At 67.9% G+C, this 55935-nt stretch carries 57 protein-coding genes and 1 other RNA gene (2 of these 58 cut by a window edge); 21 read left to right on the top strand and 37 right to left on the bottom strand.

Annotated features, from left to right (window positions below):
• The 3 genes in view from D9V41_RS06385 to D9V41_RS06375 are tightly spaced (at most 45 nt apart) and all read right to left on the bottom strand, a layout consistent with a single transcriptional unit that may run on beyond the window.
• Window positions 1-582, bottom strand: partial view of a DEAD/DEAH box helicase gene (locus tag D9V41_RS06385; RefSeq protein ID WP_243697168.1) — the beginning only. 1116 nt of this gene lie to the left of the window's left edge; only the first 582 of its 1698 coding nucleotides appear in the window; it begins with the start codon at window positions 580-582; the stop codon falls past the left edge of the window.
• Window positions 579-845, bottom strand: a complete 267-nt coding sequence (locus tag D9V41_RS06380) for a DUF3039 domain-containing protein (RefSeq protein WP_121793691.1) — start codon at window positions 843-845, stop codon at window positions 579-581. Before D9V41_RS06380 ends, D9V41_RS06385 begins: the two co-directional genes overlap by 4 nt.
• Window positions 846-890: 45 nt before the next feature.
• Entirely contained in the window at window positions 891-1448 is a 558-nt protein-coding gene (locus tag D9V41_RS06375) for a YqgE/AlgH family protein (protein ID WP_121793690.1), read from the bottom strand.
• 74 nt (window positions 1449-1522) lie between these two features.
• Between D9V41_RS06375 and D9V41_RS06370 the strand changes: the two genes are divergently transcribed.
• The gene (locus tag D9V41_RS06370) at window positions 1523-2299 is read left to right on the top strand and encodes a MerR family transcriptional regulator (protein ID WP_166375939.1); all 777 of its coding nucleotides are present in this window, start codon (window positions 1523-1525) and stop codon (window positions 2297-2299) included.
• On the opposite strand, the gene D9V41_RS06365 is transcribed toward D9V41_RS06370, so the two are convergent.
• On the bottom strand, window positions 2286-3272 hold the full coding sequence (locus D9V41_RS06365; RefSeq protein ID WP_166375938.1) for a DUF3048 domain-containing protein: 987 nt from the start codon (window positions 3270-3272) through the stop codon (window positions 2286-2288). The genes D9V41_RS06370 and D9V41_RS06365 overlap by 14 nt on opposite strands.
• Window positions 3273-3350: 78 nt before the next feature.
• Here D9V41_RS06365 and D9V41_RS06360 point away from each other — a divergent pair, with 78 nt between their 5' ends.
• Both D9V41_RS06360 and D9V41_RS06355 read left to right on the top strand, forming a co-directional pair.
• Window positions 3351-7889, top strand: coding sequence for an ATP-dependent helicase (locus D9V41_RS06360; protein ID WP_121793687.1), 4539 nt, complete (start codon window positions 3351-3353; stop codon window positions 7887-7889).
• The gene (locus D9V41_RS06355) at window positions 7882-8676 is read left to right on the top strand and encodes a DNA-formamidopyrimidine glycosylase family protein (RefSeq protein ID WP_121793686.1); all 795 of its coding nucleotides are present in this window, start codon (window positions 7882-7884) and stop codon (window positions 8674-8676) included. Before D9V41_RS06360 ends, D9V41_RS06355 begins: the two co-directional genes overlap by 8 nt.
• On the opposite strand, the gene D9V41_RS06350 is transcribed toward D9V41_RS06355, so the two are convergent.
• Window positions 8613-10139, bottom strand: a complete 1527-nt coding sequence (locus tag D9V41_RS06350; RefSeq protein WP_121793685.1) for a flavin-containing monooxygenase — start codon at window positions 10137-10139, stop codon at window positions 8613-8615. The two genes, D9V41_RS06355 and D9V41_RS06350, sit on opposite strands and share 64 nt — an antisense overlap.
• A 134-nt stretch (window positions 10140-10273) precedes the next feature.
• On the opposite strand from D9V41_RS06350, the gene D9V41_RS06345 reads away from it, so the two are divergent.
• From D9V41_RS06345 to D9V41_RS06310, 8 genes are all read left to right on the top strand, one after another.
• A complete protein-coding gene (locus D9V41_RS06345) occupies window positions 10274-10882 on the top strand; it encodes a vitamin K epoxide reductase family protein (protein ID WP_121793684.1) in 609 nt (202 codons plus the stop codon).
• Window positions 10883-11058: 176 nt separating this feature from the next.
• Window positions 11059-11283 (top strand): Flp family type IVb pilin, encoded by a 225-nt coding sequence (locus D9V41_RS06340; protein WP_121793683.1) that lies wholly within the window; start codon window positions 11059-11061, stop codon window positions 11281-11283.
• Window positions 11284-11327: 44 nt separating this feature from the next.
• A complete protein-coding gene (gene cpaB / locus D9V41_RS06335) occupies window positions 11328-11993 on the top strand; it encodes a Flp pilus assembly protein CpaB (RefSeq protein WP_121793682.1) in 666 nt (221 codons plus the stop codon).
• Window positions 11990-13192: a CpaE/TadZ family protein gene (locus tag D9V41_RS06330; protein ID WP_121793681.1), complete on the top strand. Its 1203-nt coding sequence runs from the start codon at window positions 11990-11992 to the stop codon at window positions 13190-13192. The genes cpaB and D9V41_RS06330 overlap by 4 nt, the downstream gene beginning before the upstream one ends.
• Window positions 13189-14571, top strand: a complete 1383-nt coding sequence (locus D9V41_RS06325; RefSeq protein ID WP_121793680.1) for a TadA family conjugal transfer-associated ATPase — start codon at window positions 13189-13191, stop codon at window positions 14569-14571. The genes D9V41_RS06330 and D9V41_RS06325 overlap by 4 nt, the downstream gene beginning before the upstream one ends.
• A 4-nt stretch (window positions 14572-14575) precedes the next feature.
• Complete coding sequence (locus D9V41_RS06320; protein WP_121793679.1) at window positions 14576-15508, top strand: type II secretion system F family protein; 933 nt, start codon at window positions 14576-14578, stop codon at window positions 15506-15508.
• 10 nt (window positions 15509-15518) lie between these two features.
• On the top strand, window positions 15519-16382 hold the full coding sequence (locus tag D9V41_RS06315) for a type II secretion system F family protein (RefSeq protein WP_121793678.1): 864 nt from the start codon (window positions 15519-15521) through the stop codon (window positions 16380-16382).
• Window positions 16383-16439: 57 nt separating this feature from the next.
• Window positions 16440-17651, top strand: coding sequence for an alpha/beta hydrolase (locus D9V41_RS06310; RefSeq protein WP_121793677.1), 1212 nt, complete (start codon window positions 16440-16442; stop codon window positions 17649-17651).
• On the opposite strand, the gene D9V41_RS06305 is transcribed toward D9V41_RS06310, so the two are convergent.
• The 17 genes from D9V41_RS06305 to prfB form a co-directional block, all read right to left on the bottom strand.
• Entirely contained in the window at window positions 17629-18456 is an 828-nt protein-coding gene (locus tag D9V41_RS06305) for an NAD-dependent epimerase/dehydratase family protein (RefSeq protein ID WP_121793676.1), read from the bottom strand. The genes D9V41_RS06310 and D9V41_RS06305 overlap by 23 nt on opposite strands.
• A 23-nt stretch (window positions 18457-18479) precedes the next feature.
• Window positions 18480-19238 (bottom strand): iron ABC transporter ATP-binding protein, encoded by a 759-nt coding sequence (locus D9V41_RS06300; RefSeq protein WP_121793675.1) that lies wholly within the window; start codon window positions 19236-19238, stop codon window positions 18480-18482.
• Entirely contained in the window at window positions 19235-20179 is a 945-nt protein-coding gene (locus D9V41_RS06295; protein ID WP_208006761.1) for an iron chelate uptake ABC transporter family permease subunit, read from the bottom strand. The genes D9V41_RS06300 and D9V41_RS06295 overlap by 4 nt, the downstream gene beginning before the upstream one ends.
• Window positions 20180-20249: 70 nt before the next feature.
• A complete protein-coding gene (locus D9V41_RS06290) occupies window positions 20250-21236 on the bottom strand; it encodes an ABC transporter permease (RefSeq protein ID WP_121793673.1) in 987 nt (328 codons plus the stop codon).
• A 14-nt stretch (window positions 21237-21250) separates the two neighbouring features.
• Window positions 21251-22246, bottom strand: a complete 996-nt coding sequence (locus D9V41_RS06285; protein WP_121793672.1) for a siderophore ABC transporter substrate-binding protein — start codon at window positions 22244-22246, stop codon at window positions 21251-21253.
• 135 nt (window positions 22247-22381) lie between these two features.
• On the bottom strand, window positions 22382-23002 hold the full coding sequence (locus tag D9V41_RS06280; protein ID WP_166375937.1) for a TetR/AcrR family transcriptional regulator: 621 nt from the start codon (window positions 23000-23002) through the stop codon (window positions 22382-22384).
• The gene (locus D9V41_RS06275; protein WP_166375936.1) at window positions 22999-23778 is read right to left on the bottom strand and encodes a tyrosine-protein phosphatase; all 780 of its coding nucleotides are present in this window, start codon (window positions 23776-23778) and stop codon (window positions 22999-23001) included. Before D9V41_RS06275 ends, D9V41_RS06280 begins: the two co-directional genes overlap by 4 nt.
• On the bottom strand, window positions 23775-24635 hold the full coding sequence (gene phnE / locus D9V41_RS06270) for a phosphonate ABC transporter, permease protein PhnE (RefSeq protein WP_121793671.1): 861 nt from the start codon (window positions 24633-24635) through the stop codon (window positions 23775-23777). The genes D9V41_RS06275 and phnE overlap by 4 nt, the downstream gene beginning before the upstream one ends.
• Window positions 24632-25459, bottom strand: coding sequence for a phosphonate ABC transporter ATP-binding protein (locus D9V41_RS06265; RefSeq protein ID WP_121793670.1), 828 nt, complete (start codon window positions 25457-25459; stop codon window positions 24632-24634). The genes phnE and D9V41_RS06265 overlap by 4 nt, the downstream gene beginning before the upstream one ends.
• Before the next feature lie 28 nt (window positions 25460-25487).
• Window positions 25488-26408 (bottom strand): phosphate/phosphite/phosphonate ABC transporter substrate-binding protein, encoded by a 921-nt coding sequence (locus D9V41_RS06260; protein WP_121793669.1) that lies wholly within the window; start codon window positions 26406-26408, stop codon window positions 25488-25490.
• A 182-nt stretch (window positions 26409-26590) separates the two neighbouring features.
• Window positions 26591-26961: a transfer-messenger RNA gene (ssrA, locus tag D9V41_RS06255) on the bottom strand.
• A 63-nt stretch (window positions 26962-27024) separates the two neighbouring features.
• A complete protein-coding gene (locus D9V41_RS06250) occupies window positions 27025-27909 on the bottom strand; it encodes an amidohydrolase family protein (protein WP_121793668.1) in 885 nt (294 codons plus the stop codon).
• Window positions 27909-28382 carry an SsrA-binding protein SmpB gene (smpB, locus tag D9V41_RS06245; protein WP_121793667.1) on the bottom strand — a complete coding sequence of 158 codons (474 nt, stop codon included), beginning with the start codon at window positions 28380-28382 and terminating at the stop codon, window positions 27909-27911. Before smpB ends, D9V41_RS06250 begins: the two co-directional genes overlap by 1 nt.
• Before the next feature lie 12 nt (window positions 28383-28394).
• Entirely contained in the window at window positions 28395-29705 is a 1311-nt protein-coding gene (locus D9V41_RS06240; RefSeq protein ID WP_121793666.1) for a M23 family metallopeptidase, read from the bottom strand.
• Window positions 29706-29828: 123 nt separating this feature from the next.
• Window positions 29829-30743, bottom strand: a complete 915-nt coding sequence (gene ftsX / locus D9V41_RS06235; protein WP_121793665.1) for a permease-like cell division protein FtsX — start codon at window positions 30741-30743, stop codon at window positions 29829-29831.
• Between the two features lie 5 nt (window positions 30744-30748).
• Window positions 30749-31438, bottom strand: a complete 690-nt coding sequence (gene ftsE, locus D9V41_RS06230; RefSeq protein WP_121793664.1) for a cell division ATP-binding protein FtsE — start codon at window positions 31436-31438, stop codon at window positions 30749-30751.
• Between the two features lie 50 nt (window positions 31439-31488).
• A complete protein-coding gene (gene prfB / locus D9V41_RS06225) occupies window positions 31489-32598 on the bottom strand; it encodes a peptide chain release factor 2 (RefSeq protein ID WP_121793663.1) in 1110 nt (369 codons plus the stop codon).
• Window positions 32599-32782: 184 nt separating this feature from the next.
• Here prfB and D9V41_RS06220 point away from each other — a divergent pair, with 184 nt between their 5' ends.
• Complete coding sequence (locus tag D9V41_RS06220) at window positions 32783-33184, top strand: four-helix bundle copper-binding protein (RefSeq protein ID WP_121793662.1); 402 nt, start codon at window positions 32783-32785, stop codon at window positions 33182-33184.
• Between the two features lie 3 nt (window positions 33185-33187).
• On the opposite strand, the gene D9V41_RS06215 is transcribed toward D9V41_RS06220, so the two are convergent.
• Window positions 33188-33394 (bottom strand): hypothetical protein, encoded by a 207-nt coding sequence (locus D9V41_RS06215; RefSeq protein ID WP_133434127.1) that lies wholly within the window; start codon window positions 33392-33394, stop codon window positions 33188-33190.
• Window positions 33395-33712: 318 nt separating this feature from the next.
• Here D9V41_RS06215 and D9V41_RS06205 point away from each other — a divergent pair, with 318 nt between their 5' ends.
• Both D9V41_RS06205 and D9V41_RS06200 read left to right on the top strand, forming a co-directional pair.
• Window positions 33713-35044, top strand: coding sequence for a chymotrypsin family serine protease (locus D9V41_RS06205; protein WP_133434126.1), 1332 nt, complete (start codon window positions 33713-33715; stop codon window positions 35042-35044).
• 266 nt (window positions 35045-35310) lie between these two features.
• Window positions 35311-35898 carry a hypothetical protein gene (locus tag D9V41_RS06200; RefSeq protein ID WP_133434125.1) on the top strand — a complete coding sequence of 196 codons (588 nt, stop codon included), beginning with the start codon at window positions 35311-35313 and terminating at the stop codon, window positions 35896-35898.
• An 83-nt stretch (window positions 35899-35981) separates the two neighbouring features.
• On the opposite strand, the gene D9V41_RS06195 is transcribed toward D9V41_RS06200, so the two are convergent.
• From D9V41_RS06195 to D9V41_RS06185, 3 genes are all read right to left on the bottom strand, one after another.
• Window positions 35982-36788, bottom strand: a complete 807-nt coding sequence (locus D9V41_RS06195; protein WP_121793657.1) for a hypothetical protein — start codon at window positions 36786-36788, stop codon at window positions 35982-35984.
• 384 nt (window positions 36789-37172) lie between these two features.
• Window positions 37173-38108 carry an AbiTii domain-containing protein gene (locus D9V41_RS06190; RefSeq protein WP_121793656.1) on the bottom strand — a complete coding sequence of 312 codons (936 nt, stop codon included), beginning with the start codon at window positions 38106-38108 and terminating at the stop codon, window positions 37173-37175.
• A 373-nt stretch (window positions 38109-38481) separates the two neighbouring features.
• Complete coding sequence (locus D9V41_RS06185) at window positions 38482-41064, bottom strand: type I restriction-modification system subunit M (protein WP_121793655.1); 2583 nt, start codon at window positions 41062-41064, stop codon at window positions 38482-38484.
• Between the two features lie 712 nt (window positions 41065-41776).
• On the opposite strand from D9V41_RS06185, the gene D9V41_RS06180 reads away from it, so the two are divergent.
• The 4 genes from D9V41_RS06180 to D9V41_RS06165 all read left to right on the top strand — a co-directional run bounded on the left by D9V41_RS06180 (window position 41777) and on the right by D9V41_RS06165 (window position 44501).
• Complete coding sequence (locus tag D9V41_RS06180; RefSeq protein WP_133434124.1) at window positions 41777-42409, top strand: hypothetical protein; 633 nt, start codon at window positions 41777-41779, stop codon at window positions 42407-42409.
• A gap of 146 nt (window positions 42410-42555) precedes the next feature.
• Window positions 42556-43173: a ribonuclease H family protein gene (locus tag D9V41_RS06175; protein WP_208006760.1), complete on the top strand. Its 618-nt coding sequence runs from the start codon at window positions 42556-42558 to the stop codon at window positions 43171-43173.
• Between the two features lie 72 nt (window positions 43174-43245).
• Window positions 43246-44022, top strand: coding sequence for a PspA/IM30 family protein (locus tag D9V41_RS06170; RefSeq protein ID WP_121793653.1), 777 nt, complete (start codon window positions 43246-43248; stop codon window positions 44020-44022).
• On the top strand, window positions 44019-44501 hold the full coding sequence (locus tag D9V41_RS06165) for a DUF2505 domain-containing protein (protein ID WP_121793652.1): 483 nt from the start codon (window positions 44019-44021) through the stop codon (window positions 44499-44501). The genes D9V41_RS06170 and D9V41_RS06165 overlap by 4 nt, the downstream gene beginning before the upstream one ends.
• Before the next feature lie 423 nt (window positions 44502-44924).
• Here the strand turns inward: D9V41_RS06165 and D9V41_RS06160 are convergent, their stop codons facing one another.
• Window positions 44925-45878, bottom strand: a complete 954-nt coding sequence (locus D9V41_RS06160) for a thiamine-phosphate kinase (RefSeq protein ID WP_424922786.1) — start codon at window positions 45876-45878, stop codon at window positions 44925-44927.
• Window positions 45879-45963: 85 nt separating this feature from the next.
• On the opposite strand from D9V41_RS06160, the gene D9V41_RS06155 reads away from it, so the two are divergent.
• The gene (locus tag D9V41_RS06155; RefSeq protein WP_121793650.1) at window positions 45964-46200 is read left to right on the top strand and encodes an Lrp/AsnC family transcriptional regulator; all 237 of its coding nucleotides are present in this window, start codon (window positions 45964-45966) and stop codon (window positions 46198-46200) included.
• Window positions 46201-46212: 12 nt separating this feature from the next.
• Here the strand turns inward: D9V41_RS06155 and D9V41_RS06150 are convergent, their stop codons facing one another.
• Window positions 46213-47280, bottom strand: a complete 1068-nt coding sequence (locus D9V41_RS06150) for a D-alanine--D-alanine ligase family protein (RefSeq protein WP_121793649.1) — start codon at window positions 47278-47280, stop codon at window positions 46213-46215.
• Between the two features lie 36 nt (window positions 47281-47316).
• Here D9V41_RS06150 and D9V41_RS06145 point away from each other — a divergent pair, with 36 nt between their 5' ends.
• Entirely contained in the window at window positions 47317-48363 is a 1047-nt protein-coding gene (locus D9V41_RS06145; protein ID WP_121793648.1) for a trans-sulfuration enzyme family protein, read from the top strand.
• A gap of 1 nt (window position 48364) precedes the next feature.
• Here D9V41_RS06145 and D9V41_RS06140 read toward each other — a convergent pair whose 3' ends face one another.
• From D9V41_RS06140 to leuC, 5 genes are all read right to left on the bottom strand, one after another.
• The gene (locus D9V41_RS06140; protein WP_121793647.1) at window positions 48365-49366 is read right to left on the bottom strand and encodes an NAD(P)H-dependent glycerol-3-phosphate dehydrogenase; all 1002 of its coding nucleotides are present in this window, start codon (window positions 49364-49366) and stop codon (window positions 48365-48367) included.
• The gene (locus tag D9V41_RS06135) at window positions 49366-50103 is read right to left on the bottom strand and encodes a lysophospholipid acyltransferase family protein (protein WP_121793646.1); all 738 of its coding nucleotides are present in this window, start codon (window positions 50101-50103) and stop codon (window positions 49366-49368) included. The genes D9V41_RS06140 and D9V41_RS06135 overlap by 1 nt, the downstream gene beginning before the upstream one ends.
• Window positions 50104-50139: 36 nt before the next feature.
• The gene (locus tag D9V41_RS06130; protein WP_133434123.1) at window positions 50140-50457 is read right to left on the bottom strand and encodes a hypothetical protein; all 318 of its coding nucleotides are present in this window, start codon (window positions 50455-50457) and stop codon (window positions 50140-50142) included.
• Between the two features lie 226 nt (window positions 50458-50683).
• Window positions 50684-51283 (bottom strand): 3-isopropylmalate dehydratase small subunit, encoded by a 600-nt coding sequence (gene leuD, locus D9V41_RS06125; RefSeq protein ID WP_121793644.1) that lies wholly within the window; start codon window positions 51281-51283, stop codon window positions 50684-50686.
• A 2-nt stretch (window positions 51284-51285) separates the two neighbouring features.
• Window positions 51286-52698, bottom strand: a complete 1413-nt coding sequence (gene leuC / locus D9V41_RS06120) for a 3-isopropylmalate dehydratase large subunit (protein ID WP_121793643.1) — start codon at window positions 52696-52698, stop codon at window positions 51286-51288.
• A 60-nt stretch (window positions 52699-52758) separates the two neighbouring features.
• On the opposite strand from leuC, the gene D9V41_RS06115 reads away from it, so the two are divergent.
• Window positions 52759-53469 (top strand): IclR family transcriptional regulator, encoded by a 711-nt coding sequence (locus D9V41_RS06115; RefSeq protein ID WP_121793642.1) that lies wholly within the window; start codon window positions 52759-52761, stop codon window positions 53467-53469.
• Window positions 53470-53476: 7 nt separating this feature from the next.
• Here D9V41_RS06115 and D9V41_RS06110 read toward each other — a convergent pair whose 3' ends face one another.
• The 4 genes in view from D9V41_RS06110 to D9V41_RS06095 are tightly spaced (at most 55 nt apart) and all read right to left on the bottom strand, a layout consistent with a single transcriptional unit that may run on beyond the window.
• Window positions 53477-53878 (bottom strand): hypothetical protein, encoded by a 402-nt coding sequence (locus D9V41_RS06110; RefSeq protein WP_133434122.1) that lies wholly within the window; start codon window positions 53876-53878, stop codon window positions 53477-53479.
• A 53-nt stretch (window positions 53879-53931) separates the two neighbouring features.
• On the bottom strand, window positions 53932-54393 hold the full coding sequence (locus tag D9V41_RS06105) for a methylated-DNA--[protein]-cysteine S-methyltransferase (RefSeq protein ID WP_121793640.1): 462 nt from the start codon (window positions 54391-54393) through the stop codon (window positions 53932-53934).
• Entirely contained in the window at window positions 54393-55823 is a 1431-nt protein-coding gene (locus D9V41_RS06100; RefSeq protein ID WP_121793639.1) for an AlkA N-terminal domain-containing protein, read from the bottom strand. Before D9V41_RS06100 ends, D9V41_RS06105 begins: the two co-directional genes overlap by 1 nt.
• Before the next feature lie 55 nt (window positions 55824-55878).
• Window positions 55879-55935, bottom strand: partial view of a YnfA family protein gene (locus D9V41_RS06095; protein ID WP_121793638.1) — the 3' portion only. It continues 279 nt past the right edge of the window; only the last 57 of its 336 coding nucleotides appear in the window; its start codon lies beyond the right edge, outside the window; the stop codon is at window positions 55879-55881.

The raw sequence follows: 55935 nt of genomic DNA, 5'->3' as shown, positions 1-55935 counted from the left end.
GACGCCGTCGCGGAGCGCGGAACCGTAGCCGTAGGCGTAATCGGCGACGCTCGCGATCGAGCCGTCGCTCTGCGGCGCGTACGTGACGAACGGAATCGGATTGTCGTCGGACCGGAACGGTGTACCGGTGAGCGCGAGTCGTCGCTCGGCCGGCTCGCACGCCTCCTGCACCGCTTCACCCCAGCTGAGCGCATCGCCGGCGTGGTGGATCTCGTCGAGGATGACCAGCGTGCGCTGACGCTCGACCCGCACGCGGTGCGCGATCGGATTGGTCGCGATGCCGGCGTAGGTCACGGCGTAGCCCTGGAACTGCGGGGCGAGCGCACCCGAGAGGTCGGGATCGAGCGAGATGCCCATGGACGCGGCGCTCAGCGCCCACTGCGTCTTGAGGTGCTCGGTCGGCGCGATCACGACGATCCGCTCGACGACACGGCGGTGCAGGAGGTCCGCGGCGATGGTCAGCGCGAAGGTCGTCTTACCGGCGCCGGGCGTCGCCACCGTGAGGAAGTCACGCGGCTGCGTGCGCTGGTACTGCTCGAGTGCTTCGCGCTGCCAGGCCCGGAGGCGCTGGCCGGAGCTCACTGCGCGTCGTCTTCGTCGCCGTCTTCGTCGCGCAAGGAGTCCCAGATCTCCTTGCACTCCGGGCACACGGGGTAACGCTGCGGATCGCGGCTGGGCACCCACACCTTGCCGCAGAGCGCGACCACCGGCGTGCCCATGACCATCGCCTCGGTCAGCTTGTCCTTGGGCACGTAGTGGCTGAAGCGCTCGTGGTCACCGTGATCGGTGCGCTGCTCCGTGCGCTCGTCGTGAACGGTCTGCGTCCCGCGTCCGAAGAATCCCACGCACCCATCCTAGGCATGAGCCACCCACGCTCCTAGCAGCGCGCGTCAGTTGAACGTCGGATCCTCCGGATACGTGGACAACAGCCGCAGGTCGTCGTCCTGACGCCGCAACACGCTCGACCACAGCAGTTCCGGCGTCGCCGAGAGCAGGTCGCCCTCCTCGGCGTCGACGACGACCCAAGACCCCTCGTCGAGTTCCTCTTCGAGCTGGCCCGCATCCCAGCCGGCGTAGCCGGCGAAGATCCGCAGGCCCTGCAGCGTGCCGTGGGGCGGGACCGGACCGGTGAGGTCGACCAGACCGACGCGGCCGTACGTCGGACGCCAGCCGCTCGGGACGAGGCTCGCCGCGCCGATCACCCCGACCGCGAGCGCGGCGTCGGTGGAGACCGGCCCTCCGTTGAACAGGCATCCGGGCGCGTTGACGGCGTCTCCCCACTCGGGCAGGACCTCGTCGACGCCGGAGTCGAGCGGACGGTTGACGATGACGCCGACCGCGCCCTCGGCGTCGTGATCGAGCATGTACACGACGCTGCGATAGAACAGTCCGCCTTCGATGGCGGGCGCGGCGACGAGTAGTCGTCCGCGGACGTCGACGGTACTCATGACTCCATGATGCCCCTGCACGACCACGTTCGGCGGATGACGGGCGTGACGAGCCGTCGCCTATGCTGTCGCCCATGCGTGAACCCACGTCGAATGCCGAGGAGTTCACCGTCGACGAGCTCGCTTCGCGCGCCAACATGACGGTGCGCAATGTGCGCGCCTACGCCAGCCGCGGACTCATCGATCCACCGCGGCTCGAGGGGCGCACGGGGTACTACAACCGCTCCCACCTGCAGCGGCTCCAGCTCATCCGCCAGCTGCTCGACCGCGGGTTCACGCTCGCAGCGGTCGAGGATGCGATCGTCAAATCGCCGACCACGGCACCCGGTCACGCGCTCGAACTGATGACCCTGCTCGGGCACAGCGGCGGTGACGATCCGAGCGTGCTCATGTCGCCCGACGACCTCGCCGCCCTCGCCAACGTCCAGCACGCCGATCCGCTGATCGACGCCCTGGCCGAACTGGGTCTGGTCGAGCGGGTGGACGAGCGCACCTTGCGCATCCTCGATCCGCAGGTCGTGCGCCCCGGCGCCGCCGCCGTCGCCTTGGGCCTCGCTCCCGAGACCGTCATCGACGCCGTCCCGATCCTGCGCGAGCACCTGCGCGCCATCGCCGATCACCTGGTCGAGCGCGTCTCCGACGAGATCGTGCAGCCGTTCGTCGACCAGGGGCTTCCCGAGAACGAGTGGCCGCGGGTCTTCGGTGCTGTCGAGGAACTGCTGCCGATCGCCAGCCAGGTCATCCTCGCGTTGTTCCGCAGCGAGCTGCAGGAGTCGATCGAGATCGAGGTCGGCGACAAGCTCCAGCAGATGGGCGAGTCCGGCCCCGAGGGTTCCGCTAGCGCCAGTTGACGTCGGCGGTCGAGTTGTTCACCAGCTCGATCCAGGATTTGCCGGGCGCCAATCCGATCGGGTTGCCTTCAGCGTCAGCGAGCTGGATCTGCGAGGCGTGGTCCTGTTTGGACCAGGTGCCCTCGATGACGCCGCCGCCGGCGAACACCACGGCCCGGCCGGAGCCCACGAAGTTCGTCTCCGGCACGGCGTTGCCTGCCGGGTCGCGGTAACCGGCGTCCACCTCGTCGGCGAACAGGACGAGGAGATTGCGAGCCGCGAACTCGGGCTGCGCGAGACCGTTGGCACGGGTCCAGCCGCCCTCGCCGTGCGTCCACTCGGTCGTGTGGAAGTTGGAGAACCGCACCGACGCCGCGGTCACCGGCGTGGGAGCCGGCGTGGCTTCCTCCGCCGTCTCAGCCCAGGGCAGGTACGGAACGGACGGGCGGACCGGGCCGATCTGCTCGGTGAGGTGCCGCAGGTTCACGAGTACGTTGTACGGGGCCGCCTTGCCCGGCTCACGGCTGAACCCGCCGGCACCACCGTCCTCGCTCACGATGGGCACCTCGGCCTCACGCAGACGGTCGAAGGTCTGCGGAGCACCGCCGGACGCGACGATGTGCGCGCTCGCGGGCTTGGCGATGCCGATGTCGGTGGCGCGCACCGAGCGCACGTGGCCGACGGACTCGGGCATCTGCGAGTAGAAGATGGCAGCGAGTCGGGTGGCACCGCCCTCGACCGTCTCCTCGACCACGAGGTCGGCCTGGTCCAGGCCGGTCTGGGGCGCCGCCGAACTGGTGTTGTCGATCTTCACCGCGAAGGGGGCGTGATCGGGCAAGCCGCCTTCGAGGCGCTCGCCGGTGAGCGGGGAGATCTGGACGAGTTCCGAGCCGTCCTTCTGGTTCGGGTCATCGGTGGTGTCGTCGTCCCCCGAGGAGCAGGCGGTCAACACGACCGCGGCAGCCAACATCGACACCGTCGCGCGCAACTTCATAGACGCCAGCATGCATGACGCCCGGTTCTCCACCCGCGACCGGGAGCCCGTGTCGGTATCGCCTGCCACCATGGAATCATGTCGAGCCTGCCGGAGACCGTGGACTTCACCGCGGCGACCCGCGCCTGGTTCACCGAGTCGTTCGCCGCGCCCACACCGGCGCAGATCGGGGCCTGGCAGTCGGTGGCCGACCAGCGCCACACCCTCGTGGTCGCCCCCACCGGCTCGGGCAAGACGCTCGCGGCCTTCCTGTCGGCGATCGATCGCCTCCTGCGGCCACGCGAAGACGACACCCCGGGCGTCCGCGTCCTCTACGTCTCCCCCCTCAAGGCGCTGGCCGTCGACGTCGAACGCAATCTGCGATCACCCCTGATCGGCATCTCCAACGTGGCCGTCCGCGAGGGAGCCGCCTTCCGCGAGGTCTCCGTCGGGGTCCGATCGGGCGACACGCCCCCGGCCGAGCGCCGACGCCTGCAGGCGCATCCGCCGGACATCCTCATCACCACGCCCGAGTCGCTGTTCCTCATGCTGACGTCGTCCGTGCGCGAGACGCTGCGCACCGTCGACACCGTCATCCTCGACGAGATCCACGCCGTAGCCGGCACCAAACGCGGCGCACACCTGGCGTTGTCGCTCGAACGCCTCGACGCCCTCCTCGACCGCCCGGCGCAGCGCATCGGCCTGAGTGCGACAGTGCGTCCGCACGACGAGGTGGCCCGGTTCCTCGGCGGGCAGTCCCCCGTCGATGTCGTCGCGCCCTCGTCTCCGGCACGCATGGACCTGCGAATCGTCGTCCCCGTGCCGGACATGACCCAGCTCGGCCCCCGCGAACCCCGCCGAGGACCGCCGGAGGGATCGGCCGCACAGCCCGTGCACGATCCCGACGGCGACCGTGAGTCCGGCGGCACCATCTGGCCGCACGTCGAGGAGTCCATCGTCGACCGCGTCCTTCAGGCTCGTTCGACGATCGTGTTCGCCAACTCCCGCGGCGTGGCCGAACGGCTCACCGCTCGCCTCAACGAGGCGTACGTCGAGCGCCTTGAGGGGCAGCGACTCCAGCCCGCCACGCGGCAGCCGGCGCAGATGGGCGGCCTGTCCGGCCAGTCCGACGGAGCTGCGCCGACGCTCGCGCGCGCCCACCACGGTTCGGTCAGCAAGGAGCAGCGGGCGATCATCGAGGACGACCTCAAGTCGGGCCGGCTGCGCTGCGTCGTCGCCACCTCGAGCCTGGAACTCGGTATCGACATGGGTGCGGTCGACCTCGTGATCCAAGTGGCCTCACCTCCGTCGGTCGCCGCCGGACTCCAGCGGGTCGGCCGGGCGGGCCACCAGGTCGGCGAACTGTCCCAGGGCGTCATGTTCCCCACCAACCGGCACGACCTCGTCGCGGCCGCGGTCACCGCCTTGCGCATGCGCTCGGGCGACATCGAGCAGTTGCGCGTCCCGGCCAACCCGCTCGACATCCTCGCCCAGCAGACCATCGCCGCCGCCGCCCTCGAGCCCCTCGACGTCGAGGAATGGTTCGACACCGTCCGTCGCAGCGCGCCGTTCGCCGGCCTGCCCCGGTCCGCCTTCGACGCCACGCTCGATCTCGTCTCGGGCCGCTATCCGTCCGACGAGTTCGGCGAACTGCGGCCGCGCCTGGTGTGGGACCGCGACGCCGGCACGCTGACCGGCCGGCCCGGCTCTCAACGTCTCGCCGTCACCAGCGGCGGCACGATTCCCGACCGCGGGATGTTCGCCGTGGTCCTGGCCGGCGAGGACGAGGCCGGCGGGCGCAAGGTCGGCGAACTGGACGAGGAGATGGTCTACGAGTCACGTGTCGACGACGTCATCGCGCTCGGGGCCACGAGCTGGCGCATCCAAGAGATCACCCACGACCGGGTCATCGTCGTCCCCGCCTACGGCATGCCGGCCAGGCTCCCGTTCTGGCGCGGCGACGCGGTCGGCCGCCCCTACGAACTCGGGCGGGCGATCGGACAGTTCCTGCGCGAACTCGAACAGTCGCCCCCGCCCGCCGACATCGGCCTCGACGACCATGCGCTCGCCAACCTCAGCGCCCTGGTGGCCGACCAGCGAGCCGCGACCGGCCACCTGCCGACCGACCAGACCCTCGTGCTCGAGCGGTTCCGCGACGAGCTGGGCGACTGGCGGGTCGTGCTGCTGTCACCGTACGGACGCGCGGTCCACGCACCCTGGGCGCTGGCGGTCGGTGCTCGGATTCTGGAGCGTTACGGCGTCGACGGGTCGGTCGTGGCCGGCGACGACGGCATCGTCGCCCGTATCCCCGACACCGACAACGAGCCGCCCGGAGCCGACCTGTTCGTCTTCGATCCGGACGAACTCGAGGAGATCGTCACCCACGAGGTCGGTGGGTCGGCCCTGTTCTCCTCGCGGTTCCGCGAGTGCGCGGCGCGCGCGCTCCTTCTCCCCCGCCGTAATCCCGGCTCGCGCGCGCCGTTGTGGCAGCAGCGCCAACGCTCGGCCCAACTGCTCGACGTCGCGCGGCAGTTCCCGACCTTCCCGATCCTGCTCGAGACGGCACGCGAGGTGCTGCAGGACGTCTACGATCTCCCCGCGCTGCAGGATCTCGCCCGGCGCCTCGCCGGACGCGAGATCGGGCTGCTGGAGGTCACCACCGACGTCGCGTCGCCGTTCGCACAGACCCAGCTGTTCGGGTACGTCGGCGCGTTCCTCTACGACGGCGACCTGCCGCTCGCCGAACGCCGGGCAGCCGCCCTCACTCTCGACCCGGAGCTGCTCGCCGAACTGCTCGGGCGCACGGACCTTCGCGAACTGCTCGACCCAGAAGTCGTCGAGACGACCGAGCGCGAACTCCAGCGGCTGACCCCCGAGCGGGCGGCGCGGTCGCTCGAGCACGTCGCCGACCTACTGCGCCTCATCGGACCGCTGGACGCCGACGAGGTCGTCGCCCGCACGGCGCCGGAGCATCGCACCGAGGTCGCCGGATGGCTGTCCGGACTGCGCGAGCAGCGGCGCGCGATCGAAGTCCCCGTCGCGGGAACCGTGCGGTGGGCGGCGGTCGAGGATGCCGCGCGACTTCGCGACGCCCTCGGTACGGCGCTGCCGATGGGCATCGCCGCCGCGCATCTGGAGGGCGTCGGCGATCCGCTCACCGATCTCGTCGCTCGGTACGCGCGATCCCACGGGCCCTTCACGACCGACGACGTCGCCTCGCGTTACGGGCTGGGCACGGCGGTCGTCGGTGCCGCTCTGGCACGCTTGGCCGAGCAACGCCGAGTCGTCCACGGCGAGTTCCACCCCTCGGCAGCCGGCCGCGACGAGTGGATCGACGCGGGCGTCCTGCGCAAGCTCCGGGCCCGTTCGCTCGCGGCGGCCCGCCAGCAGGTCGAGCCCGTCGACGCGCTGACGTTCGCCCGTTTTCTCCCACAGTGGCAACACGTCGGGGGGCGTCAGCGCGGTCTGGACGCCGTCCTCACCGCGGTCGATCAACTCGCCGGAGTGCCCCTACCTGCCTCCGCCTGGGAGTCGCTGATTCTTCCCTCCCGGGTGGCGGACTACCAGCCGGCCATGCTCGACGAGCTTCTCGCGGCCGGCGAGGTCAGCTGGACGGGCGCCGGAACGCTGGCCGGCAATGACGGCTGGGTCCTGTTGACGCCGGGCGACCTCGACGGCCTGCACCGTGGGGAGCCGCCCGCCCCCGGGTCCCCCGCCGCGGCGCTCCTCGAGGCGATGCAGGGCTCGGGAGCGTTCCTGTTCAGTCAGCTGCTCCATCTGGTGGAGAACGGTGGCGAGACCGAGGAGATCGTCGACGCCCTCTGGGACCTCGTGTGGTCCGGTCACGTCTCCAACGACACGTTCGCTCCGGTGCGCGCCCGCATTCGTGGCGGCGGCGCTCATCGCACGCGCCGCACACCGCCCAGGGCCCGCCTCCATCGCGGTACCCGACGGCCCACCCGGCCCGTCCTGCCCCCGGTCGCTTCCGGACGCTGGTTCGCGCTCGACGCCCCCGACGGCTCCACGGCCGCCCAGCTGGTGCGCACCGAGCTCGCATTGCACCGCCACGGCGTCGTGACCAAGGGAGCCGTCGCGGTCGAGAGTCCGCCGGGAGGTTTCGCCGCCATGTACCGGGTCCTGCGCGAGATGGAGAGTTCCGGTTCGGCCCTGCGCGGGTACTTCGTCGACGGCCTCGGCGGGGCGCAGTTCGCCGCCAAGGGGGCGATCGATCGGTTGCGGGCGCACGTTCGCGACGACGACGCGCCGTCCTCGGACCCGCCTGTCGTCCTCGCCGCCACCGATCCGGCGAACCCCTACGGCGCCGCGCTGCCCTGGCTCGACCGCAATTCCGGCGGACACCGTCCCGGCCGCAAGGCCGGTGCGCTCGTCGTGCTCCACGACGGCCACCTCGTGCTGTATCTGGAGCGAGGCGGCAAGACGCTGCTGACCTTCAGCGACGACCCCGCCCGGCTCGATGTCGCCGCCGAGGGTTTCGTCCGCACCGCCCGCGCCCTTCGGCTCGGCCGCCTGACGATCCACACCGCCGACGGGCAACCCGTCGCGGACACGCCGGTCGGCAAGGCCCTGGCCGCGGCCGGCTTCGAGGCCCATCTGAAGGGTCTGCGGCTCGATGCCTGAGGGCGACACCGTCTGGCGTACCGCCCATCATCTGCACGAGGCGTTCGCCGGCACCGAGCTCACGCGCACGGACTTTCGGGTTCCCCGCTACGCAACGGTCGACCTCGTGGGTCACCGGGTCGAGGAGGTGGTCAGCCGCGGCAAGCATCTGCTCATGCGGACCGAGGCGTTCACGGTGCACTCGCATCTGAAGATGGAAGGCGCCTGGCACCTGTACCGACGTCCCCGACCGCGCTGGCGGCGTCCGGGCCACAGCGCTCGGGCGGTGCTCGAGAATGATCATTGGCAGGCCGTCGGTTTCTCCCTCGGCGTCCTGGAGGTACTACCGCGCGAGCGTGAAGCCGACGTCATCGGGCACCTCGGGCCGGACCTGCTCGCACCCGACTTCGATGCGGCACTCGCCGCCGACCTCGTCCGCCGCGATCGCGATCGGCCGATCTTCCTCGCGCTGCTGGACCAGCGCAATGTCGCCGGTTTCGGCAACGAGTACGTCAACGAGCTGCTGTTCCTCCGCGGGCTCTCCCCCACGCGTCCGGTCGGCGAGGTTCCCGACGTGGTCGAGCTCATCGGGCTCGGTCAGCGCCTACTGTCCGCCAACGCGCGGCAGGTCGACAGGTCCTTCGGCGTGGAATCGCGAGTCCGTCGTGGCGGCGACGACCAGCGTTGGGTCTACGGCCGCGCCGGTCGGCCGTGCCACCGCTGCGGTACCGCCATCGGGCAAGGTCAGCTCGGTGACGATCCCACCCGCGAGCGGGTCACGTTCTGGTGCTCGCGCTGCCAGACCTGACCGGAGCCCGGGAGCTCGGAGCGACGGACCCAGATCATCTCCTCGTCCAGGTCGGTCGTGCGGGCGTCCCAGGCGTCGAGGAACCAGTTCTGCCGGATCGTCCACGGGCGCCGCGAGCCCTGCAACGGGAGGCGGTCCTCGACGCGCTTGATGTAGTTGGACTCCAGGTCCAGGATCGGCGCGGGGTCTCCGCTGGCGCCCGCGGGGTCGGGCATGCCGTAGGCGTAACCGTGCTCGTCGAGGTGGTTGAGGTAGCGAGCGACGTACTTCCAGGTGAGGTCCGCACGCAGCGTCCACGAGGCGTTCGTGTAGCCCACGCACCACGCGAGGTTCGGCAGACCGCTGAACATGAGGCCCTTGTAGGTGTAGAGCTCATGCGGGTCGATGCTGCGGCCGTCGACCGAAACGTCGATCTGTCCGAGGGCGACGAGCTGCAGCCCGGTCGCCGTCACCACGATGTCGGCGTCGAGGTGCTCGCCGGACTTCAGCGCGATGCCCTTGGGGGTGAACTCCTCGATGTGGTCGGTGACGATGTCCGCCTTGCCGTCGCGAACGACGCGCCACAGGTCGCCGCCGGGCACGACGCACAGTCGCTGGTCCCACGGCTTGTAGTACGGCGTCAGATGCTTGGCATCGAGCTCCGGGGCCTGTCGCTGCGCGAGGCCCAACAGGATACGGCGAGCGAGTCTGGGGAAGGTCCGGCAGAAGACGTAGAAGCCGACGGTCATCACCGCGTACCGCAGGCGCGTGGCCTTGTGGACGAGCTGCTGGGGAAGCAGGCGCCGCGCGACGTTGGCGACGGGGTCCTTCCCGGGCTGGGACAGGATGTAGGTGGGCGAACGCTGCAGCATCGTCACCTTGGCGGCGTCGCGAGCCATCGACGGCAGCAGGGTGATGGCCGTGGCGCCCGAACCGATGATGACCACGTTCTTGCCCGCGTAGTCGAGGTCCTCGGGCCAGAACTGCGGATGCACGACGCGGCCTTCGTAGTCATCGATGCCGGGGAACGGCGGCGTGTAGCCCTCGTCGTAGCTGTAGTAGCCGCTGCACAGGTACAGGAAGGACGTCGTGATCGTCTCGGTCGATCCGTCGCCGAGCCGCGACGTCACGGTCCAGAGCGCATCGTCACTGGCCCAGGAGGCGGACTCGACCCGGCGGCCGTAGCGGATGCGCTCGGCGATGCCCGCCTCACGTGCGGTGTCGACGATGTACTGGCGGATGTCGTCGCCGTCGGCGATCGCCTTCTCATTCGTCCACGGCCGGAAGGGGTAACTCAGCGTGTACATGTCCGAGTCCGAGCGCACCCCGGGGTAACGGAACAGGTCCCAGGTGCCACCCATCTGCTCGCGCTGTTCGAGGACGGCGTAGGTCTTACCCGGGCTCATCTCCTGCAGCCGATAGGCGGCGCCGATGCCCGACAACCCCGCCCCGACGATCAGGACGTCCACGTGATCTGTGCTCATGTGCCTCGATCTCCGATCCACCGACGCTGCTCTCCGTATATGACATCGGCAGTGTCACGTTAACAGATACTCGCAGTATCCGAAACCGGACGTGAATTGGCCCACCACCACCGTAGGCGACCTAGGATGACTCCATGACGACAGCAGCCGAGGCCGCCGCGCTCGACGACGTTTCGGACGGCGAGCCGGGTGAGCAGCACCGCGGACTGGGACTCTTCCTCGCGATCGCCGGTGGCATCGGCGTACTCGCCTCCACGATCCTGACGATCGACAAGATCAACCTCCTCGAGGCCGAAGCGGCCGGCGAGCAGGTCGCGCTCGGCTGCGACCTCAACGCGTTCGTCAGCTGCAGCGGCGTGATCGCCTCGGAGCAGGCGGAGGCCTTCGGCTTCCCCAACCCGCTCATGGGCATCGCCGGTTTCGCCGTCGTGGCGACGCTGGGCGTGCTGCTCGCCAGCGGCCTGCGGTTGCCGGGCTGGGTGTGGGGCGGTCTGCAAGCCGGCACCGTCTTCGGCATCGCCTTCGTGACGTGGCTGCAGTATCAGAGCATCTTCACCATCGGCCGGCTCTGCCCGTACTGCATGGTCGTGTGGGCGGTCATGATCCCCATCTTCGTGCTCGTCACCGCGCGCAACGTGCCCGGCCGCTTTCTGCGCAACTGGTCCGCCCTCATCATCGCGCTGTGGTACATCGCCGTCGCCGCGACGATCTTCTTCGTCTTCGGCGACACCCTCTGGGCCTGAGCGTGTAGCACACGCCCTCGCCCATCCGGGATCGATAGTCCCGAAGCACCACAGAAAATGGCCCGCGTCGCTACACAAATGGCCCGCCATTTGGGATAAACATCCCATTCGTGATCTCTAGGATCGATTCACGCAGGTCACATCAGTGATCAGCTGTTGCATCTGGGAGGGTCATCATGCAGGTTCACGCAACGCTCAACGCCTGGTTCTCATCACTCACCGCGCGCCGTGGGGAGCGCGGCGCGACCGCGGTCGAGTACGGGCTCATCGTCGCGCTCATCGCCGTCGCGATCATCGCAGCCGTCACGTTGCTCGGCGACGAGCTCACGGATCTGTTTGGGACCGTCAGCAACGAGGTCGGTAACGCCAATCCCAGCCCGAGCGCCAGCGCTGGTAGCTGAAACGTCAATCCACTGACGTCGACGGTCTTGGGAGGGACGTCTTCGTGAACCGACAGATCGCAGCGATCGGGGTCGCCGTCGTGCTGGCCGTGCTCGGGATCGCCGCCGTCGTGGCGTACGCCCGTGGCGCCGACGAGCGCGCCCTCGCGGGCACCGAGACCGTCGAGGTGCTGCGGCTCACCGCACCGGTCGAGGCGAAGACGCCGGCGGCCGAGTTGGCCGACCATGTCGAACTCGACCAGATCCCCCGCGCGGCGCTCGTCGAGGGAGCGTTGACCTCGCTCGAGGACGTCGCCGGTCAGGTGACGAGCGCGGCGCTCGTGCCCGGCGACCAGCTCACTGCAGAGAAGTTCACGTCGACGGAGCAGGTCGAGGGAGGGACGTCGCTGCCCGAGGGGCTCCAGGCGATCGCGTTCCCGCTCGAGCCGCATCGCGCGGTCTCCGGCGAGGTACTCGCCGGCGACACGATCGGCATCATGGCGAGCTATCACGGCCGGCAGGTCACCGCGAACCTCGCCAACCGCGTGCTCGTCCTGTCCATCACTCCGGCGGACGGCGGCTCGTCCACGGTGACCGCCGCCGTCACGACCGAGCAGGCCGAGAAGATCATCCATGCGATGGAGTTCGGCACGGTGTGGCTCACCAAGCAGAACGAGTCGACCGACGTCGAGGGGGGACGCACGATCACCGAGGGAGACATCGCGCCGTGATCAACCAGTACGCCCTGCTCGTCGGCGCCGACGACGAGACCGCGGCCCGCATCGGCCGCACCATCGGTCATCGCTGTGTCGGACTGGAGGCCGACGGCCTCATCCCGCCGCACACGAGCCTGCTCCGCGGACTCAACCCGCATATGCTGCCCGAGGTCATCGTCTTCGCCGCGACCCTCCCGCGCGAACGCTCCCTGGCGCTGGCCACCGAAGTCCATACGGCTCGGCCGGACATCCAGCTCATGCTCGTCGCGCCGACGGAGAAGGAGATCATCGTCGACGCCATGCGCGTCGGCATTCGCGAAGTCGCCCCGTCCCTCGACGACGCGGCGTTCTTGGCCGCGATCCGCGACCGCCTCGCGGCCCGGCGCGAGGACGAGGAGCCGTTCCTGGGTGTGTCGCACCCGGCTCCGCCCGAGGACAGGGGAAGCCAGATCATCGCCGTGGTGTCGCCGAAGGGTGGCGTCGGCAAGACCAGCATCGCGGCTAGCCTCGCCCTCACCCTGGCCCGCCGGGCCCCGATGGACGTGGTCCTCGTCGACCTGGACCTGCAGTTCGGTGACATCGCCACGGTGCTCGACCTCGCGCCGCATCACACCGTCGAGCACGTCTTCGCCACCGATCAGCTCGACAACCTGCTGCTCAAGACGCATCTGACACTGCATCCGGCCTCCCACACCTTCGTGCTCTGCGGCGCGGATTCGCCGGCCGCGACGGACCAGGTCACGGGCGAACAGGTGGCGCGGCTCTTGCGGCAGCTGGCCTCGCAGTTCACGTACGTCGTCGTGGACACGGCGGCCGGAGTGGACGAGGCGACCTTGTCGGTGCTGGAGACCGCCGACGAAGCCGTCGTCGTCTCGACGCTCGACCTCCCGTGCCTTCGCAGCGTCCGCAAGGAGCTCGAACTGCTGGCCGACCTCAACCTGCTGCCCCCGGTTCGCCACACCGTCGTGAACCTCGCCGACAAGACGACCGGCTTGAAGATCAAGGACGTCGAGGGGCTCGTGCAGGCACCGGTCGACGTCGTGATCGCACGGACGAAGGACGTTCCGGCGGCCACCAATCGCGGTGTCCCGCTCGTGTTGACCAGGAAGCGCGGCCCGTTCGTCAAGGGCATCGAGCTCCTCGCCGAGCGCGTCGCCCGCGGAACCGGCCCCGAGGGCGACAAGGGATCGCACCGACGGCTGGAGGTGGCATGAGGATCAGCGAGCGGCTCGACGCCCTCCGCGACACCCGTCAGGAACAGGCCCACCGGCAGGACGCACCGGTCCCCGACCGCGACGCCGAGGCCGCGCCGGTCGCTGACGCGTTCCGTGAGCTCAAACAGCAAGCGACGGAGGAGCTCTTCGCCCGCCTCGGATCGCGGCTCACCGACCCCTCGCTGACCGAGGCACAGCTGCATCGCCTCGTCCGCGACGAGATCTCCGACGTCATCGCGGCGCAACAGTCGCTGCTGTCGGCCGAGGAGAGCGCGCGACTCCTGCGCGATGTGGAGGACGATGCGATCGGCCTCGGTCCGCTCCAGCGGCTGCTCGACGACGAGTCGATCAGCGAGATCATGGTCAACCGGTACGACCAGGTCTACGTCGAGCGCCACGGGAAGCTCACGTTGTCCTCCGCACGGTTCGGATCCGAGAACCATCTCCGCCGGGTCATCGAGCGCATCGTCGGCCGCGTGGGCCGCCGCATCGACGAGTCGTCACCGCTCGTCGATGCCCGCTTGTCCGATGGCTCTCGCGTCAACGCCGTGATCCCGCCGCTCACCGTCGACGGCTGCTCGCTCACCATCCGCAAGTTCTCTCGCCGGCCGCTCACCGTCTCCGACCTGGTCGGCTTCGGCACCCTCACGCCCGCCCTCGCACCGCTGCTGAACGCGTGTGTGCAGGCCCGGCTCAACATCCTGGTCAGCGGCGGTACGGGATCGGGCAAGACCACGCTGCTCAACGTCTTGTCGGGGTTCATCGCGCGCGACGAACGCATCGTGACGATCGAGGACGCGGTCGAACTCAACCTTCAGCAGCCGCATGTGGTGCGAATGGAGAGCCGCCCACCCAACATCGAGGGCTCGGGTGAGGTCACCATCCGCGACCTCGTGCGCAACGCGCTGCGCATGCGCCCCGACCGGATCGTGGTCGGCGAGTGCCGCGGGGGCGAGGCGCTCGACATGCTGCAGGCGATGAACACGGGCCACGACGGTTCGCTCTCCACGCTGCACGCCAACTCGCCGCGCGACGCGATGGCGCGGCTCGAGACGCTCGTGCTGATGGCCGGGATGGAACTTCCGTTGCGCGCCATTCGAGAACAGGCCGCCTCGGCCGTGGACGTCATCGTGCACTTGAGCCGGTTGCGCGATGGGAGCCGGCGCGTCACGCATGTCACCGAGGTCCTCGGCGTCGAGAACGACACCGTCGTCCTGCAGGACCTGTTCACCTTCGACTTCGCCGCGGGCGTGGACCAGCACGGACGGTTCCGCGGAGAAGCCCGACCGACCGGGCTGCGCCCACGTTTCGTCGAGCGGTTCGCTGAGCTCGGCGTCCGCTTCGACGCGGCCACCGTACTCGGGCTCCCGGGACGGTGAGCGGATGCTCGCGCTCGGAACCGTCCTCCTCGGGGCGGCCCTCGCCGTCCTCGCCGTGGCCTTCCGCCTCACTCCCGGCGGCGCCGTGCCGCGGGACCGCCTCCAGCGGTACGGGCTGCGGGCACGATCGGGCGTCGTCACGAAGGTCTCCCACACCCTCGTGGATCAGGTCGACTCGCACGTCGTCCAGCGCGGCTGGCGCCCGTTCAGCGCGGAGGAGCTGCGTCTCGCCGGCATCTCGCTCAGTGTGGCTCAACTCATCGTCGCCGTCGGTGCTGCGACGCTCGCCCTCGGCGCGCTGGGGCTCGTGTTCAGCGGCCCGGTGGCGGGCGCGTTCCTCGCCCTCGCCACGCCCGTCCTGGTCAAGGTCCTCGTCAGCGCCCGCGTGGCACGACAGCGTCGCCGCTTCGCCGACCAGCTCCCGGCCGCGCTGCAGATGATGGCAGCCTCGCTGCGCGCCGGCCACAGCTTCGCGCGCTCGCTCGACGTCGTCGCTCGCGAGTCGGAAGAACCGATGTCCACGGAGATGGCGCGGGCGGTGAACGAGCACCGGCTCGGCCGCGATCTCGTCGAGGCGCTCGACGACATCGCCGTGCGGATGGACTACCCGGACTTCGCCTGGGTCGCCGGAGCCGTCGGCAGCCAACGCGAGACCGGCGGCAACCTCAACGAGATCCTCGATCAGGTGGCCGAGACCATCCGCGAACGAGCGCATCTGCGACAGCACGTGCGGTCGCTGTCGGCGGAAGGGCGGCTCTCGGCGCTCATCCTCATGGTGCTTCCGCTGCTGCTCGGCGCGTACTACCTCGTGGCGAGCCCGGACCTCATGCAGGCGTTCACCGCGACGCTCATCGGCAAGCTCCTGCTGCTCCTGAGCGCGATCGGCTACGCCGCCGGCGGCCTCTGGATGCGCTCGGTCGTCAAGGTCGAGTTCTGAGGCCGCCGCCATGCTGCTGATCGCCGTCCTGCTGCTCACCGGCTCGCTCCTCGCCTGCGCCGTCGCGCTCGGACTGCTCGCCCTTCCCGACGCGACGGTGCGTCGGCGGGTGCGAAGGCTGACTCCTGGCGACGGTGCCGCCCGCCCCTCCCCCAACCTCGCTCCGCCGACCTGGGCACGCTGGCTCGCACCGCCGCGGACTCGACAGCGGCTGCGCCGTCACCTCCTGCTCGCCGGACATCCCGAGGGGTGGACGCTGAACCGGCTCATCGTCGCCAAACCGCTCGGCCTCGCCGCCGGCGGGTTGTTCGCCCTGGTCGTCATCAGCCGGACCGACGGCCTGTTGCTCGTCGTCGCCGGCCTCGGCATCGCCGCACTCGGCTACGTGGTCCCCGACCTGCTCCTCTACAACCGGGCGATCAAGCGCCAGGAGCAGATCCAACGCGAACTACCCGACCTGCTCGACCAGGTGGTGATCTCGATCGAGGCCGGTGTCGGGTTCGAGGCCGCACTGGCCCGTGTCGCGCAGACCAACTCCGGCCCGCTGCCCGACGAGATCCGGCGCCTCCTGCAGGACATGGCGCTCGGTTGGTCGCGCCGCGAGGCCTACCTCGCCCTGGCCGAGCGCACCACGGTCGAGGAGCTGCGCGGCTTCTGCAAGGCCGTCATCCAGGCCGAGGATTTCGGGGTCTCCCTCGCGACGGTGGTCCGCACGCAAGCCCGCGAGATGCGGATCTCACGCCGCGCACGAGCCGAGACCAGGGCACAGCAGGTTCCCGTGAAGATCCTGCTGCCGCTGGTGTTCTGCATCCTCCCGGTCCTCTTCGTCGTCATCCTCGGGCCGCCGATCGTCGCCGCCTTCCACCTGCGATAGGAACCCGACCCCGGTAACGTGCCGCCTGGCCCGTCGGACGACGAGAGAAGGACCGCGATGCGCTCGACCGGCACTCCGCCGCGGCGATCGACCCGCCGCGTCGCGGCCGTCGTCGCCGGCGTCCTCACCCTCGTGATTCTCGCGACTCAGCTGATCGCGCTCCTCCCTCCCCACTGGTGGGGTCCCGCGCTCGACGTTCCGTGGCTGCAGTACGCGATCATCGTCCTCGGGGTCGGGCGCGACGAGCTGGGAATCTGGCTCGTGCTCCTCGCGATCCTCGCGCTGGTACTGGCGGTCCGCGCGGTCCGGGCCGCCGCCTCGGCGGCTCGGCGGGTACTGACGCTGGGGGCCGCTGTCGCGCTCCTCGCCTCCGCTGCCACCGCGGGCACCTTGGTCACCGCGGCGGCCGACGAGGGAGCCGGAGTATGGCCCTTCGCCCCCACCGTCCCCTTCATGTCGAACCTCGAGGGACCGGATGCGACCGTCACGGTGAGCGAACTGAACGACGAAGAACTGCGCGCCGACCTGTATCTGCCCGGCGCCGACGGGCCGCACCCGGTCGTGGTGTTCGTGCACGGCGGAGGCTTCGACGGCGGGGACAAGGGGCCTTCCCCGTATCACCGCTATCTCGCCGACCGCGGCTACGCCGTCGTCGACGTCCAGTACCGGCTCGCCCGACCGGGCCGGCCCACCTGGGACCTGGCCGTGAACGACGTCGGGTGCGCCCTGACCTGGGTCACCCGGCACGCAGGCGAATACGCGTTGGATGCTCGGCGTGTGGCCCTCTTCGGGCAGTCCGCCGGAGGCAACCTCGCGTACAACGCCGGGTACCTGGCGAGCTCGGGCGATCTCGATCCCTCGTGCGGGAGCGCCGACGAGCTGCCGCACGTGCGCGCCGTCCTCGGCAGCTACCCGGCAGTCGACCTGACCGATACGCGCACGGTGTTCGGCCGGCGGCTCAGCGCCGGGTACATCGGCGGTTCCCCGCAGGAGTACCCCGAGCGCTACGCCTTCACCCACCCGCTCACCCATGCGAGCCCGTCGTCGCCACCCACGCTCGTCGTCCAGGGCACCCGCGACCATCTGGTGCTGCCCGGACCCGCCGAGCGCTTCGTCCGGGAGATCCGCCAGCTCGAGATCCCCACCCGCTATGTGCCGCTACCGGCGAGCGAGCACGGCGCCGGCGACTTCGGCGGCACCGCCACGTGGGGCACGCGGACGACCCGAGCGGTCGTGGTGCAGTGGCTCAACGCGCACGTGCGCGAATGAGCGCGCGGTAGCCATCGCGGTAGCTCGGATAGGCGAAGTCGAATCCGGTGGAGCGCAGCAGGTCGCCGCGGCATCGCTTGCCGCTCAACGCGGCCGTCTCGACGTCGTGCGGGGGCGGGACGGTGCCGAGCTCGCCGGCGATGAACTCCGCGATCTCAGCGCGGGTGGCGGGAATCCCGTCGACGCCGAGGTACACCGGAGCGGGCGCAGCGACCTGGAGCAGCAGATGCACGATGGCGGACGCCGCGTCGTCGACATGGATGAGATTCAGATAGCGACCCGCGTTGGCCAGCCGGTCCCCGGCCTCCACCTGGCGCAGCAACCGGTCTCGGCCGGGGCCGTAGATGCCGCCGAGCCGCAGCGCGACCGCCTCGGGCGACCGGCGGCGCAGCAGGTGCTCGGCCTCGACGAGGACCGCCGCCGTTCCCGCCGCCGCTGAGGCCGGGGTGTGTTCGTCGACCCAGGAGCCGTCGCCGACGGCGTAGACACCGGTCGACGAGACCAGCACCACCCGTGGCGCCGAGCCGAGCACGTCGACCGCGTCGAGCACGTGGGACAAGGCGTCGACGTAGGCCCGCCGATACCCCTCCACGGACCGTTCACCTGCTGCCGTCGCGACGACCACGAGGTCGGTGTCCCCGGGAAGGTCCGGCCGCTCGACGGCGAGGTCGATCGACCGGCCTTCGATCTGCGCAGGCAGTACGGCGGCGTTGCGGCGCAGGCCGACGACGCGATGGCCGGCCGCGGCGAGCTGCAGGCCGACCCGCGTCCCGAGGTCACCGCATCCGGCGATCACAGCGGTCATCGTCGTCTCTCGTCTCGTCGTCATCAGTGGTAGTACACGGCAACCGGGCGGTCGCGGTGCTCGATCACGTCGACCGGAGTGCCGAAGACCTCGGTCAACACGTACGGCGTGATGACCTCCCGCGCCGGACCGACGTGGGCGATCCGGCCGTCGACCATCGCGACCACCAGGTCAGCGTAGGCCGCCGCGAAGTTCACGTCGTGCACCACCACCACGACGGTCCGCCCGAGCTCGTCGGCCGCGCGTCGCAGTTGGCGCATCATCGTCACGGCGTGCCGCATGTCGAGATTGTTCAGCGGCTCGTCGAGCAGGACGTAGTCGGTCTGCTGGGCGAGCACCATGGCGACATAGGCGCGCTGGCGCTGCCCGCCGGACAGCTCGTCGAGGAAGCGATCCTGCAGGGGCGTCAGGTCCAGGAACTCCAGGGCCAGGTCGACCGCCTCGACGTCGTCGGGGCGCATCCGTCCCCGCGAGTGCGGGAACCGCCCCAGGCCCACGAGCTGGCGGACCGTCAGTCGCGCGACGAAGTGGTTCTCCTGGCGCAAGATCGCGAGCTTCTTGGCGAGCTCGCGCGAGTCCGCGGTGACGACGTCGAGGTCTCCGACCTCGACCCGGCCAGAATCGCCGGACAGCAGCCGCCCGATGATCGTCAGCATCGTGGACTTTCCGGCCCCGTTGGGGCCGATGAGCGCGGTCACCCCGCCGCGCGGGATCTCGAGGTCGACCGGCCCCAGGGCGTGCACGCTGCCGTAGCGCTTCGTGAGGTTCGAGACGGTGATCATCGCAGACCCTTCCGCAGGAGGTAGCCGAGGAACACCAGGCCACCGACCAGTTCGATGATGACGTTGATGAGACCGGCCGCGTAGAACAGGTGACGCAGGATGAAGTAGGCGATCAGCAGCGTCGAGGCGCCCACGGCGGCGGCCATCGGCAGCGTGCGGGTGTGCTCGCTGGAGCCGACGATCTGGTAGGTGAGCAACGCCACGACGAACCCGAGGAACGTCATCGGCCCGACGAGCGAGGTCGAGACCGAGATGAGCACCGCGACCAGGACGAGGGCGATGACGACTTCGCGCCGGTAAGCGACGCCCAGGCTGATGGCCGTCTCGCGGCCCAGCGACACGACGTCGAGGACGTGCCGACGGCGCCACAGGATCGCGCCGACGATGACGCAGACGAGGGCGCCCCACGGCAGGTACGCCACGTTGGAGACGCTGATGTGGCCGAACAGTCGGGCCGTGAGGATGTCGAACTCGCTGGGTGTGAGGAGTCGCTGCATGAACGTCGACAGCGAACTGAATCCCATGCCGAGTACGACGCCCACGAGCAGCAGGACGTGCAGGCTCGCGTGCGTCCCGGAGAACAGCCATCCGTAGAGCAGCGTCGCGAACGCGACCATGAGGACGCTCTGCACCACGACTTTGAGGAGGCCGTCGCTGGCTGCCACCGCTCCCGCGCCGAAGAAGAAGACGAGCCCGGTCTGGATCACCCGGTAGAGCGCGTCGAACCCGAGGATCGAGGGCGTGAGGATCCGGTTGTTGGTCACGGCGTGGAACACCACGGTGCCGACGCCGTGACAGAAGGCCACGATGAGGATCGTGCCGACCGACACCATCCGCGATTCGACGATCGTCCAGTAGCCCCGGCTGCCGGCGGGGGCCGGGTTGCCGTAGAACAGGATGGCGACCGCCGCCAGGATGGCGAGGACGCTGATGCCGATCAAACGGGCACGGTAGCTCGACCGCACCCGCGAGGTCTCCTCGGACGATGGTGCCGAGGCACGTACGCTCACGTCAGCCATGGCGCCGCAATCGCAGGACGAGGGCGATGAAGCCGGCGGCGCCGAGGACGCCGAGGATCACCGAGGCGGGCACCTCGAACGGCATCCGGATCGTGCGGCCGATCAGATCGCTCGCGGTCACGATGGCCACTCCTCCCAAGCACACCCACGGCAGGTTGGAGCGCAGGTCGTCGCCGCGCAGCAGCGAGACGACGTTCGGCACGATGAGCCCGATGAAGGGCAAGAACCCCACGACCACGGTGGTGACGCCGGTGGCGACCGAGACCATCAACGTGCCGACGAGCAGTACCCGCTCGTAGTTGAGGCCGACGTTCGTCGACACGTCCTTGCCCAGACCGGCGACCGTCAGGCGGTCGGCCAGCAGGAAGATCGCAACGCAGACGGCCGCGACCACCCACAGCACCTCGTACTGTCCGCGCACCACGCTGGTGAAGCTGCCCATGAACCACGTTCCGAGCATCTGCAGGTAGTTGGTGGAGATGGCGATCAGCGTCGTCAGGGCACTGACGACGGCGCCCAGCATGATCCCCACGATCGGGACGATCAGCGTCGTCCGCAGCTGTACCCGCCGCAGGATCGCCATGAAGACCATCGTCCCGACGAACGCCGAGACGCTCGCGATGATCATGCGCTCGGTGAGACCGGCCGACGGCAGGAGGATCACCGAGATCAACAGCCCGAGCGCCGCCCACTCGCTCGTTCCGGTCGTGGTCGGCTCCACGAAGCGGTTCTGGGTGAGCTGCTGCAACACCTGACCGCTCACCGCCATGGCGCTGCCGGCGAGCACCAACGCGATGGTGCGCGGTACGCGGGTGATCTGGAACATCTCGCCGCCGCCCTCGGCGCCGAGGTCGTAGACCCCGACGAACAGCGAGAGCACGACAAGGCTCGCCGTGATCACGGCGAGCGTCGAGAGTCCACCGGACCGCCGCCACCAGCTCGTCGAGCTGGTGGCGGCGGCGGGTGAGGTCGTCACCACGAAGGGGTCGTCGCTCAGGCGGACGCGGAGAACGCTTCGGCGATCTGCTCGTACAGCGACGTGTACGCCTGGATGTCCTCGGTGAGGTAGAAGTTCGGGTCGAGGTAGACGACCTGGTCCTCGGTCACCGCGGTCACGGACGCGAGCGCCTGAGAGCCGCTGATCAACTCCTCGGCCGGGCGGTACTCCCCTTCGCCGACACCGGCGCCGTCGCGGTCGAGCACGACGATCCAGTCGGGATTGGCCGCGGCGATGGCCTCGACGCTGATGTCGTCACCGTGCGAAACGTCGTCGGCCTGCTGCTCGATCGCGGGAACCAACTCCAGCGTCGGGTAGAGGACGCCGATGCTGCGGCCGGTGACCGGCGCGCTGTAGCTGATCTCGCCACCGGAGGTGATGAGCCCGACGACGGTGTCCTCGCCGTTGTACGCCTCCTTGGCCGCCGACACGGCGTCGTCGTACTCGGCGATGATCTCCTCGGCGTCGTCCTCGCGACCGAAGATCTCGCCGAGGATCTCCACCTGACGCTTGAGTTCGGAGGCATGGTCCTCGCCCTGCCGCGGCTCGATCTCGATGACGACGGCGTCCGGGTTCTGCGCCTTGATCTCGTCGTAGGAGTCACTGAAGCGGTAGCCACCGATGATCAGGTCCGGCTCGGCGGCCACGATCGACTCCAGGTTGGGCTCGCGGTGCGACCCCACGTCGAGGATCTCGTCGTCCTCGGTGTACTCGGGCCACAGGCCCTTGCCCATGATCGCCTTCGGTGCCGCAACGAGCGGGACGTCCCACTCCGACAGCGTCTCGAAGACGTGATTGTCCAGCGCGACGACACGCTCGGGGTTGACGGGCACCTCGACGCTGCCGTGGTTGTCCTCGATCGTGACCGTCTCGGTCGAGGCGGCCGACGCGTCCTCATCCCCGCCCGAAGCGCCGCCACCGCAGGCCGCGAGGACGAGAGCGAGCGCACCGGCGCCGAGAGAGGCCGTGAGACGGCGAACGGGGACAGACATCAAGGTTCTCCTCAGGTCGTAACAGAACGACAGCGCGGGGCTGGAAGGTGCCAGCCGCTGCGCCGCTTAGGAGATCCTTACAAAGGAGAGCCTTACCTGGCAAGGGCGGCGTCCGCCGGAGCGTCGTGATCCATCTCACCTTGCCGGGTGCCCGCGCTCCATCCCCCGCCAGATCACCTCGAACGCCTCCCGACACCGGCGAATCGCCTCCGGATCGTCGAAGCTGCACCCCCGGACGACCGACTGATAATAGAAGACGCCGTTGATGGCATCGATGCAGGACTCCAGATCAAGGTCGTCGCGCAACATCCCTCGGTCCACCGCCGTCCGCAGCGCCTCGACCATCGCCTCCCGGCGCCGACGCACGTGCGACGTCCAGTACGCGCGTTGCAGCTCCGGGTTGGCCATCACCAGCGCGAGCCGCGTGCGAAAGCGGCGTTCGCTGTACCCCACACCGCGGACAGCGGCGAGGTCGCCGAACATGACCGCGACGATCGCCTCCTTGACGTCTCCCGAAAGGTCGAGCGTGATGTTCGCGCGCCCGCGATCGAGGGCCGCGGCGATCAAGTCCGTCATTCGCGGCCATCGCCGATAGAGCGCCGCGCGAGAGACCCCGCTCGCCTCCACAACGGCATTCACCGTCACCGGCTCGTCACGGTCGATCAGTCCGAGCACCGCCTCGAGGATCCGTTCGTCGTGGCCCTCGGTCCGCGGGCGGCCAGGCGCGTCCCGCTTCGCGCCGAGCATCGACGTCATGCGCCCAGGGCGCGGCCGCGCAGGCGCTGCACCAGGTCGTCGGTCAGGCCGGCGGCACGCAAGGGCCGGAGCGGATCGCCATAGGTCGCCGTCAGGTGGTCGAGCAGCCCGCGCATCGGTCGCGGTGAGAACTCCTGGCGTACGGCGGCGCGAGCGGCCCAATCCAGGTCGAGGCCCAGACGGTCCATGATCGGGGCGATCACCTGTCGGGTGCGCCCGACGATCGCGTCGCTGTTGTCCCCGGTCGCGACGTAGTCGGCGACGATCTCGTCGTCGTGCGCTCCCAATGTCAGCAGCAGCGATGCCGCCAGGACGCCCGTACGGTCCTGCCCGGCCGCGCAGTGGAAGGCCGTGGCGCCGGGCGCGTACGCGATGATCGACAGCGCCGTCACGATCTGCGGAGCCGCGCTCTCGAACATCCGGATGTACATCGGCTCGAACGTCGATTGGTCCAGCATCGCCGCGGAGTCGCCCGCGGTCCGCGCCGCCGCGCCGATGCTCGCCAGGAACGGCACGTGGTGGTAGGACACCTGCTGCCGGCCCAGCGGACCACGTCCGGTGACGGCGACCTCGTCGGCCGACCGCAGATCGATGATCGCCGTCAGACCGTCGTCGACCAACCGTTGGGCCGACGCCGGATCGGCCAGGGAGAGGTCGTCGGCGCGCAGTGCGAAACCCGCGCGCACCGCGCCACCGGGGATGGCGATCCCACCCAGGTCACGCAGGTTCGCCGGCGGCGACAGCGTCAGCTCGGGAGCGGCGTCGATGAGTGTCATGTGATCTTCCTTCGGATGATGGCACTGGCCTGGTCGATGATCGTGACGAGCACGACGATGCAGATGACCATGGCGCACAGGTGCCCGTACTCGTAGCGGTTCATGGCGGTCGTGAGTTCGAGGCCGATGCCTCCGGCCCCCACGAGGCCGAGGATGGTCGCCCCGCGCACGTTGCCCTCGAACAGCAACAAGGTGTAGCTCGTCAGCATCGGCAGCGCTTGGGGCACGATGCCGTACTGGATCACCTGGCGCTTCGAGGCACCAACGGCCTCCATCGCGACGATCGGCCCGCGGTCCACGGCTTCCATCGCCTCGGCGAAGACTTTGCCGATCGATCCGATCGATCCGACGGTCATGGCCAGGATGCCCGCGAACGGCCCCAGGCCCACCGCGGAGACGAACATCAGCGCGATGACGAGGTCGGGAAGCGAGCGGATGACGTTCATCGTCCAACGGCACGGGTAGTACAGCCAGCGCGGTGCGATGGTGCTCGCGGCGCCGAAGGCCATGATCAGCGAGAGGATCGCGCCGAGCGCCGTGCCGACGATCGCCATCTGCAGCGTCTCGATCAGCAGTTCGACGATGAGCCCGAACTTCGAGAAGTCCGGCGGGAACAGCCGGGTGAGGAACTCGCCCATGTGCGATGCGCCCTCCCCCAGCTTCAGGAAGTCGAACTGCGCGCCGTTCGCCGACCAGATGAACAGGGCGACGGCAGCGCCGACGCCGAGCAGGAACCGCGAGCGGGGCACGCTGAACGCCCGTTCGAGCCGCTCGCGCTCACGCGGGTCGAGCTGCGTCGCGGTGGCGTCGGCTCGCGATGACTGACCGACCGGGGCACCGTCCTTGACGGTCGTCATCCCTCGTCCTCCTCGTCCTCGATGTCGTAGACCGGGGCGAGCGACGAGGCGTCGAGTTCCGCCGTGCGGCCTTCGACCAGCGTTCTTCCGTGCCGCAGCCCGACGATGCGATCAGAGTGTTCGAGCGCGAGCGGGAGCACGTGCAGGCTCACCAGCACCGGGATCCCTTCTTCGCGCGCGATCGACCGCAGAAGCTGCAGCACGACGCGGCTCATCTTGGGGTCGAGCGAGGCGACCGGCTCATCGGCGAGGATGAGCCGCGGGTTCTGCATGAGCGCGCGGGCGATCGCCACCCGTTGCTGCTGGCCGCCGGAGAGGGAGCGCGCCTCCTCGTTCGCCTTGTGCCCGATCCCCACCCGGTCGAGCAGCTCCAGGGCCCGGCGCCGCTCTCCGGCGCGGAAGGTGCCGAGGAGGTTGACCGGACCGGCGTGGTGCAGCGAGCCGGTGAGCACGTTGGTCAGGACCGAGAGTCGCCCGATGAGATTGAACTGCTGGAAGACCTGACCGACCTGAGCGCGCAGTGCGCGCAGCTCCCGCGGACGCAGACCCGCGACGTCGACGTCACCGGCGCGGACGGTGCCGGAGGTGATCGGCGCGAATCCGGTGAGGCTCTTCATCAGGGTGGACTTTCCCGACCCGGAGGCGCCGAGCAGTGCCACCATCTCACCGCGGTGGATGTCCAGATCCACCCCATCGAGCACGAGCGGCGCATCGGGCGCGTACCGCACCCGCAGATCACGAATCCGCACGTGCGCGTCCTCGTCCCGCGGTGCCGCCACGGGCGAAGCCGTGCCGGTGGGTGCCGGATTGGCGACGACACTCATCTTTCGTTCCCTTCTCGTCGCACCGCTGTCAGCCGAGATCGGAGATGTCGACGTCGGCGATCGCAGCGATGTCGACGAACGGCTGGAAGACCTCGTCCGCGGGTTCGACGATCGGTTGGATTCCGCTGGCCATGCCCTCGCCGTAGGGCCCCAACCGGTCCTTGTTCTTCTCCGAGAACACCCTCGGCAGCGCCTCCAGCAGGGCTTGACGCTTCTCCTCGCTCATCTCGGGATTCGCGAGAACCGACGTCGAGACGGGCATGGCGATGCTCTCGCCGAGTGAGCGGGTCTCACCCTCCTCGAACGGGAACATGGGATCGCCCTTACCCGCCAGGCCCTGGAAGAAGGTCGCAGTACAGGCCACGTCGGCCTGACCGTTCTGTAACGCGAGGAAACTGCGGTCGTGTCCGCCGGAGATGAGCGATTCGAAGTCCTCGTCCATCGTGAGCCCGGCTTCGTGAAGCATGTGGACGGGCATGAAGTAGCCCGAGCTCGACGCGGGGTCGGCGAAGGCGATCGTGGTGTCGGGCGTGATGTCCTCGAGCGACTGGAGCGGTGAGTCGTCGAGCACGAGACACGTCGAGACGGGGTCGTCGCTGCCCGGCCAGGCGACCAGCGATTCGACCTCACCGGTGTTGACCGCCAGCGCTGAGGGGAAACCGCTCATGATCCCGATGTCCTCGTGGCCGGCGCGAATGGCCTCGATCACGGCGGAGTAGTTCGGCACGTCGGTGATCTCCACCTGGTAGCCGGTCTCGGCTTCAAGCAGTTCGGCGATCGCCTCGACGGGAGCCGCGGCGTTCGGATCATCGGTCAACGGCAGGGTTGCGAAGCGGATGACGTCGTCATCGCCCGCATTCGATTCACTCGCGTCGGAGGCGCAGCCGGTCATCAGCAGGGCGGAAGCAGTCGCGAGGACGGCGAACGCCGGGCGAACGGGGAGTCGCATGGGATGCCTTTCAGTTGGAAGCGAGGAACGCGCTCGCGCTCCTTCCCCTCCGCGGGGACAACACCATCCGACCGAGCTCAAGCGACCGGAAATTACGAGACTGGCGATACGAGAACGGAAGGCTCGGTGAACGGCAGGCAAAGCAAAAGGCCGGACCCACAGGGGTCCGGCCTTCTGGCGGTGAGTGGAGCTGCCGGGAATCGAACCCGGGTCCTCTGGCGCTGAATCAGGACTTCTCCGGGTGCAGTCCGTCTGTCGCTTTTCTCAGCCCCGGTGCTCGGACGGACGCGTCACCGACAGGCTCAGCCGTACAAAAGTCCCGATCACGCCCTACGGCAAGGCGTGACCAGCAAGTCCCCTTGATGAGACAGACGATCCGGGACGGGGACGCTCCCGGGTCTGCCCTTCACCAGTCGCTGTCAGGCAGCGAGGGCGAAGTCAGTGCGCTTGGATTCGGCACTTATGGGTTTGCAACGAACGTTTGAGAGATGACGTTGCCTTCTCTACCCGCTTCTCCTGATCCGAACGACCACAGTCGAAACCGATCAGCCCCTCTGGAATTGTCAATCACCGGCGAACCGGCTCTCACCAGTCTACAACCACGTAGGTCCCTACCCTATTCCACGGCGGGGACGACATCGAACAGTCGCGCGCCGTTGTGCCAGAGCACGCCGCGCAGCCAGTCATCACCGAGGCCGAGGCGCTGCAGCACCTCGATCTGGTGGGCGTACACGTACGGGATGTTGGGGAAGTCGGTGCCGAACACGATCCGGTCGCAAAGGTGCGCCAACCGCTCGGGAACGCCCTCGGGGATCGTGTGATCGTCGAGGAAGTCCACGAACGCCATGGTGGTGTCGAGGTGCACGTTCTCGTACCGCTCGGCGAGGTCGAGGAACTCGTGCACCTCCGGCATTCCCAGGTGCGCGACGATGAGCGCGAGCCGCGGATGCCGCGCCAGCACGTCCGCCACCCCTTGCGGGCCGGTGTGGGTTCCTGGGGCCGGCCCCGAACCCGCGTGCAGCACCACGGGGACGCCGGATTCCTCGATAGCGGCCCACACCGGGTCGAGGAGCGGATCGTCGGCGGCGAAGTCTCCGACCTGCAGGTGCGCCTTGAAGACCCGAACGCCCTCGTCGATCAGCGCGGGAACGTAGTCGGCGGCCTCCGGCTCGGGATAGAACGTGCCCGACCACAGGCTGTCGGGCACCCGCTGAGCGAAGTCGCGGTTCCAGTCGTTCATGAACGTCGCCACGCCCGGCTTGTGGGCGTACGACAGCGCCGAGAACGCCGTGACGCCCATCGACCGCAGGTGCGCGACGCGCTCCTCATCACTCCAGCGGTACGTGATCGGCCAGGGGCGCCCGAGCAGTGGTCCGGCGGCATCGAAGTAGGCCCAGACCTTGCGCAGCACCTGCGGCGCCATGAAGTGCACGTGCACGTCGACGATGCCGGGAATCCCCAGGTCGTCCAGCAGCATCGGGACGTCCTCGTCGCGCAGCATCACATGCCCTTGAAGCGACGGCCCATCTCGCGCTCGACGTCGCGCTTGGCCTGGCGCTCGGCGATGGCGTGCCGCTTGTCGAACTCCTTCTTGCCGCGCGCCAACGCGATCTCGACCTTGGCCCGGCCGTCCTTGAAGTAGAGCGAGAGCGGTACCAGCGTCAGGCCCTTGGCCTGCGTGCGCTGGTCGATCTTCTCGATCTCGGACCGGTGCAACAGCATCTTGCGCTTGCGCCGCGTCTCGTGGTTGGTCCACGTGCCGTTGTCGTAGTGCGGGATGTGGGCCTGCAGCAACCACGCCTCGCCGTTGTCGATCTCGCCGAAGCTGTCGACGAGTGAGGCGCGCCCGGCGCGCAGCGACTTGACCTCGGTACCCGTGAGCACGAGGCCCGCCTCGAAGGTGTCCTCGATGTGGTAGTCGTGACGTGCCTTCTTGTTCTGCGCGATCAGCTTGCGACCGGTCTCCTTGGCCATACGTCCATTGTCTCAGAGCCAACCCATCGGGTTCACCGTCTGGCCGTTCTGCAGCACCATGAAGTGCAGATGGCACCCGGTGGAGTAGCCGGTGGTACCGACGTAGCCGATGACATCGCCGCGGTTGACGTACTGCCCCGGGCTCACCGCCCAGCTCGACAGGTGGTTGTACGTCGTGATGATGCTGGCACCACGCATGACGCCGTGGTTGATGATGACGCGGTTGCCGTAGCCGCCGTTGTAGTAGCGCTCGATCACGGTGCCGGAGGCCGCTGCCCGGATCGGCGAGCCGCAGGTGGCTCCGGGGCCGGCGAAGTCGGTGCCGTCGTGCAGCTTGTACACGCCGGTCACCGGATGCACGCGCATTCCGTACGGCGAGCTGATGTATCCGCCGACGGGGCGGCTGAGGCTGCTGCCGTTGCTGCTTCCGCCGCCACCACCGCCGCCTCCGCCGCCTCCGCCGCCGGCGTTGGCGGCCTCGCGCGCCTTGCGGAGTTCTTCGGCGACGATCGCGTCGAGGCGGTTCTGCAGCGCGGCGCGTTCTGCTTCGAGCGAGGCGAGGAGACGCTGGTCCTCGGCCCGGGCGGCGTTCGCCTCGGCTTGGGCGGCCTGGCGAGTGCCGACGAGTTCGGAGACCTCGGCCGCCTGGGCCTCGGCCTGCGCCGTGAGCTCCTGCATGCGCGCGACGTTGGCCTCGGCCTCCTTCTTCTGGGCCGCGACCTGGTCGCGCAGCTTCTCGACGCGCTGCCGCTCCAGTTCGAGCATCACCCGGGAGGCGTCGAGCTCCTGCATCTTGGCGACCTGCGCGTCGCCGATCGAGCCGTTGATCTGCACGCGCTCGGAGAACAGGTTCGGATCCTCGCCTTGCAGCAGACCACCGAAGGCGCGCAAGCCCTGGTCGCCCTGCATGACGCTGTCCACGGCGAACTGCTCGATCTCGGCTTCGGAGGCGGCGAGGTCGCGCTCGGCCTTGGCGACGCGTTCCTCGGCAGCATCGAGCTCCGCTTCGGCCTTGGCCAGCTCCTCACGCAGCTCCGCGTCGCGGGCCTGGGCGACGGCCAGCTCGCCGCGGGTCTGGCCGAGGACCGTCTCGGCCTCACGCAGCCGCGCATTCGCGGCGTTCAGGGCGGCGTTGGCCTCCTGGAAACGCGCGGTGGAGTGCTCCAGTTCGCGCTGCGCCTGCTGACGCTTCTCGTCGATTTGTCCTTGCTGACGACGGATGTCGTCTTTGGAGTCGGCAAAGGCCGACGGCGCTGCGAACCCGGCCAGCAGGCCGAGCATGAGCAACACCGCCAGCAGAGGTTTACGTGCTGACGCGAGCATCGTCCAGACATCCTCGATCCGGGGAAGGTCCCACGGGCGTGGGACGGAATCGAACTTGTGTGACTGGTGTGACTCTACGTCATGCTCGCGCCCAGATGACCAGGACGCGCGGAAAACCTTCGATCAGACGTTGAGGTATTTACGCGTCATGACCAGCGTCGGGATGAGGGCGAGGACGATGGACAGCGCCGTGGTCCAGCCCATGACGACGAACGCGTCCTGCCATCGCACCCACGTGGTGATCGTGCCGAGCGTGTCGCGCAGATAGCCGTACACGACGAAGTGCATGAACGCTGCCAGGCCGCTCGCCGCGAGCGCCGCGGAGACGAGCGCCGCGACCAGCGATTCCAGCACGAACGGCAGCTGAATATGCCAGCTCGACGCACCGACCAGACGCATGATGCCGATCTCGCGGCGCCGCGCGAAGGCCGTCATGCGGATGGTGTTGGACACCTGCAAGATGGCGGCGACGATGAGCAGCAACGCGGTGCCGAGCGACGCCCACTGCAGCTTGTCGAGCATCTCGAACAACGGGCCGAGCAGCTCGCGGAGCGAGTTCACGTTGCCGACGCCGTCCATGCCGGACACCTGACTGACCACGCCGTCGAAGTCCTGCGGGTCGTTGAGCGTGACGAAGTAGGACTCCGGGAACGAGTCCGGGCCCAGCGTCTCGAGCTGCTTGCGTCCGGTGTCGGTCTGGCCGAGGAGGGCGCGCGCCTGTTCGAAGTTGTCCTGCGGGGACCGTACGGAGAAGCTCTTGACCTCGGGGTTGGAGCGAAGGGCGTCCTGGACTGCTTGCTTCTGCTCGTCCGTGGCCACTCCCCCGACACACGTGGCGGCGGGCGAGTTCTTGGTGCACAGGTTGACCTGCAACTGCAGGCGGTCGCCGAAGTAGCGCTCGGTGCGGTCGGCCTGGGCCTGGATCAGCAGGCCGAGGGACGCCAGCATCAACGAGACGGACATCGTGACGACGAGGGAGATCGTCATCGAGGTGTTGCGCGACAGGCTCGCGCGAAGTTCAGAGAGGATCGCTCGCATGGGTCTCAGTTCTGGTAGCCGTAGATGCCGCGGGCTTCGTCGCGCACGAGGCGGCCCTCGTTGAGCTCGATGACGCGCTTGCGCATCTGGTCGACGATCGAGGAGTCGTGGGTCGCCATGATGACGGTGGTGTCGGTCCGGTTGATCCGGTCGAGCAGTTTCATGATGCCGACGCTCGTGGTGGGGTCCAGGTTGCCGGTGGGCTCGTCCGCGATGAGGATCTTCGGCCGATTGACGAAGGCGCGGGCGATCGCGACGCGCTGCTGCTCACCACCGGACAGTTCCTCGGGCATACGGTGGCCCTTGCCCTCGAGGCCGACCATCTCGAGCGTCTCGGGAACGAGCTGGTCGATCTCCTGGCGCGACTTGCCGATGACCTGGAGCGCGAAGGCGACGTTCTCGGTGACCGACTTGTTCGGCAGCAGCCGGAAGTCCTGGAACACCGTGCCGATCTCGCGGCGGAGCTTGGGCACCTTCCACGACGACAGCTTGTTGATCTCCTTGCCGGCGACGTAGACGTTGCCGGTGCTGGGACGCGTCTCGCGGAGGATGAGTCGCAAGAAGGTGGACTTGCCCGAACCGGAGGCACCGACGAGGAAGACGAACTCGCCCTTGGTGACCTCGAGGTCGATCTCGTCGAGGGCCGCGCGCTTCTGCCCGGGGTAGGTCTTGCTGACCTTGTCGAAGCGAATCACTCGAACGAGTGTAGGCGCGGCACCTGAGAAAACGCGGGAGGCCCGACGGGTCAGTTCAGGGACTGGCCGCGCCGCCAGCGGATGCCGGCCTCGATGAAGTCGTCGATCTCGCCGTCGAGCACGGCCTGCGTGTTGCCGGTCTCGTGCTCGGTGCGCAGGTCCTTGACCATCTGGTACGGGTTGAGCACGTAGTTGCGCATCTGATCGCCCCAGGACGCCTGGACGTCGCCGCGCAGCTCGTCGAGCTGGGCGCGCTCCTCGGCCTTCTTGAGCGCCAGCAGTTTCGCCTTGAGGATGACCATGGCGCTGGCCTTGTTCTGCAGCTGACTCTTCTCGTTCTGGCAGCTGACGACGACGCCGGTCGGGATATGGGTCAACCGCACCGCCGAGTCGGTGGTGTTGACGCTCTGACCGCCCGGGCCGCTGGAGCGGTAGACGTCGACGCGGATCTCCTCGTCGGGGATGTCGATCTCGTCGGTCTCCTCGAGCACCGGAACGACCTCGACCGCCGCGAACGACGTCTGCCGGCGGCCCTGGTTGTCGAACGGCGAGATGCGCACGAGCCGGTGGGTGCCGGACTCGACCGAGAGCGTGCCGTAGGCGTAGGGGGCCTTGACCGCGAACGTGGTGGACTTGAGGCCCGCTTCCTCGGCGTAGGACGTGTCGTAGACCTCGACCGGGTACTCGTGACGCTCGGCCCAGCGGATGTACATGCGCTGGAGCATCTCGGCGAAGTCCGCGGCGTCGACGCCGCCGGCGCCGGAGCGGATCGTCACGAGCGCCTCGCGCTCGTCGAACTCGCCGGACAGCAACGTGCGGACCTCGAGGCTTTCGATCGATGTGGCGAGCCGGTTGATCTCGGCCTCGGCCTCGGCGCGGGAGTCCTCGTCGCCTTCCTCGGCGGCGAGTTCGAGCAGGACCTCGACGTCGTCGAGCCGCTGACGCAGGCTCGTCGCCCGCTCGAGCTCGGCCTGCAGGGCGGAGAGCCGGCCGGTGACGCGCTGGGCGTTGGCCTGGTCGTCCCACAGGTCGGGGGCGCCCACCTGCTCCTGCAGGTCGGCGATCTCCGCGCGGAGCTTGTCGAGGTCGAGCACCTTCTCGATCGACGTCAGCGTCGCGTCGAGGTGCTTGAGGCGTTCGGACAGGTCAGGTAATGCCACCCTCGAAGGTTATCGCCCCAACCCGAGCCCCCTCCCCCCGCAGCCGCGGATTACCAGGTTCCGTAGGTATTCCGACACCTCAGGGGAGATCCGCAGCCACCACGTGACCGCGATTCTCCCCCCAGATGCGCTCACCGGCCGGCGCTCTTAGCGTCGGAAACACACCTGTGAGAAGGAGAAGCTGATGAAGACCGCCGAGATGATCAACGCCTATCCGAACGACATCGGACTCGACCGGGACCTGCTCGCCCGCGCCGTGAATGCCCTCGTCGCCTGCAGCCAGGCGTGTACCGCGTGCGCAGACGCGTGCCTGAGCGAGGAGATGGTGGCCGAGCTGCGTCATTGCATCCGCACCGACCTCGACTGTGCGGACATCTGCGCCACCACCGCGCGCGTACTCTCGCGCCACACCAGCTACGACGCCGACATCACCAAAGCTCAGCTGCAGGCCTGCATCCAGGCGTGCAAGACCTGCGGCGAGGAATGTGAACAGCACTCCACTCACCACGAGCACTGCCGGATCTGCGCGGAAGCCTGCCACGAGTGCGAGCAGGCGTGCTCCGAACTCCTCGCCAGCATCGGCTAAGACTTAGGGCCCCTGGGCCACTCGCAGTTGCGCGGTCGACTCGGCCGCGATCCGTGCGCTGTCGCGCCACCCGGGCGGCGTGATGGGCAGGGCGTAGGTGCGCTCGAGGCGCACGTACACCGTGCCGTCGTTCACGCGCAGCTGTAGCGCGGTGTCCGCGGGAAGTGCGGCTGCGGCGAGGCGCTGTGCTTCGACAGGGTCGATCGGCACGTCGCTGTCGACCCCCGACACTCACTACCTCAAGGCAAACGGACTGAATGTTCCCCCTTCGCAGCTTAGTCGTATGCGGACGATCAATGTCCACTTCGAGGGATTCTCATCTGGCTTTTAGCCCAATGTGCCCGGCGTCATCACTCCCGACTGAGGGCCCCGCGGCGGCAGGCGTGACCAGGTCCGGCGCTCCACGGCGTCCCTGCACGTGCACTGCGAGACTCGGCCCTCCGATTCGCTGTCGGCACAGGGAAGTTACTGAGGAGCTTTGCCCGAAACGGAGCGCAGCCGTCCGTCTTTCTGATTTACTACAGAAGCATGAGACTGCCCTCACGCTTCAAAGCGCTCTTATGCGCTGCGCTACTCGTCGTAGCCGTCCCCTTCGCGGCTACAGCTGACCCCAACCGGGGCGAAACACCCCAAACGGGCGACCCGAAAAGCGAGATCCGCAACGGCCTCCTCGCGGCCGAACCGATCGACGACCTCGGGGACAACAAACTCGGTTCCCTGCCAGCAGAGGCCGACAACAAGATCCCCGACGACGTTCTCACCCTTACCGAGAGCATCCACTGGGGGTGGAATCACGAAACCATCAGTTTCGTGGACTACGACCGCGATACCAACACGGTCGAGGTGATCGTCTCCCCCTACGCGGCCCAAGACAAGATCGACGAGATCCAAGCCCTCGACGAACGCGTGGTGATCCGACACGCGAAGCACTCCAAGCAAGAGTTCACCGATATCGCGCATCAACTCTCCGGAACCAAGGTCGGAAATGCGACCATTTGGGGTTCCGGCCCCAACCTCGAACACGACGGCCTGATCGTCTACGCCGAACCCGACGAGAACGCGCTCGCTCGCGGCACCCAGAATCTCGAAGACTTCGAGACGACCGTTCAGGGGTTCGAAGCGACCGTGCGTCTCGAATCCAAGCCGATCGCGGCCGTTGGCTCCCACCGGTTCGCGGACTACGAGGAACCCCACCTCGGCGGCGCCTACATGAACCGGGTCAACTACGGCTGCACGACCGGTATCCCTATCGGTCAACCGTCGACCCTTCGTTCCATCGCGACCGCACATCACTGCGCACCGCACGGCACCCCGTACTACGCCGGCCAGAACCAGAACGTCCCGATCGGTTCGATGGTTCACACGAGCCGCAACAACAGTGACATCTCCCGGCTCTACCCAGCCACCACCTGGGCCCCCTACGTGTATGTCGGCCCGTTCAACTCGGCGCTGGTCGCCCCTATCCGTGGCCTCCAATCCGTGCCGTACACCACCTCGAACGTCTGCTATTCCGGCGCCTTCACCGGCACCATCTGCGGCAACACGGTCGAAGGAATCGTGAACGGACTGACCGTGGAAGTGCCCGGGCAAGGGATTCAGACCTACGACAATCTCATCCTCACCCGCCACTCCCAAGGCCTCGCGGCAGCCGGCCAAGGTGACTCCGGCGGCCCGGCACTGATCAACAGCGGCGGCAACTCCCTCGCTTCCGGCGTCATCAGCGCGATCCAACCTCACAACGGCGCATGGGACACCTGCAATGGGCTTGGCGACCGAGCTTGCAGCAGGCTCGTCCTCTACTCCCCCATGTCGAACTTCCTCCTGGGGAACCCTGACTGGGGTGTGCTGTACGTCCCTTGAGCCATCCGTCGCACGAACAGTGAGGCCCGCCCCGTCCCCTCGGCGGGCCTCACTCATTCCTGGCAACGATCCTCGCGCTGAGAACTTCCGGCCTTCGAAGTAATGTCCCGTCCGCGAGGCATTAGGAGCGTTGGTCTCCCGTACGCGCAACACAGAGGGCAACGGAGGCACCACCGTTCTCATTGCGGACGTTGACGGCAAGCGAAGAAGGTCCCACGCTGTCGCAGGCTTACTTACCCTACGCCGAGGATGGCAGGATGCGAGGCATGCCCATCGATAAAGAATGGAAGACCGCACCGCCCGCTGAATCGCTCTTCGGTTCAGAGCGCTTCACCGGTCTAGACGCAAACGTCCTCGACTTCTGGCGCTTCGCGATGTCGGACCTGCGGGTGAACAATCTTCGTGGCTATCTCGCGGAGTTCCTGGTTGCACGAGCGGTCGGCGCGTCTGGTCCCCGCGTCGAATGGGACGCGTATGATGTCCTCGCGCCGGACGGCACTACGATCGAGGTCAAATCGTCCGCGTACCTGCAAGTGTGGGAACAGCGCCGACCGACCGCAATCACCTTCCGCGGCTTAAAAGCGCGGCCATGGAATCCGCGCACTGGCTACGCGGACGAGGCGACCTACAATTCCGACGTTTATGTCTTTGCGATCCAGACCGCAACCACTCATGAGACCTATGACCCGCTTGACATCGCCCAGTGGGAGTTCTACGTCGTTCCCCGCGACAGTCTGGCGGTGCTCGGTTTCAAAACGATCAGGCTGTCAACACTCTCTATGCTCGCCGGTGAGCCCGTTAGCTATCGCGCACTCGCGGACGCTATCAGACGTTCAGCGAAAGGAGGCGAGTGAACATGTTCAAGCACTCGAATCAGAACTCGTCGAACGACACCGGTGACACCCGCCATTCGACCTCAGCCTTCCGACGAAGTCCCTTAACTGTCACCGTCCTTGGTCTGGTCAAGTGCCTTGAAGAACTCAGACAGCATCGCCGACCTAGAGGGGTGGCGCGCTTTGGACAGTGCCCAATTCCGGATGGCCGCCACAACCTGCTGACACGCAGTAATGTAGTCGAGAGCACCCGCTGGGGTCACATCGACATCCTTCGTATGGACCACGTCGTTCCGCAACCGGATCAAGTCTTGCGTCACGCCCGCAAACTCGGAGAGCGCCCCGACTTTCATGACCGAACGCAGCATCATGTTCCGGGACCGCAGTGGTGGTTCCATGTTGTCAATAGTCCAGGCGGCTACAGCAACGGACTCCAACTCCTTGAACGCGACGATCACAGCGGACTGTGGAGACGCACTCACGACCGACTCCGCAGCGTCGAAATCTGGATCCGCGAGCAAGGTGCTTATCGCTGAACTTAGAGCATTCCGAAGCGCTAGTCGGCTCAGTTCCGCATCAACCGCGTTCGACTCGGGGTCGACGGGGATAGGCCTCTCTTTAGGGAGGCCCGGTTTGTCAGGCGTGGGCATGTTCGAGGTTGCTTCGCCGAGGGGGTGCTCCTTGTCCTCGCCAGCCACCTTCTCGGAAGTACGCTCGGCGGCTTCTCCTGCAGCCTGCTCGGCTTGGGCTGCCTCGCTATCGAACCTGCCCGATCCGACCGGGGTCGTCACCTCGCGGAGAGTGTCGATTTTTGAGGCTATCTGCTTCCGAAAGAGCAGGACGACACCACCAAGAACGACCGGCCACGCGAGGGTATCGACGTATTCCAGAATCAACTTCGCGATTTCCACACTAGTCAGTGTTCCAGCGCCGGGGACGATGCGCGTCTACTTCCAGGCTGAGTCGTGTTGCAATTTGGACAGCATTTCCCCCGCCGCCATGCGCATGCTCGGCGTCCGCCGACCTATTAGCGGCGTAGGCGGCGGCAGAGTCTCCGCGCCAACCGCCGAGTCAGCCTATGCACCATAGTTTTCGCTCGCCAGGTCTCCGCCTCCGCCCGGCAGCCCCTAGCCGGAGCACTCGCTATGCCTGGCCTAGCGCTTGCCGTGCGTCTACACGAAGGTTCGATTTCGGCATGGTGTGCAGGCGGAAGCGGCCCACTCGCCGCGCCTCCTGGACCGAGCGCCACCCGGGGAAATGGTGCAGTGCATTCCTGACCCTCGCTCGCTCTAAAACTACTCGTTCTCTCGTGCGTCACCTGCCAACGTGAGCACTTCACCCAACAGCACGTAAGTCTGAAGGAACACGAAGCGGGCCTCCTGAACGGAAACCTCGGAATGTGTGCCCGCCGAGCAGCGTGAATACAGGTCCTTCAAAGCCCTGCGGATGCGGTCACGTCGTCCATGCGAGGCACCCGTCGAGTGCACGTGCGCCTGCAACCGATTGAGGACCTGCTGCTGCCCGACCTCAAGCGAGTGCCCGCCAGCCTCGTAGGACTCGGCGACAGCCGGAAACACATGGTCCGCCACCGCGTCGATGAGGCGTCGACAGGTCGTCAGCGCCTGGCTCACCGATTCGGGATCACCGTCGCGCAATCGTGCTGAGACCTTCTCAATCTTGTCGAGCGCTGAGCCACCCGCCTCTGCGAGCGTGCCGTCCACGTCGGCCTGGGCTTGGGCAAACAGCGTTGCTTGCAGCTCGCTGAACAGGAGTTCGTGGTACACGTCCGCCACCATGTCGTAGGTCGTTGCCACTACCTGGCCGCAGATGGCGTCAAGTCGGCCATAGACGTCAGCGTTGGAAGTGATCCTCTCGTCATGATTGCGGCTGGCTATCAACGCGTTGTCTCCCGAAAAGTTACCGCCGCCTCGCAGTGCCTCCATCGCCTGGCGGGCGCCTTCACGCATCGCTTCAACTCTAACGAGCGGGATCGGGATGTACTTTTCGCGATCGTCGTTGACCCATCGGCCGGCTTTGCTGATCCACTTGGCGGGCTGCCTGACGGCGTAGCCTTCGCGCTCTAGCGAAAGGAACTCCTGTAGGTCGTCATGGCCGACAAGCCGCGCCAGTCTGCTGGCCTTGAGCACGATCTCCGAGGCTTTCAAGCGCTGGAGTTCGATATCTTCTAGCAACGCTTCAGCGAGCCGCAGCGCTTCGGCCTGTCTGTCCATAGTTCCATCAGATCATGACTAACGGACACGATTCGGTCTAGTCGCCGTCAAGGGAACGTGTGTCCGTTGACACCCGCCCCTTGCCGTAAGAGCGTCCACTCGGGCTGTCTGACCCGAGCGAAGTGAAACGCGCGGCTTCGCCGCTCAGCGGGCTGGACGACCACGCGGCGGATAAGGTCACGAACGACGCGTAGCTGTTGATCGAGGGCGGCGTGTCCCAGCATGAGCGAGGGCTTCGAGCCCGTCTGCACCTGAGTGAAGTCACCAACCAGTCGAAATGCGACGTCCGCCACCGCCGCATGCCCCGGCGAGACCGTTCCCTGTCACACGCCGAGCGTAGGCGCAGCTGCTTGCCGCGGGTGCGGCCGGCTCACTACACCACCATGACGTGATTCGCGCGCTGTGCGATCGACGGCGTGGGAAGCCGGTCTGCCGCGGCCAGGGCGCCGACCGCGGCTTCGACGCTCGTTCGACCCTGCATGAGCTGATCAACAAACGGCGACAGCTCCCTCCGCGTTTCTAGATCAGCGATAATCGGCGCTACGACGTCCAGCAAGTCTTCGGCGTTGATCTCAGCGAGGCCGTCACTGCCTCGGGACAGACCACGCATCTGCACCCGATACGCCTCAGAACACAAGGCAGCGACAACGTCGATCCTGCGATCCTCACACTCCGGCTTCAGGCGGAGTCGATGCATACCGTTTGTGACTCGGATATCGGTGTTGTGGCGACCGACCATCATCCACTTGCGCACGCTGGACCAAAGACCGCCGACAAAAAAATCGCCCGGTTGCGCTTCATGCCTAGCACGCGCGGGGAGCTCCCAGCCCCTGACGGGCTCGGCGCGATAAACACCAGCCTCCACGTTCTGAAGTTCGACGTACTGATAGATCTTGCTCGGATCTACCTTGAGGGGCTTTCCATCCTCGCCCCTAGGCTCTGGAACGACCTCGAAAACGTCGCGGAACCTAAAGTGAGGGACTGCCTCAATGGCCGAGCGTACGGACTGGAACTTCCGAGAGTAACGCTTCGGATCCAGCGTGAGGTATTGGTCTTTGATAACGATGTCCGAGCTGATCGTCCAGCCCTCATTATCGCTGGCTACATTCCCCACCCCCTTAGCGAGCCAGGGGAAATCTACCGCAGCATTCGAACCTCGAATGCTCGCCAAAGCGGCGCCGAAATCACTGTCGAGAACGGGGTCCGAGTTCTCGTCGAGAATGAATGTCCCGTCCTCGGGGTCTCTACGGTAGATCGGAAGCCCCTTCTTGTCACCGGTGTTCCACCCTACCTTGTCGATCACTTCCACTGCGATCTCATATGACTCAGCGTCCGCGACGTGCGCAAGCGGAGTTTCACGCTTCTCCAGGAACACGACCGAGGCGGAGACATCGGCTCCGGAACCCTTGAAGGTAAAGCGCGGAAGCGCAATGATCGCCGCAACCCTTGCATGCCGGAGCAGCCAGTTTCTCGCCTGCACGTACTTGGGTGACCTATTTCCCAGGTAACCGTTTGGAACAATAAGCGCCACACGTCCAGTACCGGGCCGCGCGAGCTTGATGCAGAGTTCCGCGAACAGGATTCCGGTTTCCTGGCGCTCAAGGGGAACCTTCGTCGCGCGCCAATCATCGCCGACGCGGTTCTGTTCGCGCCCAAGCTCGAACTTCTTCAGGACCTCGACGCGCCTCTCTAGGATACGGATGCCAAACGGCGGATTACAGACCACGACGTCCCACTTGTCCTTGTTTGACCCTATAGTCATCAGCGAGTCTTCTCGCTTAATATTGGACTTCCCGTCACCGTTCAGGACCATGTTGAGAACGGCGACCTGGACTGCCTCCTCAGAGACGTCGGCACCCCAGACACGACTGGCATAGTCGGGGTAGTTTTGTCCACGTCGGAACGCCGCCGTTAGGAAGTCCGCACTGCCGCACGCGGGATCGCGTACATCTTCGTTCCACTGCGGATTGATCACGTCGATAATGAACTCGGTAAGGGCGGGCGGCGTGAAATACTGCGCCAAGTCCCACTTGTAAAGCCCCTTTGCAAAGTGCATATAGAACTCTTGGATGACGCTGTGTTTCATCGTCGTAATACGGTGCGGCGCCAAGATCGACATCACTTCGAGGAATGAATCGTCGGGAAGGTTAAGGGTCTTCGGTACTGGCTGGGGCAGATGGCGTTCGTAGTACTTGGCCGCTTCGGAGAGCACACGGCTGAATGCTCCCCTTGCATGCTCGGCTGATACGCCAAGCGCTTTGAAGTCCTGAATGGCCAACGGCTCGCTGGCGTTGACTACATGGTCGTGCTCATCGTGAAGTTTCGCGAGAAGGAGTTGCAGCATGACACCGAACCGCTTACTAGGGCCGATGGAAGCCGAGTGCAGCACATCCTCGATCCGATCGAAGATCTCCTTGAGGCTCGCGTCGCTGCGGAGCGCGCCCAGGGTGAGGGCGCGGACCCCCGGCGCATGACCGAACGGCGACAAGCTCGCAAGCGGGCCTTCCATCGTCACCCGCGCACCGTCAACTGTCCTCTGCCAGAAGACCCGCTGCTCGACGTTGTCCCAGTATAGAGCGACGCAGGTGTCTTTCGGCGCGAAGCCAAGCAAGGGACGCACCTGGTACTGCTTCGCCTTCGTGGCGGAGGCGTTGTCCCGCTTCACCTCAGCCAACAGCACTGCATGCGCAAGGCGATCATCCACGTCACGGCTCACGGCGGAAGCATCCGTGTCGAGCACGATGAAGTCGGCGCGGAAGCTGTTCCGTCCGTTGTTCCCGAACTTCTTGATCACCGGTTCAACGATGAAGTTCTCCCTGGGGTAGCCCCTATCCACCAAGTACTTGATGGCCTCTACCCGGAACCTCTCCTCCGACGGAGTGAGACCGTCTGCGCTCCGCCCTGTGACCTTGAGCCGACCACGCACCGGGCACACAAGAGTCAGTCCATTCGCCATGCCTTCACCCTAAGCGGCCTGCGGGACCTTCCCCGGGCGCTCCCAGCGCCGTGTTGCGCTCCTCCACCCCGAGGGCGTGGCGTTTACGCACGACATCGGCACCGGCAAGCGGCGAGGCAGCATGAGTTGAACGTGATGGTCGCTCGCGAGCTTCAACGCGCACTCGACCGGCCTGAGATTGGCGCAACGATGAGCAAGGTTAACGCCTCAGACGAGTTCCTCGCCGCGACAAAGCGCGCACAGGGTGTAGCTACAGAGACCAAGCGCCCCGCCTGATACACCCTGATCAAGCACCAAAAAAGGAGATTGGCGTATCGTTTAGAAATTCTCGGCGGCCGAATCGTCGAGGAACCGCTGCAGCGGCCGGAAGCCGGCGCCATCGGCGACCAACTGTCCGCCACCACGTCGGGATCGTCGAGCGAAGGAATCGCGCCGGCGAGTCTGCGCGCCTCATGTTGAGCCACCACGTCGGCCGCAGCGCGGCGTACCGCCTGACCGTCGGTGCGCGGGTCGATCCGACGATCGCGCACCAACTGACGCACCTGTTACGTCCACGGCCCACCGCCTTCCCCCCCGAAAGACGAGCCATTTCTAGCGGTCCTGCACGATATCGTCCGTTTTCGCAACCCCTCGATCTCGGGCTGTGGAAGAACCCCTCCACCAAAAGCACAGCGAAACCATGCATCGGTCTGATTCACTCAAGCGTATGCGGGTGACAGGTACCAAGGCGGCGTCATACGCGGCGCTACTCGTCTTCACGATTCCATTCGCGGCTACTGCCAGCGCGCACGAGGATGCACCTGCGTCCGGTGACTCGACACCGGAGAGCCACAATGGTCTCCTTGCAGCCGAACTACTCGACGACCTCGAGGACGACGCGCTCGGTTCCCTGGCGTCCGAGAACGGCAACAGGATCCCCGACGACGTCCTCACGCTCACCGAAAAGATCAGTGCGAGATGGGGTGGCGAAATCGTCAACTCCGTGAACTACGATCGCGCCACGGACACGGTTTACGTCCTCGTCTCCCCTTACGCCGACCGAGCCGACATCGGCGACATCCAGGCCCTCGACGAGCGAGTGACGATCCAACGTGCGAAGCACTCGAGGCAGGAGTTCGTTGAGATTGCGCACCAACTCTCCGGCACAAAGGTGGGCGACGCCACGGTGTGGGGAGCAGGGCCGAACCCCGACCACGACGGACTGATCGTTTATGCCGAACTCGATAAGGACACGCGCGCCCAGGGAACCGAGGTCCTTGAGGGCTACGAGACAACCATCCGAGGGTTCGAGGTAACGGTGCGCCTCGGAGCCCGGCCTATCGCGGCGGTCGTCGCTCATCGGTAAGGCCGATTTCGGCGGATCATGCGCAACAGTGCTTTTCAGCGCCGGATGAAGACCGCGATACCCGCCTACCCGTCGCGCGGGCGCGCATAAGAGGATCGACCAGGACAACGCCGACACACGATCACCCATTGGAAGAACGGATACCCGTGAACCTCAGCACCGACCAGCGCGACGAACTCATTTCACGGTTCCAGTCGGTCACGCTCGACGCGATCGACGCCGGGCGTCGACACCTCACGGCACGGGAAGCCGCCGCGCTCGTGGGCGAGGTGGAAGCCGTACTCGCGCCGCCGGCCAGCCCGCAGGTCGCGGCCTCCATGGTCGAGGGGACGCTCACCATCGCGTGCGACGGTTCGTGCCTGTCCAACCCCGACGGCCCGACCGGCTGGGCCTGGGTCGCCAGCGACGGCCGCTCCGACCACGGCGGCCTGGTGTCCGGGACCAACAACATCGGTGAGCTGCTCGCCCTCATCAACGCGCTGCAGGCGCACCCGAACAACGACCTGCACATCCAGCTCGACTCGCAGTACGTGCTCAACTCGGTCACCAAGTGGATCCCCGGTTGGAAGCGCAAGAACTGGAAGACCGCCGCCGGCAAGCCCGTCGCCAACGTCGAACTCATGAAGGAACTCGACTCCCTCGTCGCCGAGCGCAAGGCCGCCGGCGTCGCCACCACGTGGGAGTGGATCAAGGGCCACAACAATCACCCGCTCAACGAGGCCGCCGACAAACTCGCCGGCGACGCCGCACGCCGCTACGCCTGAGGGTCGCAGCGCATTACGTCCGTCACGTCGACCCGGTAGGTTCGTTCTAACGTCGACACGAAGGAGTGACCGATGGCGCAGAAGCAGTCCATTCTCGGGCGCGTCGCCCAGCTGACCCGTGCCAACATCAACGCGTTGTTGGACAAGGCCGAGGATCCCGAGAAGATGCTCGACCAGATGATCCGCGATTACACCAACTCGATCGCCGAGGCCGAGAAGGCCGTGGCCGAGACCATCGGCAACCTCCGCCTCGCCGAGGCCGACCACGCCGAGGACGTCCGCGACGCCCGCGAGTGGGGCAACAAGGCGCTCGCCGCCTCGCAGAAGGCCGACGCGCTGCGTGCGCAGGGGCAGACCGCCGAGGCCGCGCGCTTCGACAACCTCGCCAAGGTCGCGCTGGGCAAGCAGATCCAGCACGAGAACGAGGCCAAGCAGGCCGCGCCGATGATCGAGTCGCAGAACGAGGTCGTCGAGAAGCTCAAGACCGGCCTGGTGCAGATGCGCAGCAAGCTCGGCGAGCTGAACGTCAAGCGAGACCAGCTCGTCGCGCGGCAGAAGACCGCCGAGGCGCAGGCCCGTGTGCAGTCGGCGGTCAAGTCGATCGACATCCTCGACCCGACCAGCGAGATCTCGCGATTCGAGGAGAAGATCCGCCGAGTCGAGGCGCAGGTCGCCGGTCAGGCCGAGCTCAACGCCTCCAGCATCGACGCGCAGTTCGAGGAGCTCGAGCTCGACAGCACGCAGCTCGAGGTCGAGGCACGACTGGCCGAGCTCAAGCAGCTCGGCGCCGGCGGCAACCAGCAGTCGCTCGAGGCCCAGCAGCGCGAGGAGACGGAGAACCCCGCGTGAAGATCCAGCAGAGCTACTCCTACCCCGCCGGGATCGACGCCGTCTACGCGCTGATCACCGACAAGGCGTTCCGGTCCGAGGCCTGCGAGCAGCAGGGCTCTCTCGACTACGACGTCAGCGTCGAGTCCGACGGCGACGGCCACGTGGTCACCATCAAGCGCACGATGCCCGCGCAGATGCCCGAGTTCGTCAAGAAGATCACCGGTGACACCGTCAAGGTCGTCCAGACCGAGAACTGGGGGGCGGCCGACGCCTCGGGCAACCGCGCCGCCGACGTGAAGGTGGAGATCGTCGGGCAGCCCGCGCAGATGAAGGGCACGGCCACCCTCACCGGCGGCCTCGAGGCGACGGAGTTCATCGTCGACGGCGACGTGAAGGTCGCGCTGCCGATCATCGGCCGCAAGATCGAACCCGAGGTCGCCAAGGCGATCAAGGCGGCACTCGACGCCGACGTCGCGTACGGCACCACCAAGCTCTGACCCACGCGCCCGGTCACTGCGCAACGGCGGTGGCTTCGCGTTCGTCCCCTCGCCGGGACAGACGCGGAGCCGCCGCCGTTGTCGTGTTTTCTTGGTCCGTCGCGGCTCGTGGTCTCGATACGGCCCTCGTTCCTCGGGCCTACTCGACCACCTAAGGCCGAGGGGCTAGCCGAAAAGCTCGCGTACGGCACCACCAAGCTCTGACCCACGCGCCCGGTCACTGCACAACGGCGGTGGCTTCGCGTTCGTCCCCTCGCCGGGACAGACGCGGAGCCGCCGCCGTTGTCGTGTGGTCTCGATACGGCCCTCGTCCCTCGGGCCTACTCGACCACCTACAGGTTGCCCTCGTTCCGGTTCCTGAGTGCCGCCGAGAAACGAGGCGGTGTACCGAAGGGCGGTCGCTACTCGACCACCTAAGCCCAGTCAGGCGAAGTGGCGGTGACCGGGATTGCCGGCGTAGGGCGCACCGTCGACGGTGACCTCGCCGGCGCCCTCACGCACCTCGCCCACCACGGTCCAGCCCTCGGGGAGCGCGTCGGCGCTCGGGAAGGTGGCGACGAGCGCGAAGTCCTCTCCCCCGCCCAACACGAACGACAGCGGATCGAGCCCGCCGAGGGCACTGGCCAGCGTCTCGACCGCCTCCGGCAGCACGAACGCCTCGGAGCGAACGTCCACGCCGACCTTGCTGGCCCGTGCGAGATGGCCGAGGTCGGCGACGAAACCGTCGCTGACGTCGATCATCGCGGTGGCGCCGGACGCGGCAGCAGCAGGCCCGGCCGCGTACGGCGGGGCAGGCCGACGGTGCGCGTCGACGGCGACCTTGGGCGAACGGAAGCCGCGGCTCAGCGCGGCGTACCCGGCGGCGGACAACCCGAGGGTGCCGGCGTAGGCGACGACATCGCCCACCTGTGCGCCCGCGCGGGTGACCGGCCGCTCGGCGTCGCCGATCGCGGTGACGGAGATGACGACCTGATCGGCCGAGGAGACGTCGCCCCCGACGAGGTGGGCGCCCACGGTGGCGCACTCGGCCTCGAACGCGGCGACCATCTCCAGGGCCCACTGCTCGGGGAGATCGGCCGGGGCGGCGAACGCCATGGTGAGCGCCGTGGCGACCCCGCCCATCGCGTTGATGTCCGAGAGGTTGGCCGCGGCGGCCTTGTGGCCGATGTCGGCGGGCGAGGACCAGTCGCGACGGAAGTGGCGGCCCTCGACGAGGATGTCGGTGCTCACGACGAACGTGCCGTCGGCGGTGGCCACGTGCGCGGCGTCGTCTCCGGGACCGAGCAGCACGTACTCGCTCGATCCGATCCCTTCGGTGACTCGGTCGATGAGGCCGAACTCCCCGACGGCGGCGATGGTCTGATCAGTTGAGCTCACCTTGCCCATTCTCCCAGCCTGGTGTCCCCCACCACGGTCTCTGCGATAGCGTGTCCCAGCGATGTCGCGCAGAAAGGAGCTATCGATGGCTGTTCAGGCGTACATCCTCGTCCAGACCGAGGTCGGCAAGGCCGCTGAGGTCGCCCGCGAGATCGCGGCCATCGACGGCGTCATCCAGGCGGAGGACGTCACCGGCCCCTACGACGTCATCGTGCGCGTCGAAGGCCCGAACATGGACGAACTCGGCACCCTCGTCGTCGCGTCGATCCAGCAGGTCGACGGCATCACCCGCACCCTCACCTGCCCCGTCGTCCGGCTCTGAGCCGGCGGCTGCTCAGCGCAGGCCGGTCGGCCGCTTGAGAGCGAGCTGCAGGAGCCGCTCCACGAGGTCGGCGTACGCCAGCCCGGACGCCTCCCACGCCTTGGGGAACATCGAGAACGGCGTGAAGCCGGGCATCGTGTTGATCTCGTTGATCACCAGCCCGCCGTCGGCCGAGTCGGTGAGGAAGAAGTCGACGCGCGCGAGCCCCTCGCAGCCGATGGCGTCGAAGGCCTGCAAGGCGTAGGACTGGATCCGGTTGCGCATCGTGGGGCCGATATCGGCGGGAATGACGTTCTGGCTGCTGCCGTCGAGGTATTTGGCCGAGAAGTCGTAGTAGTCGTGCGAGGCGGAGTCGTCGACCACGATCTCGCCCACCTCGCTCGCGATCGGCATGCCGTCGAGGTCCTGCACCACGGCGCACTCCACCTCGCGCTTGCCGTGCGCGGCCGCCTCGACGACGATCTTCGGGTCGAGCTTGCGGGCCGCCTCGACGGCGTCCTCGAGGTAGGTCCAGTCGCTCACCATGGTCACGCCCGAACTCGAGCCGGCGCGAGCGGGCTTGACGAACACCGGCAGGCCGAGCGCGTGAATGCGGTCGATCGCACGGCCAGGATTGGCCTCCCACTCCCAGGGCAGCACCGTCACGTACGGCAGCTGCGGCAGGCCGGCTGCGGAGAACAGCGTCTTGGTGAAGGGCTTGTCCATGGCGGCGGCGCTGGCCAGCACGCCGGCGCCGACGTAGGGAACGTCGGCCATCTCCAGCAGACCCTGGATCGTGCCGTCCTCGCCCCAGGGGCCGTGCAGCAGCGGGAAGACCACGTCGACCTCGTCACGGAGGCGGTCCCACGAAAAGGTTGGACGGTCGACGCGCACCTGCGGGAGCGTGCCGGGCACCAGATCGTCCCACTCGCCGGTCTCCTCGACCCACTGGCCGTCGGGCGTGATGCCGACCGGCAGCACCTCGTACCGGTCGCGGTCGATCACCGCCATCACCTCGCGAGCGGTCAGGCACGACACACCGTGCTCACTGGATCGCCCACCGAATACGACTGCCACGCGCACGCGCTTTGAACCGGTCATCGTCCAGCAGCGTACCGGGACGAGGACAATGGACTCATGACGCCACGCGACCTCACTGCCTCGTCCATCGCCGTCTCGGTCGGACGACCCCACGAGCCGGGCGACCCGCTCTCGGCGCCGATCACGCTGGCGAGCGCGCTCGTCCCCGGCGGCACCGCAGAGTACGCCCGGGCAGGCAACCCGGTGTGGGAGCCCTTGGAACAGGTCGTCGGTGAGCTGGAGCGCGGCCAGGCCCTCGCGTTCGCCTCGGGTATCGCGGCGTCAGCGGCGGTCTTCTCACTCGTCCCCGCCGGCAGCCGAGTGGTCGCGCCCCATCACGGCTACTACGGCACCACCAAACAGTTGACCTCGCGCCCCGACCTGGACGTCAAGCTCGTGGACGTGTCCGACACGGGAGCGACGATCGAGGCGATGGCCGGCGCCGCGCTCGTCTGGCTGGAGTCGCCCACCAACCCGGCCCTCGAGGTGGCCGACCTGCCGACGCTGATCGGCGCCGCTCACGACGCCGGGGCCCTCGTCGCGGTCGACAACACCTTCAACTCGCCGCTGCGCCAACAGCCGCTCGAACTCGGCGCGGACATCGTGACGCACTCGGCCTCGAAGCTGCTCGCCGGTCACAGCGACGTCATCCTCGGGCTGACCGTGACGCGCGATGCCGACCTGTACGCCCGGCTGCGGGCCCATCGGCACGATCACGGCGCGATCCCCGGTGCGCTCGAGTCCTGGCTGACCACCCGCGGCATCCGCACGCTGCACGTGCGCTTGGACCGCGCGGAGCAGAACGCCCGCGAGCTCGTGGGGCGGCTGCGCGTGAGCCCACTCGTCGACGAGATCCGCTACCCCGGCTTCGGCACGATCGTCGGCATCGTGCTGGACGATCCGCACCGTGCGCAGCGCGCCACCGAGGCCAGCAACCTCGTCCGCTATGCGACGAGCCTCGGCGGCGTCGAGTCGACGTGGGAGCGGCGACGCCGGCACGCCAACGAGGCACCGACGATCCCGGCCGGGCTGATCCGGCTCTCGGTGGGCATCGAGGACGTCGACGATCTGTGGGCCGACATCGAGGCGGCGCTCGGCGCCTGAGTCAGCGCACTTCCGGCTTGGCCTCACGACTGATCATCGCCGCGACCAGTTCCTGCGGCCCCATGCGCCCTTCGACGAGCGCGCGGACGTGCTCGACGATCGGCATGTCGACGCCGTGCAAGACAGCGAGTTCGGCGATGGACGTGCAGGACTTGGCGCCCTCGGCGACCTGACGGGTGTGCCCGCTGGCCTCCTGGACCGTCAGCCCCTCCCCCAGCCTCTGCCCGAAGGTGCGGTTGCGCGACAACGGGGACGAGCAGGTGGCGACGAGGTCGCCGAGCCCGGCCAGCCCCGCGAAGGTCATCGGGTCGGCGCCCATCTTCATGCCCAGTCGCGTGGTCTCGGCGAGCCCGCGGGTGATGACCGACGCCTTGGAGTTGTCGCCGTAGCCGAGCCCGTCGCAGACGCCGACGGCCAGCGCGATGACGTTCTTGGTGGCCCCGGCGAGCTCCGAACCGACGACGTCGGTGTTGGTGTAGGGACGAAAGCCCGGCGTGTGGCACCACTTCTGGAGGAACTCCGCGACCTCCGGGTCCGCGCAGGCCACGACACTCGCCGCCGGCTCACGCCGAGCGATCTCCTTGGCGAGGTTGGGACCGGTGACCACGGCGAGGCGCTCGGGGCCGGCGCCGGTGATCTCGGCGATGACCTGGGTCATGCGCTGGCGAGTGCCCAGCTCCACGCCCTTCATGAGGCTGACCAGGACCGCGTCCTCGGGGATGAGCGGGGCCCACTTCTCCAGGTTGGGGCGCAACTGCTGCGAGGGGACGGCGAGCACGACGACGCGTGCCCCGGCCAGCACCTCCGCCGCGTCGGGCGACGCGACGATGCCCTCGGGAAGATCGATCTCGGGCAGGTAGTCGGCGTTCTGACCAATGGCGTTGATCTGCTCGCACAGCTCGGGCCGCCGCCCCCACAAGCGCACGTCGTTGCCGGCGTCCGCCAGGACGATCGAGAACGCCGTTCCCCACGACCCCGCTCCCATCACAGCGGTCGCGACCATCAGCGTTCCTCCTCGGGACGGTAGCTCGTGCGGGGTGCCCCGAGCTTGTGGATGTCGATGCGCGGCGTCGTCGGTTGTTCGCCGCGTATGTCGGCCTGCAGATCGGTGATGGCGTCCATGAGCCGTTCGGTCGCCGCGACGATCTGCGCCTCGGTGGGATGCTCGCCCAGATCGGTCAGATCCAGGGGGTCGCCCACCCGGACGTGGATCGTGGCCCGCGGGAAGAACCTGGGCCGCTTGGCGTAGGGCCAGAGGATCTCCTGCGGCCCCCATTGCGCCACCGGCACGAGGGGCCGGCCCGTTGCGTGGGCGATGCGGACCGCGCCGGTACGACCGCTCATCGGCCATGCGGCGGGGTCACGCGTCATGGTGCCCTCGGGATAGATCGTGAGAATGCCGCCCTCGTCGACGGCGTCGATCGCCGCACTCAAAGACTGCGCCGCGCCTGCGGTGCCGCGATAGACCGGGATCTGTTGCGTGGCGCGCAGGATCGCGCCCAGACCCGGCACGGCGAACAGCGGGTCCTTGGCGAGGAACCGCGGCGGGATGCCGTGATCGACCATCCAGTGCCCGATGAGCACCGGGTCCGTCCACGACAGGTGGTTGACCGCGAGGATGTAACCGGGCTCGGGCAGCTTCTCCGCGCCCTGCCAGTCACGCCGCGTGAGGACCATGAGCAAGGGGCGCAGCACCCAGATGATCACGCGCATCGTGCGCGACATCGGACGTGCAGGCATGCCCCGAGACTACCGGGGCGAAGCGGTGAGCGGCCGTCAGCCGTGGTCGCGCGTCACCGTGCCCAGTGCCGCCGTGAGCGGCGTGGCGGCGTCGAGCGAGAGGATCAGATGTCGCGTGGCGTCCTCAGCCTCCTCGATGACGAGCCAGGTCTGCGGCGCGTCGAAGTAGCGGACGCGCCGGACCACGAGTTCTGCTGCGATACCGAGGGGCGGCTCGACGAGATCGCGCCGGTGCCCGACGACCGCGGGGAAGTCGGCGAGCACCTGCTCGTGGTAGCGCGACTCCGGAGGGTCGTCGGGAGCGTGGGCGCGCTCGCACCACCGCGGGCAATGTTCCTGAATCGTGTTGGCCACCATGTGTCCCTTCGTTGCAGGCGGGTCGTGGCGACGACGGTAGGGATGTGACCTGACAGATCAGGGCTGTCCATCCGGGTTGTCCCCAGGGAGCGACATCGCCACGGCTCAACCATAAACATATGGTGACTTGAATATGGGGATCTCGGCGCCGTTGTCGACGCGCCGGTAGACGACGAGCCCCCAGTGACCACGTCACCGGGGGCTCGTCGAGCGCGAGGTAGCGTCAGAGCGTCGCGGGCTTGAACGACGGCCGCGCGGATTCGTACGCGGCGATGTCCTCCTCGTGCGACAACGTGATGGCGATGTCGTCGAGACCCTCGAGCAGCCGCCAGCGCGTGTAATCGTCGATCGTGAAGGAGTCCTCGATGCGGTCCGGACCCTCGCCGGCGCTGACCGTGCGCTCCTGAAGATCGACGGTGATCGCGGCGCCGGGATTGGCCTCGAGGTACTCCCACAGGGCGGCCACGACCTTGTCGTCGACCTGCGCGGCCAGGAGACCGGCCTTGCCCGAGTTTCCTCGGAAGATGTCGCCGAACCGGGGGCTGATGACGACCTTGAAGCCGTAGTTCTGCAAGGCCCACACGGCATGCTCACGCGAGGAACCGGTGCCGAAGTCGGGGCCGGCCACCAGCACGGTGGCCTGGCGGTAGGCGTCCTGGTTGAGGACGAAGTCCGGGTCGCTCCGCCACGCGGCGAAGAGGCCGTCCTCGAAGCCCGTGCGGGTGACCCGCTTGAGATAGACGGCGGGGATGATCTGGTCGGTGTCGACATTGCTGCGACGCAGCGGCGCACCGACACCGGTGTGGGTCGTGAAGCGTTCCATGATCAGGCTCCTGCCTTGTCCAGATCGGCGGGGCTGGCCAAGTGACCCAGCACCCCGGTCGCGACGGCGACGTCGGGCGAGACCAGGTGCGTGCGTCCGCCCTTGCCCTGCCGGCCCTCGAAGTTGCGGTTGGAGGTCGAGGCGCTGCGCTCCCCCGGCGTGAGCTGGTCGGGGTTCATGCCGAGGCACATCGAGCAGCCGGCCCCGCGCCACTCGGCACCAGCCTCCTTGAAGATGACGTCGAGTCCCTCTTCCTCGGCCTGGAGCCGCACGCGGACCGAGCCGGGCACGACGAGGACGCGCGTGTTGTCGGCGACCTTGCGGCCCTTGATGAGCTCGGCGGCGCGCCGCAGGTCCGAGATGCGGCCGTTGGTGCACGAGCCGATGAAGACAGTGTCGACGGCGATGTCGCGCATCGGCGTCCCCGCCTCCAGCCCCATGTACCGCAGTGCGTTCTCGGCGGCCTCGCGCTCGATCGGGTCCTCGAAGGACGCCGGGTCCGGAACGCGGGCCGAGAGCGGCACACCCTGGCCGGGGTTGGTGCCCCACGTGACGAACGGCGTGACGCTGGACGCGTCCAGGGTGACGACCTTGTCGAAGGCGGCGTCGTCGTCGGTGACCAGACCCTTCCAGTAGGCCACCGCGGCGTCCCACTCATCGCCGGCCGGCGCGTGAGCGCGACCCTTGATGTACTCGAAGGTCGTCTCGTCCGGGGCGATGAGGCCGGCCTTGGCCCCCCACTCGATCGACATGTTGCAGATCGTCATGCGCTCTTCCATCGAGAGCTTCCGGATCGCCTCGCCGCGGTACTCCACGATGTAGCCCTGACCGCCACCGGTGGTCTCCTGCGCGATGAGCGCGAGGATGAGGTCCTTGGCGGTGGAGCCGGGAGGCAGCTCGCCGGTGACCTCGACGGCCATCATCTTGGGCTTGGCCTGGGGCAGCGTCTGCGTCGCGAGCACGTGCTCGACCTCGCTCGTGCCGATGCCGAAGGCGATCGCCCCGAAGGCGCCGTGGGTGGACGTGTGCGAGTCGCCGCACACGACCGTCATGCCGGGCTGCGTCAGGCCGAGCTGGGGGCCGACGACGTGCACGATGCCCTGGTCGAGATCACCCATCGGGTGCAGGCGCACACCGAACTCCTCGGCGTTACGGCGCAGCGTTTCGACCTGCGTGCGCGAGACCGGGTCGGCGATCGGCTTGTCGAGATCGGTCGTCGGGATGTTGTGGTCCTCGGTGGCCAGCGTCAGGTCGGGACGACGCACCGTGCGGCCCGAGAGCCGAAGGCCGTCGAACGCCTGGGGGCTCGTGACCTCATGGATGAGGTGGAGATCGATGAAGAGCAGGTCAGGCTCTCCCTGGGCCTGACGGACGACATGGTCGTCCCAGATCTTCTCGGCGAGTGTCTTCGGCATCACGGTGCCCTTCTAACGGATGAACTTGCGTCTCAACATGCGATACGGCAGTATCAAGGCATGGACAACTCTAGCGGAGTCGGCGTGCTGGACAAAGCGGCCCTCGTCCTGGCCGCTCTGGAGCCCGGCCCAGCGACCCTGGCCGGCCTCGTCGCGGCCACCGGGCTCGCGCGTCCCACCGCCCATCGTCTCGCGGTGGCCCTCGAACACCACCGCTTGGTCGCCCGGGACATGCAGGGCCGTTTCATCCTCGGTCCGCGGCTCGGTGAGTTGGCGGCCGCCGCCGGCGAGGACCGGCTGCTCGCCGCCGCCGGTCCGGTCCTCGCGCGCCTGCGCGACATCACCGGAGAGTCGGCTCAGCTGTTCCGACGACAGGGAGACTTCCGGGTGTGCGTCGCGGCCGCCGATCGTCCGACCGGCCTGCGCGACTCCATCCCCGTCGGCGGCCAGCTGACCATGGCCGCAGGTTCGGCCGCGCAGATCCTGCTCGCTTGGGAGGACCCGGAGCGCATGAACAAGGGCCTGCTCAAGGCGACGTTCTCGGCCGCCGAACTGTCCGCGGTGCGACGCCGCGGATGGGCGCAGAGTGTCGGCGAGCGCGAGCCGGGCGTCGGCTCGGTGTCCGCTCCGGTCCGCTCCCCCTCCGGCAAGGTCGTGGCTGCCGTCTCGGTGTCCGGTCCGCTGGAGCGGCTGACGCGTCAGCCCGGACGCATGCATGCGCCCGCTGTGGTGGCGGCCGCCGAGCGCCTGTCGCAGAGTCTGCGTCGGTGACGAGGAGTCACGCAGCGAGGTCGTCGGCGCCGACGACGCGCAAGTAGGCGTCGTTCGCGACGTGCGCGGGCCACGCGATCACCCGCCGGCGACGCAGGCTCTCGCCCACGCGGCGCATCCACGCCGACTCTCCGGCACGAATCGGGCCGCGTCCTGGTCGCGACCACAGCAGTCCCACGGTTCCGCCCGGCGTCAGCCGACGGTACGACTCTTCGATCACCTCCGACAGCTGCTCGACGACCTGGGTCACGGGCCGCGGTGGCAGACCGTCGATGGTCGTGACCTGCGGACTCGGTGCGCCGTGGGCGTCGATGAGGACGAACGAGACCTGGGGACTCGGGACGTCGAGGCCGGCGCGGACGAGGCGCCAGAAACGGGTGAGGTCGGCTTCGGTCTGGACGAGGATCATGGCCACAGCGTCCACCGCATGCGGCGCCAGCGTCGAACGCTTCGTCCACAGGGTCAGAACAGCGCCGGCTGCTCGAGCTCCAAGAGCACCCGCTTGCGCTCGATCCCGCCGGCGTAACCGGTCAGCGTCCCGTTGGACCCGATCACCCGGTGGCAGGGGACGACGATCGGGATCGGGTTCGCCCCGTTGGCCGCGCCCACCGCCCGCGAGATGCCCGGCGCGTACCCGAGTCGTGCCGCGATCTCGCCGTACGTCGCGGTCTGACCGTACGGAATCGCCCGCAGCGCGTTCCAGACCCTCTGCTGGAACTCGGTCCCGTCGTTGGCGATCGGGAGGTCGAACTCGCGAAGCTCTTTGCCGAAGTACGCCTCGAGCTGCGCTTCCGCGCGGTCGAGCAGGGGTTCGGCGACGCGTGTGCCCCGCGGTTCGGCATCGAACTCGATCCGGGTGATCAGGCCGGCCGCCACGTGAAGGCGCAGTCCGCCGATCGGCGAGTCCATCCAGCGTGTGCTCATCAGTCGTTCCTCTCCTCGGTGGCCGCGCGCCACAGGTGCACGGCCGCGTACGAGCGCCAGGGGCGCCAGCGGTCGGTGTGTTCGGTCGTGATGCCTCGCGCCGCCAGTTCCCGGCGCAGCACGAGATCGGTCGGCATGAGGACGTCGGGGTCGGACAACGCCCGCAGGACGATGTAGTCGGCGGTCCAGGGACCGATCCCGGTGACCGCCAGCAAGCGGTGCCGCGCCTCGTCCCGATCGGTGCCGGGGTCGAGGGTCAGGCCACCGGCGGCCATCGCCTGCGCGACCCTCAGGAACGCCGCTGCTCGCGATCGCGGCATCGAGAACTCGTCGTCCGGGGCCTCGGCGAGGTCCTCGGGACGGGGGAAGGTGCGGCGCAGTCCGAGTTCCTCGGCCATCGGCAGGGAGACGTCGGCGCCGAAGCGCGCGGCGATCCGACCGAGAATCGTCCGGGCGCCGGCGACCGACACCTGCTGACCGACGATGGCTCGTACGGCCACCTCGAAGCCGTCCACCTGTCCCGGCAGCCGGACACCCGGGCGAGCGGCCACGAGCGGAGCGAGGATCGGATCGGCTGCGAGTGCCGCGTCGATGGCGAGCGGATCGGCATCCAGGTCCAGCAATCGGCGACAACGCTGCACCGCTGCCTGCGTGTCCGCGAGATCGGTCAGTTCGAGCTCGGCACGCACGTGATCGCCCGCGAGGGTCAACCGGGCGACGGCGGGCCCGTGCGGCAAGGTCATCACGCGGGTGTACGTGTCCTCACCGACGATCTCCACCCCCGCGATCGCCCGAGGGCGCAGGAACGCCAGGAGGCCTCCACCATCGAACGGCTGACGGACCGGCAGACGCAGCGTCAGGCGATTCGTGGCGCCCCGCGGCCCGCGGCGCAGTTCTCTCGGGCTGACGGCGTAGACGCGGCGGATCGTGTCGTTGAACTGCCGGATCGAGCCGAACCCCGCGGCGAAGGCGATGTCCGCCAGCGGCAGGTCCGTGGTCTCGATGAGGGTCCGCGCGAGCTGGGCACGGTTGCTGCGGGCGATGGCGAGCGGTCCCGCTCCCACCTCCGCGGTCAGCGAGCGATGCAGCTGCCGCTCGCTGTAGCCCAGTCGGCGCGCCAATCCCGGAACGCCCTCGCGCTCGACGACTCCGTCACCGATCAAGCGCATCGCGCGGGCGACCAGGTCGCCCCGCACGTTCCATTCCGGCGAGCCGGGAGTGCGATCGGGACGGCATCGGCGACACGCGCGGAACCCCGCACCGACCGCGGCGGCGGGCGTGGAGAAGAACGTGACGTTCTCGCGGCGCGGAGTCAGCGCCGGGCACGACGGGCGGCAGAAGATGCCCGTCGTCCGCACGGCGGTGTAGAACAGTCCGTCGAAACGGCCGTCCTTCGCCTGTACTGCGCGGTAACGCTGATCGTCGAGCACGCCACCATCATGACGCGCCCACCGAGCCGTTACTGGCGGAAATCGGACATGGCCCTCACGCGGAACGTGGGGCGTACATGATCACGGAGACGCCAGCCAGACATACCAGCGC

Origin of the sequence: Aeromicrobium phragmitis, from assembly GCF_003674095.1 — a bacterium.
Taxonomy (GTDB): domain Bacteria; phylum Actinomycetota; class Actinomycetes; order Propionibacteriales; family Nocardioidaceae; genus Aeromicrobium; species Aeromicrobium phragmitis.
This window is presented reverse-complemented; position numbering and strand designations above follow the sequence as displayed.

Excerpts from the sequence above, each read along its gene's own strand:
- D9V41_RS06375 (WP_121793690.1), bottom strand. The coding sequence starts at position 1,448 with ATGAGTACCGTCGACGTCCGCGGACGACTACTCGTCGCCGCGCCCGCC.
- D9V41_RS06370 (WP_166375939.1), top strand. The coding sequence starts at position 1,523 with ATGCGTGAACCCACGTCGAATGCCGAGGAGTTCACCGTCGACGAGCTC.
- D9V41_RS06365 (WP_166375938.1), bottom strand. The coding sequence starts at position 3,272 with ATGAAGTTGCGCGCGACGGTGTCGATGTTGGCTGCCGCGGTCGTGTTG.
- D9V41_RS06360 (WP_121793687.1), top strand. The coding sequence starts at position 3,351 with ATGTCGAGCCTGCCGGAGACCGTGGACTTCACCGCGGCGACCCGCGCC.
- D9V41_RS06355 (WP_121793686.1), top strand. The coding sequence starts at position 7,882 with ATGCCTGAGGGCGACACCGTCTGGCGTACCGCCCATCATCTGCACGAG.
- D9V41_RS06350 (WP_121793685.1), bottom strand. The coding sequence starts at position 10,139 with ATGAGCACAGATCACGTGGACGTCCTGATCGTCGGGGCGGGGTTGTCG.
- D9V41_RS06345 (WP_121793684.1), top strand. The coding sequence starts at position 10,274 with ATGACGACAGCAGCCGAGGCCGCCGCGCTCGACGACGTTTCGGACGGC.
- D9V41_RS06340 (WP_121793683.1), top strand. The coding sequence starts at position 11,059 with ATGCAGGTTCACGCAACGCTCAACGCCTGGTTCTCATCACTCACCGCG.
- D9V41_RS06325 (WP_121793680.1), top strand. The coding sequence starts at position 13,189 with ATGAGGATCAGCGAGCGGCTCGACGCCCTCCGCGACACCCGTCAGGAA.
- D9V41_RS06320 (WP_121793679.1), top strand. The coding sequence starts at position 14,576 with ATGCTCGCGCTCGGAACCGTCCTCCTCGGGGCGGCCCTCGCCGTCCTC.
- D9V41_RS06315 (WP_121793678.1), top strand. The coding sequence starts at position 15,519 with ATGCTGCTGATCGCCGTCCTGCTGCTCACCGGCTCGCTCCTCGCCTGC.
- D9V41_RS06310 (WP_121793677.1), top strand. The coding sequence starts at position 16,440 with ATGCGCTCGACCGGCACTCCGCCGCGGCGATCGACCCGCCGCGTCGCG.
- D9V41_RS06305 (WP_121793676.1), bottom strand. The coding sequence starts at position 18,456 with ATGACCGCTGTGATCGCCGGATGCGGTGACCTCGGGACGCGGGTCGGC.
- D9V41_RS06300 (WP_121793675.1), bottom strand. The coding sequence starts at position 19,238 with ATGATCACCGTCTCGAACCTCACGAAGCGCTACGGCAGCGTGCACGCC.
- D9V41_RS06285 (WP_121793672.1), bottom strand. The coding sequence starts at position 22,246 with ATGTCTGTCCCCGTTCGCCGTCTCACGGCCTCTCTCGGCGCCGGTGCG.
- D9V41_RS06280 (WP_166375937.1), bottom strand. The coding sequence starts at position 23,002 with ATGACGTCGATGCTCGGCGCGAAGCGGGACGCGCCTGGCCGCCCGCGG.
- D9V41_RS06275 (WP_166375936.1), bottom strand. The coding sequence starts at position 23,778 with ATGACACTCATCGACGCCGCTCCCGAGCTGACGCTGTCGCCGCCGGCG.
- phnE (WP_121793671.1), bottom strand. The coding sequence starts at position 24,635 with ATGACGACCGTCAAGGACGGTGCCCCGGTCGGTCAGTCATCGCGAGCC.
- D9V41_RS06265 (WP_121793670.1), bottom strand. The coding sequence starts at position 25,459 with ATGAGTGTCGTCGCCAATCCGGCACCCACCGGCACGGCTTCGCCCGTG.
- D9V41_RS06260 (WP_121793669.1), bottom strand. The coding sequence starts at position 26,408 with ATGCGACTCCCCGTTCGCCCGGCGTTCGCCGTCCTCGCGACTGCTTCC.
- D9V41_RS06250 (WP_121793668.1), bottom strand. The coding sequence starts at position 27,909 with ATGCTGCGCGACGAGGACGTCCCGATGCTGCTGGACGACCTGGGGATT.
- smpB (WP_121793667.1), bottom strand. The coding sequence starts at position 28,382 with ATGGCCAAGGAGACCGGTCGCAAGCTGATCGCGCAGAACAAGAAGGCA.
- D9V41_RS06240 (WP_121793666.1), bottom strand. The coding sequence starts at position 29,705 with ATGCTCGCGTCAGCACGTAAACCTCTGCTGGCGGTGTTGCTCATGCTC.
- ftsX (WP_121793665.1), bottom strand. The coding sequence starts at position 30,743 with ATGCGAGCGATCCTCTCTGAACTTCGCGCGAGCCTGTCGCGCAACACC.
- D9V41_RS06220 (WP_121793662.1), top strand. The coding sequence starts at position 32,783 with ATGAAGACCGCCGAGATGATCAACGCCTATCCGAACGACATCGGACTC.
- D9V41_RS06205 (WP_133434126.1), top strand. The coding sequence starts at position 33,713 with ATGAGACTGCCCTCACGCTTCAAAGCGCTCTTATGCGCTGCGCTACTC.
- D9V41_RS06200 (WP_133434125.1), top strand. The coding sequence starts at position 35,311 with ATGCCCATCGATAAAGAATGGAAGACCGCACCGCCCGCTGAATCGCTC.
- D9V41_RS06190 (WP_121793656.1), bottom strand. The coding sequence starts at position 38,108 with ATGGACAGACAGGCCGAAGCGCTGCGGCTCGCTGAAGCGTTGCTAGAA.
- D9V41_RS06185 (WP_121793655.1), bottom strand. The coding sequence starts at position 41,064 with ATGGCGAATGGACTGACTCTTGTGTGCCCGGTGCGTGGTCGGCTCAAG.
- D9V41_RS06170 (WP_121793653.1), top strand. The coding sequence starts at position 43,246 with ATGGCGCAGAAGCAGTCCATTCTCGGGCGCGTCGCCCAGCTGACCCGT.
- D9V41_RS06155 (WP_121793650.1), top strand. The coding sequence starts at position 45,964 with ATGGCTGTTCAGGCGTACATCCTCGTCCAGACCGAGGTCGGCAAGGCC.
- D9V41_RS06150 (WP_121793649.1), bottom strand. The coding sequence starts at position 47,280 with ATGACCGGTTCAAAGCGCGTGCGCGTGGCAGTCGTATTCGGTGGGCGA.
- D9V41_RS06145 (WP_121793648.1), top strand. The coding sequence starts at position 47,317 with ATGACGCCACGCGACCTCACTGCCTCGTCCATCGCCGTCTCGGTCGGA.
- D9V41_RS06140 (WP_121793647.1), bottom strand. The coding sequence starts at position 49,366 with ATGGTCGCGACCGCTGTGATGGGAGCGGGGTCGTGGGGAACGGCGTTC.
- D9V41_RS06135 (WP_121793646.1), bottom strand. The coding sequence starts at position 50,103 with ATGCCTGCACGTCCGATGTCGCGCACGATGCGCGTGATCATCTGGGTG.
- leuD (WP_121793644.1), bottom strand. The coding sequence starts at position 51,283 with ATGGAACGCTTCACGACCCACACCGGTGTCGGTGCGCCGCTGCGTCGC.
- leuC (WP_121793643.1), bottom strand. The coding sequence starts at position 52,698 with ATGCCGAAGACACTCGCCGAGAAGATCTGGGACGACCATGTCGTCCGT.
- D9V41_RS06115 (WP_121793642.1), top strand. The coding sequence starts at position 52,759 with ATGGACAACTCTAGCGGAGTCGGCGTGCTGGACAAAGCGGCCCTCGTC.
- D9V41_RS06110 (WP_133434122.1), bottom strand. The coding sequence starts at position 53,878 with ATGATCCTCGTCCAGACCGAAGCCGACCTCACCCGTTTCTGGCGCCTC.
- D9V41_RS06105 (WP_121793640.1), bottom strand. The coding sequence starts at position 54,393 with ATGAGCACACGCTGGATGGACTCGCCGATCGGCGGACTGCGCCTTCAC.